Here is a 55,854-nt window from a genome sequence, read left to right on the forward strand (position 1 = left end):
CCGAAGATCGACTGGATTTCCTTCCGAGCTTCGTCAGTGTGGCCAACTTCTTCATGAGGCCACCAAGTCCACGGCACTAGCCCCTCGACCTCTGAGAGGTAGCGAATGACGCTTGGTTGCGCCGTCCCATCCTTACCGAAGTAGATGCGGCCGTTTTCCCTTAATTTCTCGAATTCAGATTCAACAGTAGACCAGCAGCGTCCTTCCGGTGGAGTGTGAGTTCGTCCATCAGGTCCTTTGATCTCATACATCTGATTGGGTCGAAATCCTTGTGCAGTCATTGGGATACCACGCCAACGGCCCTTCGGATCATCGTTAGGGTTCCGATAAATTTTGGCTTGATCTTGTGTGAGCGGAATTCTGCCTCTCGCTTCTTTGAATTTTTCTGGATTGATTGCGAATACAAGCAAGTATTCGTGCGCATCTCCGATCGCTTCACGGTTCTCACGCGAATAGCGCTTCTGCCAGATGCAGGTCGCAACGTGACCATCGTGGCCAAACACCCGATCCATCAACATCCCGAGCCGGAACAACTCATTGTCGTCGATGCTGACGAAGATCACGCCATCGTCGGCCAGCAGGTCCTTCGCCAGCTGCAGGCGGCGGTACATGAACTCCAGCCACAGCGAATGGCGGAAGCGGTGGGTCTTGTCGACGAAGCGGTCGTTGTAGACGAAATCGCGGTTGCCGGTGTTATACGGCGGATCGATGTAGATGCAGCGGATGGCGCCCTTGTGGCTGGCGCGCAGCGCACGCAGTGCATCGAAGTTGTCGCCCTCGATGATCAAGTTGTCCCACGGCGCAGCGCCGTGACTCAACTCCGCATCCAGCTCCAGCGCCACATAATCATTGTTGACGGCAGCATCTGCATCGATCTCGTCGCGCTCCCACACCAGCCCCAGCTGGCGCTCGGCATCGCGGCGCTTGAGCAGCCGGATCAGGGCATCGCGGTCGAGGTCGTCGTACTTGTGTGTCATTGCTGTCCGTTTCCCGTTCCGTCGATGGCCTGATATGCCTGCTCGGGATCGTTTGGCACCTCGGGACGGGTCATGGTGATCCGCCCAGCCCGCATGAGTGGGCGCAGGTAGTTCTGGCGGACGTATTCGGCATTTCGTCCCATCAGCAGTGCCAATTCGTCGGCGCTCCATGCGCGCAAGCCGCACAGGTCGACCACCAGGCCGGAGACCGCTTCGGGCACGTTGCGCTTGCCCAGCCCGCCCACTTGCGCCGCGAGGGCACCGGGCAGTTCGTCCAGCAGTCGTGCCCGCGCATCCACCGTTTCCTCGGGGTGTTGGACGGCAGGGTTGCTAGACAAGGCGGGCAGGTTACTAGATACGTCGCCTGGGTTACTGGATAAGCCCTTGGGCTTGGCAGACAAGGCCTCTCGTTCAGCCGTGCCCTCGCCGAGCAGAGCATCCGTCGGGCGGTACCAGGTGGCCGATCCCCGCCCCTGCTGCTCGAACAGCCCGGCATCGCGCAGCCTGCGCAGGGCGGCGCTGGCCGCGAGTGTATCCACCTTGTTCAGGTCGCGATAGGTGGCGTTGTCCATGGCGCCAGCTTCCCGGGCCACCACCAGCGCCCGGGCCTCGGCATCATTCAGGTGCAGGTCGCGGAACCGGGCCAGCCAGCGCAGGTCGTCCTCACCGAGGAAGTGGTGGAAGAAGAAGCGGGCCACGAACTGGTCCCGCCCCCGGTCGGACTCGAACAGCGGTGGGGTCAGGCCGGCTTCGGCGGCCTTGTCCCGCATCACACGGATTCCACTGCCCTTGGTTTCCGCGAACCGGGTTTCATGAAGCACGGCGGCAATCTTGGGGTTGCGCGGCGCGGAGCCGGGTTCGCCCAGGTGCTCCGGCGATTTCAGCGAAAAACCCGGGTTGCGGATTTCCAGGCGGTTGGCATAGCGGATGATCTGGATCGGGGCATGGTTGCGGTAGTTGCGGTGCATCACCGCGTTGACCAGGGCTTCGCGGATCACGACCTGTGGGATCAATGGCCGGTCCTGTCGTTGTAGTTCCCCTTCCTGCAGGCCGAAGGCCTTGGGCAGATCGTCGAGGACGGCGGCCTGGGCGCGGCGGACGAGCCGGAACAGCGGGTCACGCATTTCGAGTGTGTCGAAGCGTCGCTCGGGATCGGGCACCCAATCCCGGCCGGGAACGCGGATGTAATCGACGCGTGTCATCGGGAAGCAACGCCTCAGCGCTGTTGACTTGCCAAACAGGAGCAGGCCGGCCACCGTTGATTGCCACTCGCCTTGCGGATCGCGGCGCGTACAACCCAAGGCCTGCAACAGGTCTTCATCGCTCCAGCGCAACGCTTCGGCATCCGGGTAGGTTTCGGCGAGGGCGGCGCGGTACTCGGCGATGGCGTCCGGTGAGAAGTCGTCCATGGCGGCATCCGGCACGAGCCCTGCATCGAAGCTCTCGACCTGTCTGCCTTGATACAGGAGTAGAAGGTCATCTTCGGTGCAGCGCTGGTCGGTGCTTCCGATGCGGCGGAATGCGCCGCGCGGCAAGCCTTGCGCTTTGAAATAAATTGGCTTGTCCTGTGCTGCGGCTTCCGGCACGGACACCACGATGACCGTCTTGCCATCCAGCTGTTCGGTTGCAATCTGGATACGAACGGGCTGGTTGAACGTGGTGGCGCATTGACTGGCCAAGTCCGCACTGATCTTGTCGGGCTGGTCCAGGCCCTCGACTTCGTAGCTTGGGAACAGCGCGAGTTCTTCGCGGATGACACCAAGCAGGATCCACCCACCATCCAATCCGGGTTCGTTGGCAAGGGCGCAAATCGTCTCCAGCAACGATTTGCCGACTTCATCGGAACGCTTGGCTTCAATGCGCTCATGCTCATCGAGCAAATTCAGGCTCTGCAGCAGTTCATGCGCGCTCGTCATGACCGACTGCCTGAGTGGGAAGCCGTGTTGAAGGCCATGTCCGCAGCATAAGACGGCAGGCGATGATCGCCGTTGGACAGAAGCTGTAGATAGGCCGTGTGCAGGAACAGCTTTTCTTTACCCATGCGCTGTTCCTGCAGCACGCCGATGGACACGAGGTCGCGCAGGTAGCGCGCTGCAGTCTCGCGCTTGGCGATGTCGGCATCCACCACGTTCTGAATACGGCAGTAGGGCTGGTTGAACAGTACATCAACCAGTTCGCGGCTGTAGATCTTGGGTCGCTGCGTGCGGATCCAGTCGCATGCCTGTTCGTACAATCCGCGAATGGCGTCGATCTTGGCAGTGGTCCAGCGCGCGGTGTCGGCCACGGCATCCAGCATGTAGGCTACCCATTCGGTCCAAGCTCCATCCCGAGTCACGCCCAGTAGAAGCCGGTAATAATCGGCCTTGCGCTCGATGATGTAACGCGACAAGTACAGGACCGGTTGATCCAGCAGGTCCTGCTCGATCAGCATCAGCAGGTTCAACACACGGCCGGTACGACCATTGCCATCGGTGAACGGATGGATGGCTTCGAACTGATAGTGCGCCACGGCCATGCGGATCAGCGGATCGATGTCGCGTTGCTCATGGATGTAGCGTTCCCAGTTGGCCAGTTTTTCGCGCAGCAGCGACTCGCCCACCGGCGGGGTGTAGATCACTTCCTGCATCTGCTGGTTGGCCAGTGCCGTGCCCGGCACCTTGCGCACCTGCATCTGCACGCCCTTGATGCGGGTACAGACGACCTCCGCTGTCGTGGTGGACAACGGCCGCTCCATCAGCGACTGAAAGCCTTCATACAGGGCACTGCGGTAACGCAGCGCCTCCTTGGTTGCGAGGTCGGCTCCATCGATATGTTCCGCATAGCGGAACAGCTCATCCGTGGTGGTAACGATGTTTTCGATCTCGGAGCTGGCCTGCGCTTCGAGAATCGGGATGGTGTTGATCAATACCGCCGGATTGGGCAAATGCCCCGTTGCCTGTCGCAAGCCCGCTAGCGCTTTGTGAGCGGCGATGCAGGCTTTCAACAGATCGCGCGTCTCCAGATCGACGGGAGGAGGTAGTGGCGGCAGATCGTTATAGGGAAATCGGGGATCCATGTCGCCGCTTCATGTCGATGGCGTCGGCATGATGAATCATTCATGTCGAAAAATAAATAATTTTTCGACATGAGCTTCCGCTCAGCCTCTTGCGGCGGCGCTTCCACACCAATGAATCCATCCCGAAGTGCCGCCTGCGAAAAGCAGGTCGAGCGTTACCACACCACTTCGGCCATCGTGCAGTTCAGGCCCGAGCCGATGCCGAGCAGGGCGATGCGGTCGCCCTTCTTCAGCTTGCCCAGTTCCTTCAGCTTGCTCAGCACGATCGGCACGCTGGCCGGGCCGATGTTGCCGTGTTCGTTGAAGATGGTGGTGACCTTCTGCGGGTCGATGCCGAAGGCCTTGATGAAGGCCTGGGTGTGCGGGCGGCTGACCTGGTGGATGACGAACTGATCCAGTTCGTCGACCGCCCAGCCTAGGGCGACCTTGGCCGCCACGAAGGTCTTGCTGGCCAGCTTCATGCCCTCGATCAGCAACATGCGGGTGTCGGTGACCATGCGGTCCAGGTTGCCGCGGCACAGGTTGTTCCACTCGGTCGCCGAGCGGGTCACCCCGCCCTTGTAGCGCGGGGCGTCGGGCACCAGTTCGCTGCGGGCCAGGACCATGGCGACCGAGCCGCAGCCCAAGGTCAGGGCGGCCAGTTCGTTGCGGAAGTCCTCTTCGGTCACGCCCGGCGCGTTCAGGCGCTCGATGGTCTTCTCGTACACCAGGTTGGCGGTTTCGCCGTCCACGACCAGGGCGTAGTCGATCTCGCTGCGCTCGATCATCCGCGCGGCGATGTCCATGCCGTTGATGAAGGCCAGGCAGGCGTTGGCGACGTCGAAGGTCATGCACTGGTCGCCCACGCCAAGGTTGCCGCAGACGATGCTGGCGGTGGACGGCTCGAGGAAGTCGCGGCTGACCGAGGTGTTGACCAGCAGGCCGACCTTGTCGGCGGCGATGCCGGCGTCGTCCAGCGCCTTGCGCGCGGCCATGGTGGCGGCGTCGGAGGCCTGCACGTCGGCGTCCCACAGGCGGCGGGCATGCACGCCGGCGATGTCGTTCAGCACGTCGGTCTTGATGCCCAACCGGTCCATCGTGGGCTTGAGACGGACATTGATCTCGTCCGAGGTCAGGGTATGCGGCGCATCGACATGCGCCAGTCCCGCGATGGAAACGTTCTCGAAAAGCATCGGTGTTCGCCCATGGGATCAGGCCGAAGGGCCGACAAGAGTACCGGCTTCAGGCCCCGCCCGCATCATTTTTCACATTTGCGGGCCACCAGAGCCCCGCAGGCCGGGGCTCAGCGGCTGCCGCAGCGCCAGGCGGCAAAGCGCTGCGTGCCGTCGGCCGGGTCGGACAGCGGCTGGATGGTATCGGCCTGGATCCCCGGAGCCTCGTTGCGGGCCAGGGTCTCCAGCTCGTCCAGCACCTTCAGGTCGTTGCGCTCGTAGAAGGCCACCTTGTCCTTGACCGAGACCTCGATCTCGCCCTGCTTCTGGCAGCCAGCCGGGGCCGCGCCGGCGGCGATCACCTTGATCGCCTTGGCCTCCGGGGCCAGGTGGACCCAGGTGCAGGCGGACAACAACACAGGCAGGGTCAGCAGCAGGCAGGTCTTGCGCATGGGAGTCCTCGATCGGGTGGCGGGGGTTTCCGGCTGGTGCAACGGCCGGAAACGCGATGCCCGCCATTGTGGCGGGCATCGGCTGAGCGGTACAGCAACGGCCGGCCTTACTTGCCGGCCACCGGATTGCCGTCGGCGTCCAGAACCTGCACCTGGCCCAGGTTCAGGGCGCGGATCGGGGCCTCGGTCTGCTTCAGGTCGCCGACCACCACCCAGGTCAGCGCCTGCGGGTCGAGGATCTTCGCCGCCGCCGCGACCTGGTCGACGCTCATCGCCTCGACTTCGGCCTTGCGCTTGAACACGTAATCGTCCGGACGGTCGTAGCGGACGATGCCGCCGATGGTGCCCATCACCGACCACATGGTCTCGTAGGCACCCGGCAGGCTCAGGGTCTGGATTGCCTTGATCCGCGCCACTTCCTCCTCGGTCGGCGGCACCTTGCCGCTGACGTAGTCGGAAATCTCACGCTGCATCTCCTGCACCGCCTCGCCGGTCTTGTCGATCTGCACCGGCGCCGCCGCTGTCCACAGACGCTGGCCCAGCGCACCATCGGCGGAGCTGCGCGCACCATAGGACCAGTGCTTGTCCTCGCGCAGGTTCATGTTCAGGCGCGCGGTGAAGTCGCCGCCCAGCACGCCGTTGGCGATCTCGAACTCGGTCGCCCGCGGATCCTTGGTCGAGGGCACCAGTTCGGTGGCGAACAGGTTGGCCTGCACCGCGCCGGGCTGGTCGATCAGGAACACCCGCGGCTGCGCCGGACGTGCCACCGCGGCCACTACCGGCGCGGCCGGCGCCGCACCCTCGCCCTTCCAGTCGCCGAAGTGCTTGTTCAGCAGCGGCACGATTTCCTTCAGCGTGGTGTCGCCGACCACGATCACGGTCGCGCCTTCCGGCCGCAGCCAGTTGCGCTGGTAGGCCAGCAGGTCGTCGCGGCTCAGCGCCGCGATCGAGGCCTCGGTACCGCTGCCGGTGGCCGGTGCGGAGTAGGCGTGGCCCTTGCCGTACAGCAGCGCGGGCAGCACCCGGTAGGCAATGCCCTGCGGCTGCGCCTTCTCCTGATGGATGCCGGCAATCCAGCTGGCGCGAATGCGCTCGATCTCGGCCGGATCGAAGTTCGGCCGCCGCAGCATGTCGGCAAACAGGCCCAGCGAATCGTCCAGGTTCTCCTTCAACGCCGACAGGAAGGCGTTGCTGCCGTCCAGCGCGGCACCGGCACCCAGCCGCGCGCCCAGCGCGTCGGCCTTGTCGGCGAAGGCCAGCGAACCGACACCGGCCGCGCCTTCGTCCAGCAGGCCGGTGGCGAAGCTGGCGACGCCGGGCATGGCGGCCGGATCGCTGCTGTAGCCGCCCTTGAACTCGTAGCTCAGCTGCACCACCGGGATGTCGTGGCGCTCGGCCAGGATCAGCTGGCTGCCGTTCTTCAGCGTCGCCCGCTGCATCGTCGGGAATTTCAGCTCGGGGAACGAGGTGGTCTTCGGCACGCCCTGGCTGCGGTCCACCTGGGTGGGCAGGGTGGTGTACTTCGGGTCCGGCGCCGGCAGCTCGAACGGCGCCGGGCTCACCGCCGGCGCTTCGGCCAGCGGGGTGCGCTCGCCCGGCTCGACGACCAGGGTATGGCTGCCGGTGCCCAGCCACTTGGCGCCGACCGCCTGCAACTCGCCGCCGCTGACCGTCGTCAGCGTCGCCAGCGACTTGCGGAAACAACCGGGGTCGTTTTCGTAGATGGTGCATTCGGCCAGCGCATCGGCCTTGCCGCCGAAGCCGCCGATCCGTTCGACGCCGCGGATGAAGCCGCCGCGAATGGCGACCTTGGCCCGCGCCAGCTCGTCGGCGCTGGGACCATCCTTCAGCAGCCGGTCCAGCTCCTGCTGGATCGCCGTTTCCACCGTGGCCGGATCGACGCCCTGCTTGACCGTGGCGATGATGCCGAAGTTGGAGCCCAGCTGCGACGGACCGACATAGGTGCCGATGTTGTCGACCAGCTTGTCCTGGTGCAGCAGGCGCGTATCCAGCCGCGAGGACTTGCCGCCGCCCAGCACGTAGCTGAGCACCTGCAACTGGTCGATGTCGGTGGTGCCGGTCTCGGCCACGTTCCAGAAGCGGTAGATGCGAGTCTGCGGGACCTTGTCCTGCATCACTTCGCGGGTGTCGGCCGGGCGCTGGGCCACATCCACCTTCGGCTGGGCCAGGCTCGGGCCGGCCGGGATGTCGCCGAAGTACCTGGCGACCTTTTCCTTGGCCGTGGCCAGGTCGATGTCGCCGGCCAGCACCAGCACCGCGTTGTTGGGGCCGTACCAGGCCCGGAACCACTGCTTGACGTCTTCCAGCGAGGCGGCGTTGAGGTCGTTCATCGAGCCGATGGTGCTGTGGTGGTACGGATGCCCTTCCGGATACAGCGCCTGGCCCAACTTCTCCCAGACCTGGCCGTAAGGCTGGTTCTCGCCCTGGCGCTTCTCGTTCTGCACCACGCCGCGCTGCTCGTCCAGGGTCTTCTGGTCGATCGCGCCAAGCAGGTGGCCCATGCGGTCGGATTCCATCCACAGCGCCATGTCCAGCGCGGTGGTCGGGACGTTCTCGAAGTAGTTGGTGCGGTCCGAGTTGGTGGTGCCGTTCTGGCCGGTGGCGCCGACCGCCTTGAACGGGGTGAAGAATTCGCCGGGGGCGTTCTCCGAACCGTTGAACATCAGGTGTTCGAACAGGTGGGCGAAGCCGCTGCGGCCGGCCGGTTCGTCCTTGCTGCCGACGTGGTACCAGATGTTGACCGCCACGATCGGCGCCTTGCGGTCGGTATGCACCACCACGCGCAGGCCGTTGGGCAGGGTGAACTGCTCGTAGGCGATGTCCACCACCGGAGCGGGCGAGTGCTTGGCCGGCGCCTGCAGCGGCAGGCCGGACAGGCCGACGGCCGAGGCGGCAAGGGCGATCGCCAGCAGGCGCGGGCGCAGTGTGTGGACCGACATGGTCACTCCTTGTGATTTATGTAGTGGACGGCCAGGGCGGCCGGATGCGGAAACACCCAAGCCTAACCGCTGCGGTCAGGGCAGGCACCGTCCACAGGTCATGGCCCTGTCTTGCCGTGCCGATGGTCACGGCAACCCTCTGCGGCCGTCCTGCATCCCATGAAATGGATGTCTTCTGCAACCGGTATTGAACCGGATGGGCGCGAGCCGGGGATCGGACCGGACAGCCAAACGGACAGCGGACATCCCGCTAATTAATTCATGAAAATCAAATAGATATGGTTGGCACAGCTTGTGCTTTGGATTAGGGCAAGACCAACCACTCGCCGCAAACCTGACTGAAAGCTGAATCAAAATGACCGGAACAGAAGTTTTGCTTGCTACAGCCGATTAGGTGTACTACCTTACTACCACACCACTGATCAATGACACCAACGAGGCACCCATGAACGCCAAGACCCTGCTCCCGCTGACCGCCGCCGCCATCTTCGCCGCCTGCACCGGTTCGATGCTGCTGTCCGCCCACACCGCCAAGCCTGCCCAGGAACTGGCCATCGTCGACCTGCCGACCGTGACCGTTCGCCCGGCCGCCGAAGACCTGGCCTACTACCAAGCCAACAAGATCGTCGACCTGGCCGCCGTCACCGTGCGCCCCGCTGCCGAAGACCTGGCCTACTACCACGCCAACCAGGTCGTCGAACTGGCCGCTGTCAGCGTCCGCCCTGCCGCTGAAGACCTGGCCTACTACGTCGCCAGCCAGAGCGAGCGTGTCATCGACCTGCCGGCCGTGGTCGTGCACGCCACCCGCGAAGCTGCCAGCTCGGTCGCCATCGGCGCCATCGCCCTGCCGCAGACGCTGTCGATCCGCTGAGCGGGAACCCCGGTTCCCGCCCACCGCGGACGCTTCACTTACACTCGGCGCGATGCGCGCCAGCCCCGACATCGACGTAGTGCTGTACCAGCCGGAAATTCCCCCGAACACCGGCAACGTGATCCGACTTTGCGCCAACACCGGCGCGCGGCTGCACCTGATCGAACCGCTGGGCTTCGCCCTGGACGATCGCCAGCTCAAGCGCGCCGGACTGGACTACCACGAATACGCACGCATGCAGGTACACCCGACATTGCAGGACGCCCTGGCCGCGATCGCGCCGAAGCGTCTGTTCGCCCTCAGCACCCGCGGCCGGCAGCGACACGACGCGCCCCGCTATGCGCCGGGCGACGCCTTCCTGTTCGGCCCGGAGACCCGCGGCCTGCCGCAGGAGGTGCTGGAGCAAGTGCCGCCGCCACAGCGCCTGCGCCTGCCGATGCGGCCGGACAGCCGCAGCCTCAATCTGTCCAACAGCGTCGCCGTGGTCGTGTACGAAGCCTGGCGGCAGATGGATTTCGCCGGCGGCAACTGAACCGGCGCGGAAAAGTTCCCGTTACCGCGGCTGAATTCAGTATCGGCTCAGCGCCAGGTTCAGGGGCGATTTCCGCCGCGAGCGAATAATCGATTGCACCGTCGCCGGCACCGCAATCGCGTGCAAGGCGGCGGACAAAACCAAAAACGAGATCGAATCCCCATGAAAAATTCCCTGTTTGCACTGCCCCTGCTGCTTGCCGCTCCGTTCGCCGCCTCGGCCGCCGATGGCGTCAGCTACAACTATCTGGAAGGCGGCTACACCGCCGCCAACCTCGACAACTCGCCCGACACCGACGGCTGGGCAGTGAAGGGTTCGGCGGCCATCGCCCCCAACTTCCACCTGTTCGGCAGCTACGACAGCCAGGAAGTCGACAACATCAACTTCGACATCGACCACCTGGTGCTGGGCGTGGGCTACAACCACACGCTGACGTCGCAGGTCGACCTGCTCAGCCGGGTCGCCTACGAGCGCTACCAAACCGACCCGCAGGACTTCAACGGCTACAGCGCCGAAGTCGGCGTGCGCGCCGCGCTGACCCGCAACCTGGAAGGCTATGCGCTGGCCGGCTGGGAAGACGGCAGCGATTACGACGGCGATTTCTACGGCCGCCTCGGCGCGCAGGTGAAGTTCAGCCCGAACTGGGGCCTCAGCGGCGACGTCAAGTTCGCCGACAACGATACCCAGTGGTTCATCGGCCCGCGCTTCACCTGGTAAAGCGCGTCGTTCCCCGGCGGCGCGACCTCTCTCCCGCGTCGCCACCCAAGCCCGGCAGCCGACACCCTGCCGGGCTTTTCTTTGCCCGCGCTCGGGCCAGCGCAGCGAACAGCGGCTACTTGAACAGCGTCTGCGGGTATTCGGGTTTCTGTTCGCGTGCCAGCAACTGCTGCAGGCCGTCCACCGGCGTCAGTTCGCCGCACAGCACTGCGCGCACCGCGCTGGAAATGGGCAGTTCGATCCCACAACGGTCGGCCAGCCGCATCACCTCGTTGGCAGTCTGCACCGACTCGACCACCTGGCCGATTTCGCGCACGGCCGCGTCGATCGCCTGGCCGCGGCCCAGCGCCAGGCCCAGGCGGCGGTTGCGCGACAGGTCGCCGGTGCAGGTCAGCACCAGGTCGCCCAGCCCGGCCAGGCCCATCAGCGTTTCCGGACGGGCACCGAGCGCGGCGGCCAGCCGCAGCATTTCGTTCAGGCCGCGGGTGATCAGGCCGGCGCGCGCGTTCAGGCCCAGCTGCATGCCGTCGGCCACGCCGGTGGCCACCGCCAGCACATTCTTCATCGCCCCGCCGAGTTCGGCACCGACCATGTCGTCACCGGTGTAGGCGCGGAAGGCCGCGCCATGCAGAACCTCGGCCATGCGCTGGGTGAACGCCGGATCGGCGCCGTGCACGGTGACGGCGGTCGGCAGGTTCTGCGCGACCTCCTTGGCAAACGACGGCCCGGTGACCACCGCCAGCGGCACCTCCGTGCCGAGCAGGCTTTCGGCGACCTCGTGCAGGAACCGGCCCGAACCGGGCTCGAAACCCTTGGTCGCCCAGGCCACGCCGGCCGCGGCCGGGCGCAGCGGCGCCAGCGCACGCAGGGTTTCGGGGAAGGCATGCGAAGGCACCACCACCAGCACCAGGTCGGCCGTGGTCATCGCTGCGGCCAGATCCGTGGTCGCGCGCAGCGTGTCCGGCAGCGGAATACCGGGCAGGTAGCGCGGATTCTCGTGGCGGCGGTCGATCGCCTCCACGACCGCCGCATCGCGACCCCACAGGGTCACGGCATGGCCGTTACGGGCCATCAGCGACGCCAGCGCCGTGCCCCAGGAGCCGGCGCCGAGCACGGCGATGTTCAGCGCTTGCATCATCGGAACGGAGGGCCGCCGCGTCCCGGTCCGTGGCGACGGACCGGGGAAAACCGCATCAGGCGTTGCCGGCCGCTTCGGTGTCGGCCGCCAGCTGCTGGCCGTCGCCGGCCTGGGCCTGGGCGGCGCGCTGGCGCAGGGTTTCGGCGTACAGGGCGTCGAAATTGATCGGCTGCAGGTAGAACGGCGGGAAACCGCCGGCCTGGATCAGGTCGCTCATCAGCTGGCGCACGTACGGGAACAGGATGTTCGGACACTGGGTGCCGAGCAGGCCGTCGATGGTCTGCGGCTCCATCCCGGTCAGGCCGAAGATGCCAGCCTGCTTGACCTCGGCCACGTAGGCGGTCTTGTCGCCGGCCTTGCAGGTCAGGGTCACGCCCAACACCACTTCGAAGGCGTTATCGCCGATGCGCTGGACCTGCTGGTTCAGGTTCAGGTTCAACTCCGGTTGCACGTTCTCGGTGAAGATGCCCGGCGCGCCCGGCACTTCGAAGGACAGGTCCTTGACGTAGATCTTCTCGACGCTGAAGGCCGGGCCGTTGTTCTGGGGGGCCGGCGCCGCTGCGCCGTTGCTGGTTTCGTCGGACATTGCCGTGGCTCCGTGAATCTGGTGAGTGTGAAAAAAGAGGTCGATTATCGCATGCGGGCGCCAACGGCGCCCGGTGGCCGGCTCAGCGGCCCTTGACCAGCGGCAGGTCGGCCTGCTGCCAGGCAACGATGCCGCCGTCCAGCCAATGGACCTTTTCGAAACCCGCCTTCTTCAGCCGCTTGGCCGCCGCGGCCGAGGCCTGACCGTTGCGGCAGACCAGCACCACCGGCAGCGAACGCGCCTGGGCCAGGGTCTTGTTTTCCGGGTCGAAGCTGCTCGGCATCACGTTGCGGCTGCCGGCGATGTGGCCCTTTTCGAAGTCGTTGCTGGCCGACAGGTCGACCACCAGGGCGCTTTCCTGATTGATCAGCTGGGTCAGCCCGGCCGGGCGCAGCGTCTTGTAGCCGCGGAACAGCTGGGCAAATTCATTGGCGACGATGGCCACGGTCAGCACGACCAGGGCCAGCGACAGGATGGGGCTGCTGGCGGCGAACGCCTTGAGGGTTTCCAAATCCACGATCCGCGATGGGGGTAGTTGCCGGGAAGGGGCGCGATTGTCGCACAGCGGGCCGTCCGCCGCCGCGCAATGGCTATTGCCCGTCCCACAGGTCGGGCAGGCCGACCGTCAGCCACCAGCGCTCGGCTTCGTCATCCCATTGCCAGCGCTCGCGATAGCGTTCCACCCGCTCGGCCATGGTGTGGCGGTTGACCACCCGCAGCTCGATGTTGCGCACAATGCCGCCATCGGGCTCGACCGCGCTGCTGACATCGCGATAACCGGAAATCTCGACCTGGCGGAAGCGCTCCAGGTCCAGATCGGTCAGCGGGCGTTCGGCGCGCGTCTCGGGTTCGACGAACTCCCAGGCCGATTCGAATTCGCCCCAGCGCACGGCCGTGGCATAGGCGATCTGGGTCTGTTCCAGCAGCCGCGCCTTCTTGCGCTTGCCCACCGCCTCGGCCTGTCCGGCCACTGCAAGCAGGACCAGGCCCAGCAGCGCCCAGCGCCAGAATCCGCGCGGATGTGCCGTGGACACGGCTCGGTTGCTCGTCATCATGCCCGCATCCTAACCCTTGGCGATCGCCACGAAGCGCCCGCCCAGTTCGGCAGCCATCCCGCCTTCAGCCAGCGGCACGCCTGCTTCGATCCGCACCCGCGCGCGCCCGCGCTGGCGCAGCGTGGCCAGGAAATCCTCCCAGGACTGGCCGTCGGCCAGCCAGGCCTCGGCGCGCAGGTCGTCGTACACGGGGGCCCGATAGCGGATATCACTGTCGGCCACGTACACCTCGGCCTCCAGCCCGGACAGCTGCAGCTGCAGGTTGACCAGGCCCCAGCCGGCCAGTGTCATCAGCGAGGTCAGGCTGCCGCCGAAGGCGTTGCCCTTGTCGTTGACGTTCAGCGCCAGCGGCGCGCGCACCCCGAAGCGGCCATCGGCATAGCCGTCCACCGCGACCCCCAGCGCCGCCAGCGGCGGCATGGCGGCACAGGTGTCACGCAGTGTCTGCAAGGCGGCTTCAAGCGGCATCGAACATAATCCCGGTCATGGCTCCGATCAGCCCGCCCGGATGGTACGTCATCTCGCTGCGCCCGCAGGGCGGCCACGCCGGCTTGCGCGCGGCGGCGGCGCGACGCGGCGGCGGCCTGCTGGCGTTGTCGCCGTGGCGCTTGCAGGGTCGCGACGACCGTGACACTCGCCACGCCTTGCGCAACGCGCTGGCGGCCGATCGCGTGCTGTTCACCAGCCCGGCCGCGGTCCGCCACGCTGCCGCGCTGGCGACGCTCAAGCCGCGTCGCGGCCAGGTGTGGATCGCGGTCGGCAGCGGCACCGCCACCGCCTTGCGCCGGTTCGGCATCGATGACGTGATCGCACCGGCACGAATGGATAGCGAAGGCCTGCTGGACCTGCCGCAGCTACGCGGCCTGCGCGGCCACAGCGTCGGCCTGGTCACCGCGCCGCAAGGCCGCGAGGCGCTGGCGCCGGCGTTGCGCCGCCGTGGCGCACGGGTGCTGCGCGCCGATGTCTACGAACGCATCGCCATCGTCCCGGCCGCGCGCGCGCGACAGCGCCTGCGCGAACTGGATCGTCCCGCCTGCGTGGCGTTGAGCAGTGGCGGCGCGCTGCAGGCATTGCTGGCCGTGCTGGTGCCGCCCGAACGCGCGGCCTTGTTGCGGATTCCCGCGATTGTCGCCAGCGAACGGCTGGCGGCGCAGGCGCGCGCGGCCGGTTTCCGCCGTGTGCGGCTGGCCACCGGCCCGCGTCCGGCGCAACTGGCTTCCGCGGCGGCGGAAGCCATCGGCGTGCGCTTCCACTAACATGATCGACGGAATCCCTGCGGCCACGGACCGCAGGTCGGCGACTCGATCAAGGATGCCCGCGTGAACGAAGAAGACACCACTGTCCGCACCCGCTTGCCCTGGCGCTGGATCCTCGCGCTGGTGGTGCTGGCGCTGATCGGCTTGGCGGTCTGGCGCGGCTGGGCATGGTGGCAAGCGCGCAACGCCGGCGAGCAGGTGCGGCTGGACGCGGCCGAACAGCGGATCGAGGCGCTGGAAGCCCGGGTCGAGTCGCTCAATCGCGAATCACGCGCACAGGCGCAGCGGCTGCAAAGCGCCAGCGCCAGCCAGCAGGTGCTGCGCGACGAGGTGCTCGGCCTCGGCCAGCGCAACGACCTGCTGCAGGAAAGCATCGACACCCTGGTCCGGCAGGATCGCGAAGGCCCGCAAGCCGCTTTGCGTCTGGACGAAGCGGAACTGCTGCTGTCGCTGGCCGGCGAACGTCTGACCCTGGCCGACGACCCGGCCGCCGCGCGACGCGCCTATGCGCTGGCCGCCGGCATCCTCGACAGTCTGGACAATCCGCGGCTGCTGAACCTGAAACAGGCGCTGGCACAGGAACGTGCCGCCGCCGAGGCGCTCGGCGACGGGCCGCAGGCCGCGCTGGGCGCGCGCCTGGATGCGCTGGAAAGCCGCCTGGACGCGATACCGCACGCACAGGCAGCCACCGACGCTGCCGCGCGCCCGGCCTGGCAGCGCGCGCTGGCGCCGCTGGTCGATATCCGCCCCAGCCAAGACAACCCGGCACTGTCGCCGAACGACCGTAGCGCCGGCGTCGCGGCACTGAAAATCGAACTGGCGCTGGCGCGGGCCGCGCTGGAACGCGGCGACGATGCCGCCTTCGACCGTGCGCTTGAGCGCGTGCAGACCTGGCTGCCGCGATTGTGGCCCGAATCGGCCGCGCTGCAGCACGAGCGCACGGAACTGGCCGCGCTGCGCGCCGCGCCCTTGCGTCCGGCCGATCCGGTGCTTGGCAGCAGCCTGCAGCAATTGCGCGCGTTGCGCGAAAGCACGATGCGCGATCCTGCCCCGACCACGCCGGCAGCGAAGGAGGCCACGCCATGAAAGCCCTGCGACTGATCCTGGTCCTGTTGCTGCTGGTATTGGCCGGCGTGCTCGGCGCGCAATGGCTGGGCCACCCTTCGGCGCACGATTACGGCGAAGTCTTCGTCCGCGTGGCCGGCCACGACGCTCAGGCTTCATTGCCGGCGGCGCTGCTGGCGCTGGCGCTGCTGTTCCTGCTGCTGTGGCTGGCGTGGAAGATCGTCAGCCTGCCGTTCCGCGCCTGGGGCCGCTACCGGCGCAAGCAGGCGCGGGCGCGCCTGATCGACGGCTTCGAGGCCCTGCATGGCGGGCAGTGGGCGAAAGCCGAGAAGCTGCTGGTGCAGGCCGCCGGCGACCGCGAAGTCGGCGTGATCGCGCGCGTAGCCGCCCTGCGCGCCTCCAGCGCGCGTGGCGACGATGCGGCCTCGCGCCAGCATCTGGACGCGCTGGCACAGGACCATCCGCGCGCGCATGCGCTGGCCGCGGCCGATCGCGCGCTGGCCCTGCAGCGCCCGGCCGAGGCGCTGGCCGCGCTGGATGCCGCCGTAGTGCAACCGTTACCGCCGCGTGGACTGGCGCTGCGGATCGAAGCGCTGCTGCAATCCCATCGCGCCGGCGAAGCCTGGGGCATGCTCGGCGCGTTGCGCCAGCAGCAGGCCATGCCCGACGCGGAACTGGCCGCGCTGGAGTCGCGGCTGGCGGTGCAGTCCATCGCCGAAGCGACCGACGCCAACGTGCTGGCCGAACGCTGGGAAAGCCTGCCCAAGCCGTCGCGCAACCAGGCCGACGTGGTCGCCGCCTATGCCGGTCGCGCCGCCGCGCTGCGCTGGGACGATGCCGCCGTGCGCAGCATCGAACACGCGCTGGACGCACGCTGGGACGAATCGCTGGTGGCGCTGTACGGCACGCTGCCAGTCGGCAAGCTGGACTCGCGCCGCGCCAGCGCGCAACGCTGGCTGCAGGCACACCCCGACAGCCCGGCGCTACTGGTCGCGCTGGGTCGGCTGGCCCGCCGGCAGGGGCAATGGCCGCAGGCGGAGGATTTCCTGCATCGCGCACTGGCCCAGGGCGCCGGCCCCGAAGCATGGGAGGAACTCGGGCACGGCTACACCGCCGCCGGCAACGAGTCGCTGGCCCGCCGCAGCTACGCCAACGCCATCCATGCCCGCGAAGGCGAAGCCACCCAGGCCCTGCCGGGCCGCGACCTGAAGAAGCAGATCCAGGACGAAGCGGTGGTGGAAGCGCGCAACGAGCACGGCCTGCCGCAACTGCGCGGTTGAGCCCATCCACACGAGTTCCATGCGCCCCGCCCGCGCCCGCATCGACCTCCAGGCCCTTCGCCACAACTACCGGCTGGCACGCCGGCTGGGCGGCGATCGCGCGCTCGCCGTGGTCAAGGCCGACGCCTACGGCCACGGCGCGGTCGCCTGCGCACAGGCTTTGGCCGCCGATGTGGACGGCTTCGGCGTGGCCTGCATCGAGGAAGCGCTGCAACTGCGCGAGGCCGGCATCGCGCAGCCGATCGTGCTGCTGGAAGGCTGTTTCGACGCCGACGAGCTGACGCTGGTCGACCGCCACGGGCTGTGGCCGGTGGTCGCCACCGAAGCGCAATTGCAGGCGCTGGAACGGCACCCGCCGACGCGGCCGCTGCGGGTCTGGCTGAAACTGGACTCGGGCATGCACCGGCTCGGCTTCGATGCCGCCGGCTTCGCCGAGGCATGGCGCCGGCTGCATGCACTACCCGGCGTCGCCGGCGTGGTGGCGATGACCCATCTGGCGCGCGCCGACGAACTGGCCTGCGCGCACACCGCCGAGCAGATCGATGCCTTCGACCGGGTGTGCTCGCCGTTACCGGTGTCCGAAACCAGCATCGGCAACTCGGCCGGGCTGCTGGCGTGGCCGCGGGCGCGCCGCGAATGGGTGCGGCCGGGATTGATGCTGTATGGCGCCAGCCGCTTCGATGGCCCCTGCGCCGAAGCCGAGGAATTGCATCCGGTGCTGACGCTGGAGTCGCGCATCATCGCCGTGCGCGAACTCGGACCCGGCGAGCCGGTCGGCTATGGCGGCACCTATGTCACCGACGCGCCGACGCGGATCGGCGTGGTTGCCTTGGGCTACGCCGACGGCTATCCGCAATTCGCGCCGACCGGCACCCCGGTATCCATCGATGGCCGTCCCGGCCGTCTGGTCGGACGGGTGTCGATGGACATGCTGACGGTCGACCTGAGCGATCACCCGCAAGCCGGGCCCGGCAGCCAGGTACAGCTGTGGGGCGACCGGGTCCGGGTCGCCGAGGTCGCCGCCCGCTGCGGCGGCAGCGCCTACCAGCTGATGACCGGACTGAAGCGGGTCGCGCGCGAGTACCGCGACTGAATTCCGCGGCGGACCTGCGTCAGCGGATCACCAGCACCGGCACCTGGCTGCGCATCAGCACTTCATTGGCCTGGCTGCCCAGCAGCAGCCGGTTCAGGCCGCGACGACCGTGCGAGGCCATCACCACCAGGTCGCAGCCTTCGGCCTGCGCGGTTTCGATGATCGCCTCGGCCGCGTAGCGGTCGGGCAGGTAGCGGGGGCGGAGAGCAACGCCGGCGGCCTGTGCCTGCGCCTGGACCCGCTGCAGGACGGCGGCGCCTTCCTGCTCGCGGGCAGCCTGGAAGTCCGAAGCGGTCGCGCCGGCGGTGGCCCAGCCCATGGCGTCGTCGAAGCCGGTGACGATCGGTTCGCTGACCGTCAGCGCCAGCACCTCGGCCCCCAGCGTGGCCGCCAGCGCCAGACCCGCATCGACGCCCTTCTGCGCCAGTTCGGAACCATCGGTCGCGATCAGGATGTGCTTGTACATGGGGCGCCTCGTGGCTGTGGGTTGTATCAATTACACACCCATCGGCCACGACATGCACTGATCGCGATCAAGTTCCGCCAGTTCCATGCGGGTTTCACGCCGGTTGCAGGTTGGCGTAGGCCAGCACGAGCCATTTCGAGCCCTCGCCGTCGAAGTTCACCTGCACGCGCGCATGCGCGCCGTTGCCCTCGTAGTCGGTGACCACGCCGGCGCCGAACTTGGGATGGGTCACCATCGCTCCCAGCCTGATTGCCGGCGTCTCGATCGGCGCATGCCCGACCGCCGGCCGCGTCGCCGCCGGCGACCACTGCCGCGATACCTGCACCTTGGGCCGCACTTCATGGATCAGCTCCGCCGGAATCTCGCGCAGAAAGCGCGAGGGGATGCCGTACAGGTCCTGACCATGCAGGCGGCGGCTCTCGGCATAGCTGAGCAGCAGCTTCTGCCGCGCGCGAGTGATGCCGACGTAAGCCAGCCGGCGCTCTTCTTCCAGCCGTCCGCTTTCCTCCAGCGAACGGTGGCTGGGAAACAATCCGTCCTCCAGCCCGACCAGGAACACCAGCGGGAACTCCAGGCCCTTGGCCGAGTGCAGCGTCATCAACTGCACGCCGTCCTCGCCGGCCTGGGCCTGGCCTTCGCCGGCTTCCAGCGCGGCATAGGCGAGGAAGGCGACCAGTTCGCTCAGCCGCGCGGCCTCTTCGTCGTCCTCGTCGCGCTGGAAACGCGAAGCCACCGAGACCAGTTCGTCCAGGTTGTCGACCCGCGAGTCGATCGAGCCTTTCGATTCGCGCGCGTAATGCTCGCGCAGACCCGAGCGCATCAGCACATGGTCGATCTTGTCCTTCAGCTCCAGCTCGGCGACCTCGCCCGACAGCGCATCGATCAGGACCAGGAACGCGCCAAGCGCATTGCGCGCGCGCGCGGCCAGCCCGCCGTCCTCGGTCGCCAGGCTGCGCGCGGCACTCCACAGCGACCACGACTGCGCACGTGCGCGCTTGCGCACTTCGTCCAGCGTGCGCTCGCCGATCCCGCGTGCGGGGGTGTTGACCGCGCGCTCGAACGCCGCGTCGTCGGCGCGGTTGGCCACCAGTCGCAGGTAGGCCAGGGTGTCCTTGATTTCGGCGCGCTCGAAGAAGCGCATCCCACCGTACACCCGGTACGGCACCTGTTCGGCCAGCAGGGTTTCCTCCAGCACCCGCGATTGCGCGTTGCTGCGGTAGAGCACCGCCGCCTCGCCGTAGCTGCCGCCGTCGCGCACCCATTGGCGGATGCGTTCGACCACGTAGCGCGCTTCGTCGATCTCGTTGTAGGCCGCGTACAGGTCGATCGGCTCGCCATCGCCGGTGTCGGTCCACAGCTGCTTGCCGATGCGGTCGGGGTTGTGGGCGATCACCGCGTTGGCGGCGTTGAGGATGTTGGCGCTGGAGCGGTAGTTCTGCTCCAGGCGGATGGTCTGCGCGCCGGGGAAGTCGCGCAGGAAGTGCTGCACGTTCTCGACCTTGGCCCCGCGCCAGCCATAGATGGCCTGGTCGTCGTCGCCGACCACGAACACGTGACCCGAGTCACCGGCGAGCACCCGCACGAAGGCGTACTGGATGGCATTGGTGTCCTGGAACTCGTCGACCAGGATTTCGCGGAAGCGGGCGCGATAGTGCGCCAGCAGCGCGGGATTGTCGCGCAGCAGCTCGTGCGCGCGCAGCAGCAGTTCGGCGAAATCGACCAGACCGGCGCGGTCGCAACGCTCCTGGTACAGCGCGTAACAGCGCTGCATCACGCTGCCCCATTCGTCGCGCGGATCGGCCTGCAGGTGCTGCGGGCGCCGGCCCTCGTCCTTCTGCGCATTGATCCACCAGGCGATCTGCCGCGGCGGGAAGCGGCCCTCGTCCAGCTCCAGCTGCTGCACCACGCGCTTGACCAGCCGCAGCTGGTCGTCGCTGTCGAGCACCTGGAAGCTTTCCGGCAGCTTCGCCTCCTGCCAGTGCAGCCGCAGCAGGCGATGGGCCAGGCCGTGGAAGGTGCCGATCCACATGCCGCGACCGCCATTTCGGAGCATGGCGTCGGCGCGGTGGCGCATCTCGGCCGCCGCCTTGTTGGTGAAGGTGACCGCGAAGATCCCGTGCACCGGCACCCCGTGCACTTCGTTGAGCCAGGCAATGCGATGGGTCAGCACGCGGGTCTTGCCGGAACCGGCGCCGGCCAGCACCAGCAGGTGCCCCGGCGGCGCCGACACCGCTTCGCGCTGGGCCGGGTTCAGGCCGTCGAGCAGGTGGGAAACATCCATCGCGGCATTTTACGCCGTGCGGTCGCGTCGCCTGCGACCGTACGGGCAGCAACGGCGACCGGTCAGTGCGAGGCGTGTTCGCGTCTGGCGCTGCTGCCTGTCATCACCTTGTCTGTATAGGCGATGCCGATCGCCGACAGGATGAAGGCACCATGGATGATCGTCTGCCACATCACCCCGGCCACGGTGGTCTTGGTGCAGCCCGGCGCGGAAATTCCAGTCATCCCGGATTCGACCGCGGCATCGAACATTTCCCGGGCGTTGATGAACTCGGACGATCCGCACAACGGCATGCCCAGATCGCCGGCGGCGATAAAGGTCTTCAGCAGGTGGATCGAGGAAATGCCGATGATCGCCATCGCCAGCTTGACCTTCAGCACGCTGGCATTGACATGGCTCAGCCACTCGGGCTGGTCCGGATGCCCTTGCAGGTTCAGCCGCGACACGAAGGTCTCGTAGCCGCCGACGATCACCATCACCAGCAGGTTGGAGATCATCACCACGTCGATCAGGCCCAGCACCAGCAACATGATCCCCTGCTCGGTCAGCTCGTTGGCGCCATGGATCAGGTGCCACAGTTCCTTGCCGAACAGGAACACGTACACGCCCTGGGCCACGATCAGGCCCAGGTACAGCGGCAGCTGCAGCCAGCGCGAGGCGAAGATCAGGGCGGGCAGGAAACCGAGGCGGGGCGGGGATGACTGCGACATGGAGAACACTGCGTTTCGGGAGTGCCGGCAGATTACCGGCCCGATGTTGCCCTGCCAAGCGCGGGCCGGGACTAGACTGCCACGCAACCGCCGCCGCGAAGGAAATGACGATGATCGACCTGCATTACTGGCCCACGCCGAACGGCCACAAGGTCACCCTGTTCCTGGAGGAAGCGGGCCTGGACTACGCAATCAAGCCGGTCAACATCGGCAAAGGCGAACAGTTCGACCCGGCCTTCCTCGCCATTTCGCCGAACAACAAGATGCCGGCGATCGTCGACCACGCGCCGGCCGATGGCGGCGCGCCGCTGACGGTATTCGAATCCGGCGCGATCCTGCTGTACCTGGCCGAGAAGACCGGGCGCTTCCTTCCCGCCGACCTGCGCGGACGCACCACCGTGCTGGAATGGCTGTTCTGGCAGATGGCCGGGCTGGGGCCGATGACCGGGCAATACGGCCACTTCCACGTCTATGCGCCGGAAGCGATCGACTATGCCCGGCAGCGCTACGCGCGCGAGGTGCAACGCCTGCTCGGCGTGCTGGATGCGCGGCTGGCCGGACGCGCGTTCATCGCCGGCGACGACTACGGCATCGCCGACATGGCCTGTTATCCGTGGATCGACGTCTACGACAAGGCGCCGGTGGACCTGCAGCCGTTCGCCGAAGTGCGGCGCTGGCGGGCGACGATCGCCGCACGACCGGCCACGCAGCGCGCCTACGCGCTGGCGTCGCAGGTCAATCCCGACGCCGGCAAGCCCATGAGCGACGAAGAAAGAAAGCTGCTGTTCGGCATCGATGCGAAACGAAACTGATCCCGCCACCGCCACATTGCCCGATCAGGGCTTCGGCAGCGGCATCTCGAATTCGTCAGGCGGCTCAGCACCCATCAGATTGCGCACAAAGTAATCCCAGCGCCGCCGCATCACGTAGGCGCCGGTGGCGCCGGTCCCGTAGCCGTGACGGGCGTTGGGAATCATCAGCAGATCGAAGTCCTTGTTGGCCTTGATCAGCGCATCGGCCACCAGCAGGGTCATGTACGGCGGCACGTTGTCGTCCAGCGTGCCATGGATCAGCAGCAGCTTGCCCTGCAGGTTGTGGGCGAACGAGGCGTTGTCCTGCCCGCTGTAATTGCTGCCGCCGTCCTCGCGCGCTTCCCGCAGGCCGTGGTAGCGCTCGGCCCAGTCGTCTTCGTAGGACAGGTTGTCGTGGTTGCCGGATTCGGCGATACCCACCTTGAACACCTCCGGATAACGGAACATCGCCGTCGCCGTCGCATTGCCGCCGCCGCTGTGGCCCCAGATGCCGACCCGTTCGGGATCGATCCACGGATGCCGCGCCGCCAATTGCTTCACCGCCGCCACCTGATCCGGCAAGGTGTTGTCGATCATGTTGCCGTAGTAGGCATCCTGGAAGGATTTGCTGCGCAGCGGCGTGCCCATGCCGTCCAGCGCGATCACCACGAAGCCGAGTTCGGCCAGCGCCTGGTGATCGAGGTGCGCGGCCATGAAGTTGCGTGAGCGCACCGAACCCACCTGCGGGCCCGGATAGATGTAGACGATCAGCGGGTAGCGATTGCCGGGATCGAAGTGGCCGGGCTTGAACATCTGCCCGTACAGGCCGGTCTTGCCGTCGCGCGCCTTGACCGTGAACGACTCCGGCGCCACCCAGCCGGCGGCCTGCAGTCGGGTCAGGTCGGCTTGGGCGATCTGCCGCACCACCCTGCCCTCGGCATCGCGCAGCACGCTGACCGGCGCGCTGGCGATAGTCGAATAGGTATCGACGAAATGCCCGCCGTCCGGACTGGCGACGATGGCGTGGTTGGCGTCTTCCGGGGTCAGCAGCCGGACCTCGCCGTCGTCGATTCCGACCTGATACAGGTGCACGAAATACGGATCGCGGCCGACCTCGCGGCCGACACCGGTAACCCACAGGCGACGGCCGGCCGGGTCCATGCGCACGATCTCGGTGACATTCCATGCGCCGTGAGTGATCTGGCGCTTCTCCTTGCCGCTGGCCAGGTCATGCAGGTACAGATGACCCCAGTCGGATTTCTGGCTGAACCACAGGAATTCGCCGCTTTCCGGCAGATAGCGCCAGTTGATCGGGCCCAGGGTCGGCGCGCTCTGGTACTGCGTGGCCACGGTTTCGGTGTAGACATCGCGCACCGCGCCGCTGGCGGCATCGGCTACCCGCAAGGTCGCGGACTTGTGGCCGCGGTCGGTGCTGACGAAGGCCAGGGTGTTGCCGTCGGCCGCCCACTGCACGTCGGCCCAGCCGTCGTCGCAGACGATGTCGTCGCTGCAGGTGGAGCGGTGCGGGTCCGGCGGCATCTGCAGGCGCACCAGCCGCTTCGGCGCCACCTCGATGATGACGCGCTCGATCAGGATCACGTGTTCGTCGCCGGCCAGCGGATACTTCCACTGCTGCACCTTCGGCTCACCGACGTTGGTCTCCACCAGGGTCATCGTGCTGGTCTGGCGCTGGTCCTGGCGGAAGGTGGCGATCATCGACGAATCCGGCGACCACACCAGGATGGCCTTGTCGCTGTGCTTCCAGCCGGCATTGTCGGTGGCGTAACCGTAGTCGGGTTCGCCATCGGTGGTCAGTTGCGTTTCCGCGCCGCTGTCCAGGTCGCGCAGCCACAGGTTCCAGTCGCGGACGAAGGCTTCGCGACGGCCATCGGGCGAACGCACGCCCGGCTCCCGGCCCCAGGGCTGGCCATCGGCGGTCTTGCGCGACGACTTGCCGATGCAGCCCCGGTCGCCGTCCAGATCGCACAGGTAGTCCTTGCCGCCGGCGGTGATGTCGTAGCGGCCGTCGTCGCGTCGGGTAAACGCGGTCACCGGCAGCTTCCCGGCACGGACCGGCTTGTCGCCGGCATCGCTCAGCGCCTTGGCGAGCTGCGTCTGATCGAAGGCCGGGACGGTTTCCCCACTGGCCACGTCGTGGATCAGGAAGCGGTCGCCGTCGGCATCGTGGTCGATGTACCAGAAGCGCCCCGCATCCAGCCAGGTGATCCGGGTCGCCGCGTGGTCGAGCAGCGGGTTGGCATTCTGCGGGATCAGTTTCGCCGCACGGGCGTAGTCGTCGGCGGTGATCTTCATCGTGTCCTGTGCGGAAGCCTCCAGGGCTAGCAGGCACGCCAGCGCGGCGGCCCATGCGTGGAATCGCGTCATCGGGAAGCATCGATCTGCGTGGGAAACCCTTTCATACTACCCGCTGCCGCCGCACGCGCGGATGCCCACGCCGTCCATTCGCAAGGAGCCCCGCATGTCCACGCCCCCGCCGCTCGCCCCGCAGCATCCGAGCTGGTGGCGGCGCCACTGGAAATGGCTGGTGCCGCTGCTGGCGGCGCTGCTGCTGAGCCTGTTCGCCGCCTTCGTGTTCGGCATCATCAGTCTGGTATTCGGCGCATTGCGCTCGTCCGAGCCCTACCGCCACGCGCTGCAGCGCGCGCAGGCCGATCCTGCGGTGATCGCCGCGCTGGGCGAGCCGATCCGGGCCGGCTGGTTCGTGCAGGGCAGCATGTCCAGCACCGGCGGCGGCGGAAGCGCCGATCTGGCGATCCCGCTGGACGGCAGCAAGGCCGACGCCACCCTGTACGTGACGGCGAAGAAGTCGGCCGGGCGGTGGCGCTACGAGGTGGTGGCGGTCAACGTCGAGGACGGGCCGCGCTTGCTGCTGGAAGGCGGCGAGGCGAAGGACGCCAACACCTGGTGACGGCTCAGGGCTGCGTCGGCTGCGCGCCCGGCGGCACGTAGATGGCCACGCCTGCGGCCTTCTTCTGCGTGGTCGGGATGCCGATGCTGCCGCCGAGCCCGGTATGGCCGCTGTAGTGGCCGCCACCGACCGACAGCCCGACCGGCGATCCGCTGCTGCCGACACCGATCAGCACCACGCCGTTGGCGCCCAGCGCCGCCGCTTCGTTCTTCAGCCGCGCCACTGCGGCGTCGGTCTGGCCCTGGGTACCGAAACCGACCGCACTGGAGGATTCGAGCTGGGCGATTTCCACCGCCCCCGGCGGCACCGCCGTGTACACCTGAACCAGCGCCGGGTCGATCGGCGGCCGGGCCTGGCCCAGCATGACCTTGGAGGTGCCGGCGCAGGCGGTCAGCAACAGCAGCGCGAGCAGCGGCAGGAAATGGCGTGGCTTCATCATGATGTTCCCCCGATCCTTGACCCGTTGGTCCATCTTGCCATGATCCCCCGTCCCGGCTGAATCGCGCCGAACCTGTCCCCGCCCGCTTCCGGGCCCGGGCCCGGAAGCGGCCGCGTTATCATGCGCCACCAAGCAACACGCCCGATGCCTGCATGAGTTTCCCGCCTGACCGCCTGACCGCCGCGCCGCGGCTGGCGGTCGACCACGTCCCCGCCCGCGACCCCGCCGACTGGCTGGCCCGGCCCGACACGCTGGCGGTGTTCGGCTTCGGCGGCGATGCCCCGGCCACGGAGACGCTCGCCGATCCGCGTTACCTGCGCCTGCCGCTGCAGCCGCTCGGTGCGACGGCGCTGGAGGTCTGGCGCGGCAGCGCTGCGGTCGGACACGGCAGCGACGACGGCATCGCCTGGGCCAGCGACGGCGAGTTGCTGTTCGGCCGCCTGCAACTGGCCGAAGCCGGCGACGGCATCCTCGCCGCGGCCGAGCGCGCCTATGCGCGGCTGGCCGGCTTCTGGCGCGCCAGCGCATTCCCGCACGTGCTGCGGATCTGGAACTACTTCGACGCCATCACCGACGGCGAAGGCGACGACGAGCGTTACCGCCAGTTCTGCATCGGTCGCGTGCGCGGGCTGGGCGAAATCGATCCCGGCAGCCTGCCCGCGGCCACCGCCATCGGCTATCGCGACGGCAGCCGCGTGCTGCACGTGTACTGGCTGGCCGCGCGCCGGCCGGGCCAGCCGCTGGAAAACCCGCGTCAGGTCAGCGCCTGGCGCTACCCGCGCCAGTACGGCCCGCAATCGCCCAGCTTCGCCCGCGCGATGCTGCCGCCGGCCGGCACCGACTGGCCGCTGTTCCTGTCCGGCACCGCCAGCATCGTCGGCCACGCCTCGCACCACGCCGGCTCGCTGGCCGCGCAACTGGACGAAACCCTGGCCAACCTCGGCAGCCTGGTCGACGCCGCCCGCGTTGCGCGTCCGGCACTGCCGCCGCAACTGGACGCCTCGTCGCGACTGAAGATCTACCTGCGCGATGCGGCCGACGCCGACGCCCTGCAGGCGCTGCTGGCCAAACGCCTGCCCGCCGACCTGCCGCGCCTGATCCTGCAGGCCGACGTCTGCCGCCGCGAACTGCAGGTGGAAATCGAAGGCATGCATGGGGTTATAGTGGCGCCCTGAATCACATTCGCGGGGAACCGGGCAATGGGGCTTGTCAGTCTGATCTGGGGCGTGGTGGCCATCGTGCTGATGGTGCTGGCGCTGATTCCGCTGCTGGGCTGGGCCAACTGGCTGGTGATCCCGTTCGCCGCCATCGGCGCGATCATCGCCGCGATCGGCATCATGCTTTCCGAAGCCGGCAAGAACGGCCGCGCCAAGACCGGCCTGCTGCTCAACGGCATCGTCATCGTGGTCGGCATCGTCCGCCTGAGCATCGGCGGCGGCATCATCTGAACCTGCGGCCGCGATGGCGGCCAGCGTATCATTGCTCCGTCATCTGGAGCACTGCATGAGTTATCCCTACACCCGGATGCGGCGCATGCGCCGCGACGAATTTTCCCGCCGGCTGATGCGCGAGCACGTGCTGACGGCGAACGACCTGATCTACCCGGTGTTCGTGCACGAGCTGGACGGCTGCGCACCGGTGCCGTCGATGCCGGGCGTCGAGCGACTGTCGATCGACGGCCTGCTGCGCGTCGGCGAACGTGCGCTGGAACTGGGCGTGCCGGTGCTGGACCTGTTCGGCGTGCCCGATCCCGCGGCCAAGACCGCCGACGGCGCCGCGGCCTGGGACGAGAACGGCATCATCCAGCGTGCGATCCGCGCGCTGAAGTCGCGCTTCCCGGAACTGGGGGTGATGACCGACCAGGCGCTCGACCCCTACACCACCCACGGCCAGGACGGGCTGATCGACGCCGACGGCTACATTCTCAACGATGAGACCATCGAGGCGCTGGTGAAGCAGTCGCTGTCGCACGCCGAGGCCGGCGCCGACATCCTTTCGCCCAGCGACATGATGGACGGCCGCATCGGTGCGATCCGCGAGGCACTGGAAGCCGCCGGCCACGTCAACACCCGGATCATGGCCTATTCGGCCAAGTACGCCTCGGCCTTCTACGGCCCGTTCCGCAGCGCGGTCGGCAGCGCCGGCAACCTCGGCAAAGGCAACAAGTTCACCTACCAGATGGACCCGGCCAACAGCGACGAGGCGCTGCGCGAAATCGCGCTGGACCTGGAGGAAGGCGCCGACATGGTGATGGTCAAGCCGGGGATGCCGTACCTGGACGTGATCCGGCGGGTCAAGGACGAGTTCCGGGTGCCGACCTACGCCTACCAGGTCAGCGGCGAGTACGCGATGCTGAAGGCCGCGGCCGCCAACGGCTGGCTGGACGAGCAGGCCTGCGCGCTGGAAGCGCTGACCGCCTTCAAGCGCGCCGGCGCCGACGGCGTGCTGACCTATTTCGCGCTGGATGCGGCGCGCTGGCTGAAGGACGCCTAGTCCACCGCCCCCGGATTTTTTCGAACACAGGAGTTCCCATGAGCCGCTACGCCGTCTTCGGCCACCCGATCGCCCACTCGCTGTCGCCGCGCATCCATGCCGCCTTCGGCGAGCAGACCGGCATCGAATTGAGTTACACCGCCATCGATGCCGACGTGGCCGGCCTGGGTGCAGCGCTGCAGCGGTTCGTCGCCGACGGCGGTGTCGGCGCCAACCTCACCCTGCCGTTGAAGCAGGCCGCGCTGGCGCTGTGCGCGCAGCTCGGCGAGCGGGCGCAGCGCGCCGGTTCGGTCAACACGCTGAGCCTGCGCGACGGCCAGTGGCACGGCGACAACACCGACGGCACTGGCCTGGTGCGCGACCTGACCGGACGCCACGGCCTGGACCTGCGCGGACGCCGCACCCTGCTGCTGGGCGCCGGCGGCGTCGGTCGCGGGGTGGCGCCGGCGCTGCTGGACGCCGGTATCGCCGAGCTGATCGTGGTCAACCGGACCCCCGAACGCGCCGACGCTCTGGTCGATGCGCTGGGCGAGCCCGGTCGCGCGCATTCGCGCTACTGGGCCGACCTGGACCAGCAGGGCGACTTCGACCTGGTGATCAACGCGACCTCGGCCGCGCGCGGCGGCGACGTGCTGGATTTCAAACTGCCGACCCTGCTGACCACCGCGCGCACGGCCGCGGTCGACCTGAATTACGGCGAGGCGGCGATCCCGTTCCTGGCCTGGGCGCGCGCATCCGGCTGCCGCGCCGCCATCGACGGCCTGGGCATGCTGGTGGAGCAGGCGGCGGGCAGTTTCGAGCTGTGGCACGGCCTGCGCCCGGATACCGACCCGGTGTACGCGATGCTGCGCCAACACGACGCGTCCCTGCACAGTGCGGACTGAATGATGGACATGTCCTTCGTCACCCAGATGCTGAGCATACTGCTGTTTCGGCTACCCGAATTGCTGGTCTGCGCCGGCGGCCTGGTTCTGTTGTGGATGTCGCCGAGGACTGCCGCGGGGCGGTCGTCGGCGATGACCGGCCTGTGGCTTCTGCTGGGTGCCGATCTGGCAGGCATGACGCTGACGACTGTGCAGACCTGGTTCGTTTACGCCCACTCCGACGACATGAATGTCTCCCGGTGGTTCACGGCTGTTTCGGCGGGACACATGTTGCTGACGCTGGTTTCCGCCGCCGGACTGGCCCTGCTGGCCTGGGGCGCGGCCAAGGCGATGCGGCGGACGCATTCCGCTCCCGCTTCCGCTACGTGAAGCGCTACAGCAGCCCGTCACGCTTGACCGCCAGATAGCGTTCCACCAGCGCCGCCGGCAATTCCTCGCAGGTCACGTCCAGCACCATCACCCGATGGCTGCGCAGCGCTTCGTGCGCGGCCTTGCGCTGTTCCAGGTAGCGCGCCACCGCGCCGGCGCGGATCGCGCCGGACAGGTCGTGCACGTCTTCGTCCAGCGCCTCGTCCAGCGCGCGTTCGCGCAGGCTGGCCACGCACACCAGGTGCCGGCGTTGCAGCAGGCGCACCGCCGCCAGCAGGTCCTCGATGTCCTCGTCGCGCACGTTGGTCGCCAGCATCACCAGCGCGCGCCGGCGCTGGCGCAGCGACAGTTCCGAGGCTGCGGCCAGATAGTCGGTGGCCACCGCCTGCGGTTGCAGGTCGTAGCTGGCCCGCAGCAGGGTGTCGATCGCGCCCATGCCGCGTTGCGGCGCGACCCAGCGGCTGTCGCCGCCGCTGGCCATCAGCCCGGCGGCGTCGCCCTGGCGCAGCGCCAGGTAGGACACCACCAGCGAGGCGTTGAGCACGTGGTCGAAGTGGGCCAGTTCGCCTTCGCGGGCCAGCATCCGCCGGCCTGTGTCGATCAGCATCACCAGTTGCTGGTTCTTCTCGTCCTGGTATTCGCGCGAGATCAGCTTGCGCGCGCGCGCGGTGGCTTTCCAGTCGATCTGGCGCAGGCTGTCGCCGACCCGGTATTCGCGCATCTGGTGGAAGTCGGTGCCTTCGCCGCGCCGCCGCTTCAGGTGCGCACCGACCAGCCGCGAGGCCTGTTCCGCGCTGAACAGCGCGAAGCGCGTCAGCGGCGCGAAATCGGGATACACGCGCACCGTCTGCGGCGCCCCGGCCAGCCGCGTCTGCCGCCACAGCCGCCACGGCGAATGCAGGCGCAGCTGCACGCCGTCGAAGCTCGCATCGCCGCGCATGTTCGGGCGCAGGCGATAGCTGAATTCGCTGGCGGTGGCCGGCAGCAGCGACAGCGTGCGCGGCAGGCCCTGCGACGGCCAGCCGCCAGGATGCAGGTCGAACACGTCGACCCGTTGCCGCCGCAATGATGACTCGATCCGCAGGCCGACCTCGCGCTCGACGCCCAGCGGCAGTGCATCGGGCAGCTGCCGGCTCGCCTGCGGGGTTTCCCGCGCGCGCAGGCGCAGGGCATCGATAGTCAGCAGCGCGAGCAGCGCGGCGCCGGCCAGCCACCATGCCGACGCCGGCACGCCGAGCGGCAGCAGCGCGGTCAGGCCGGACAGGCCCCACAACGCCAGCAACACGATCAGCGCAGGCGCGGGCCTCATTTACGCGGCGCTTCCACCTTGGCCAGTAGCGCGCGCAGCGCATCGTCCGGGCTCTGTCCTTCGATCTGCAACTCCGGCGACAACATGATGCGATGGCGCAGCGCCGGGGTGGCGATGTCGTGGACGTCGTCGGGGGTAACGAAGTCGCGCCCCTGCAGCACCGCCTGCGCACGCGCCGCGCGCGCCAGCGCGATGCTGCCGCGCGGACCGGCGCCGAGCGAGATCCCCGGCCATTTGCGGGTAGCCGCGACAATCCGCACCGCGTAGTCCAGCACCTGCGCATCCACCGTTACCGCCGCGGTGCCGCGCTGCAGGGCGAGGATGCCGTCGGCGTCCATTACCCGCCGCACTGCGGACAGGTCGAAATCGCTGGCGCTGCGCCCGGTGGTCACCGCTTCGACCATCTGCTTCTCCTCGTCCAGGCTCGGATAGTCGATCAGCACCTTCAGCAGGAAGCGGTCCAGTTGCGCCTCGGGCAATGGGTACGTGCCTTCCTGCTCGACCGGGTTCTGGGTGGCCAGGGTCATGAACGGCTGCGCCAGCTCGAACGCCTTGCCTTCGATCGTCACCTGCCCTTCCTGCATCACCTCCAGCAATGCCGACTGGGTCTTGGCCGGGGCGCGGTTGATCTCGTCGGCCAGCAGCAGGTGGGTGAACACCGGGCCGCGGCGGATCTTGAAGCTTTCGGTCTTGGGGTCGTACACCGCATGGCCGCTGACATCGCTGGGCATCAGGTCGGGGGTGAACTGCACGCGCGCGTAGTTCAGCTCAAGCGCCTGCGCCAGCGCGCGCACCAGCAGGGTCTTGCCGAGGCCGGGCACGCCTTCGATCAGCACGTGGCCGGCACACAGCAGGGCGATCAGCACCTGGTCCAGCACCTCGGGCTGGCCGATGAAGGCGTGGGAAACTTCGTCGCGGATCTGCGCCACGCGTTCGGCCAGCGCTTCACCGGCCAGCACCGGCGTCGGGGTGGAATCGTTCGGGCTCATAGCTGTCTTCTCAGTCGGATCAAGGTGGAAATGCGGTCGCGGAACGCGCCGGTATCGTGCGAAGCCGGCGCCTGCAGGGCATCGCGCAACGAGGCCGCCGGCACCTGCAGGCGCGCGGCGATCGCTTCGGCCTGGGCGTCGCCGTCCAGCGCGGCGGCGAGCGGGTCGCGGCGGCGCAGCCTGGACAGGAAGGCCTGGCGCACGGCGGCGTACAGCAGCGCGCGCTTGTTGTAGCGGAACAGGTGCTCGCCGCTGGCGCGCACGTGCTCCAGCAGCGAACGGCGTTCGCCGGGCGGCGGCGGCAGGGCGGGGCCGAATCGCTGCGAACGCATCCACAGCCAGGCCAGCAGCGCCAGCGCCAACGGCAGCCAGATCCGCCAGCCGCGCTCGAACAGGCTGCGGAACAGCGACGGCATCTGCGCGGCATAGACCAGGTGCATGGTGCCCTTGCCGTAGTTCGGTGCCAGCACCTGCCGGGTCAGCGCGCGATGCGGACCATCGTGCAGGCCGCCATCGACACCGGTGCCGCCGAACAGGCCTCCACCGGCGCGGCGGTTGGACAGGAAATCGAAACCGGACAGCACGTCGACACGGCCATCGCCGTGCGCCAGCCGAGCGTACACGTAGCCGTCGCCGAGATTGCCCCACGACAGCTCCGGCACCACGTCGTCGAAGCTGAAGCGTGCCTTGCCGCAGAACTCGATGTGGTGGTCCTCGCCCTCGACCTGGAACGACATGCAGTCGGTGCTGCCGCCGGCGTCGTGACCCTTCACGAACAAGCCCAGCGTTTCGAACAGCGCCGGGGTCAGGCTGTCCTGCCAGCCTTTCAGGTCGGGCGTGCGCACGATCAGGTGACCGCCGCCGGCCACCCAGTCCAGCAGCCGTTGCGCATCCGGCGGCGACAGGCTGCGCGGGTCGTTGAGCAGCAGCACGGTGTCGCCCGGCTGCAGCGGATGCGCGGCCAGGTTCAGGCGTTGGCGCGAATCGACCCTGACCCCGTCGGCCTGCAGCGCCAGCTTCAGCGCATACAGCGGGTTGTACGCCGCTTCGCCGCGCGGCGGCAGATCCAGCTCGTGCTCGACCCGGTGGAAGTTGTGCAGGAACCAGGCTGCGGCCACCGTGACCACCAGCAGGGCCACGAACAGGATCAGGCCGCCGCGCGCACCTTTGATCGATGCACCCTTGACCGACGCGCTCACGCCGCCCACCCGTAACGCTGCTGCAACTGGCCGAGCAACGCTTCGAATTCGGCCTCGTCCGGCAGCCGGCGGGCGTAGGCGGCGTATTGCCACACCCGCACCATCCGCGCGAACAGGCTGCGATCCTCGCCGTCGGGCATCCGCCGCGACGCGCGCAGGCATTCGGATTCGGTCGCGCCCGGCGGCAGGCTGACCCCGGCGCGGGCGACCATGGCATCGACGCTGGCGCGATACAACAGGGCCAGCGCGTGCCGCGGCTTGCCCTCGGCCCACAGCCGGCGCGCGGCGGCGGCGACGTTTTCCGGCAATGCATCCGGCAGCGGCAGGGTTTCCACCGTCGCCGGCGCTTCGACCGCCTTGCCGCGCTTGAAGGTGCCACGCATCCACGGCAGCCAGTGCCGCGCGGTCACCACCAGCACGACGACTGCGATCGCCAGCAGGATCCACAGCCCCCATTCGCCAATGAAGGCGAACAGCTTGCCCATCCATTCCAGCCACGGCGGCAGCGGCATCTGCTTCGGCGCCTCGGCTTCGGTGCCGTCGGGCTTGCGTTCCCAGCGCGTCAGCTTGCGTTTGCCGTTGAGCAGCGGATCGGCATAGGCCTGTTCGACCGCCTTGCGGAAGGCCGTGTCGTCGACCCGTTGCTCGCCAAACACCTCCGGCAAGATCGGCGCCTGCGGGGCGTCTTCGTCTTCGCCGTCATCCGCGTCGACAACCTCGACTGCGGCCTGCGCGGCCGGCGGCGGGGTGTCGCGCTCCTGCGCCTGCGCGGCCGGAACGGCCAGCCCCGCGCCGACGGCCAGCGACAGCAGCAGCACGATCGGCGCGGCGGCCGTACGCAATCGCTGGCGCAGGCGACGGAAGGCGATTTCCACGTCCCAGGCCTCGATCTGGGTGCGCCGGTTGAGGTACAGGCCGAAGCCGGCGCCGACGTAGTACGGCTCGACCAGGGTCATCCCCAGCCAGCACAGCGCGTTCCAGCCGATCTTCGCCCACCACGGTGTCTGCTCGTTGATCAGCGCCCAGCCGGCGCGCACCGTCTCCGGCAGGTATTCCACCGGCACGAACATGAAGATGGTGGCGACGCCGCCCAGCACCAGCATCGCCTCGAACGCGGCGCAGATCATCGTCAGCAGTACCGCATTGCCGTAGACCGCGCCGCCCAGCACCCGGCGGCGATCGCGCAGACGCGCGCCGTCAACGCCTTCCAGCAGATCGATCGGCAGGTACAGCGAACGCGCCGGACCCAGCCGGCGCCAGGTCAGGAAGCCGAGCATCCGCTTCCAGCCCCAGCCACGCTGCGCGGCCAGGGTTTCGCGCACCGACGGCACCGCGCCGAAGGTCGCGCGCGAAATCACGTACAGCGGGATGCGGTCGAACACCGGCTTCAGCCACCACATCAGCAGGCCGGCCAGGCCGAGCAGGTCCAGCGCCCAGCCGGCGGCGTTCAGCAGCACGAACACCGGCAGCGTCAGCCACAGCCACGGCTTCCACACCGCGCCGGCATGGCGACGGACCAGGGCGGTGCCCAGTTCGACCGCCTCCCACGGCGATCGCGCGCGCAGGCGCACGGTCAGCTGGTCCAGCCGCATCAGCCGGCCGCCTCCGCCAGCGCCTGGGCCTGGCGACCGCCGCGCCACAGCCACGCCAGCACCAAGCTCCACAGCACCGCCGACACCCCGTACTTGACCGGCGCCGGGATCGAGCCGATCGACGACCAGAATGCTTCGATGAAGGCGGCGACCAGCAGCATCGCCACCACCCCCAGGCACAGTCGGGCGCCCTTGATGCCGCCTTCGACCAGCGCATCGATGCGCCGGCGCCGCCCCGGCGCCAGCAGCTTCAGTCCCAATTGCAGGCCGGCGCCGCCGGCGATCACGATCGCGGTCAGCTCGAACGGCGCATGCCCGCAGACGAAGCGCCACAACGGATCGCCGTAACCGATCTGCTGCAGGTGGCCGAACACCGCGCCGATGGTGACGCCGTTGTAGAACAGCACCAGCACCGTGCCGATTCCGGCCAGCAGGCCGCTGGCGAAAGTGCGCAGGCCGATGCTGATGTTGTTCATGATGTACACGCCGAACATGGTCCAGTCGCTGCCGCTTTCGCGGCCCAGCTTGTGCATCTCGTTGGCCGGGTCGTACATCTGCTCCATGGTCGCGACCTGCATCGGGTCCATCACCCCGTAGATCAGCTCGGGACGCCATTGCAACAGCACGAACATCGCCAGCAGCGGCACCGCAAACAGCGCGGTCGCCGCCCACATGCAGCCGGCTTCGCTGCGTACCAGCCGCGGGAAGTCGGCCAGCAGGAATTCGGCGGCGCGGCGCCAGCGCGGCGGCGGCGTGCGGTACAGCAGGTTGTGGCCGCGCTGCATCAGCGCCTGCAGTCGCGCGGTCACCACCGGGCTGTAGCCACGGCGGCGAGCCAGCGCCAGTTGCTGGCACAGGCGGCGGTAGCGTTGCGGCACCTGATCGTCGCCCAGCAACGCATGGCTGCGCTCCTCGCGGGCACGGCGGGCGTCACCGCGGGTTTCCAGCCAATGCTCGAAGGCCTGCCATTCGGCCTGGTAGCGGGCGACGAACTGTTCCTGTCTCATCGCCGCCCCAGCAGCCAGTTGGCCATGCCGTACAGGCGCAGCACGCCGGCCTGACCGCGCGCGGCGGTCAGCGGCTCGACGATGTCGGCCAGCTCGGCCTGGCGTTCGCGGGTCAGCAGCGGTGCGCGCTCGCCGAAGGCGACGATGGCCGCCTGTTCCTCCGGCTGCAGTCCGGTCGGCGGCGCCAGCACCGCATTGGCCGGCGCGGCAGCGTGTTCGCGCTCGCGTTCGTTGTGCACGACCAGGGTGCCGGCGACCATGTCGCCGAGCCGGCGCCCGTAAGGGTCGAACAAGCAGGCCAGCAGGCCCAGCGCGTAGCCGAACGGCAGCATATCGACCGTGCGCAGCAGGTTGCGGGTGATCGCCGGCAGCCAGCCGACCGGCGCGCCGTCCTTGCCGACCACCCGCAGTGACATCGCCTTCTTGCCGACGGTCTGCCCGTCCCAGACCGCTTCCAGCACGATCGGATAGGCCCAGTACACCAGGAACAACACGATCAGGTTCAGCCCCTTGCCCATGCCGCCGAGCATGCCCAGCACCATGCCGGTCGCCATCAGGATGCCGAGGCGGATGGCGAAATCGATGCTCCACGCCAGCGCGCGCGGCACCGGGCCGGCCGCCGGCAGGTGCAGGGCGACGCCTTCGGGGGTGACGACTTCGCGATAGGTGTCCAGCATCAGGCGAAGGTTCCGTGACCGGGCCAGATGCGGGCCAACCGTGGATGCGCATGCCTTCCCTGCGCGCGCGAACTGCGCTGTTGCAACGACCTGCACTCCCGTGTGCGTCCCCAGCCACGACTTTACCCCGCCGCTGTTCTGCTCGCTACACTTCGCGGCCATGTCGTCCGATGTTTTTCCCTGCCGCAGCGGCTGCGGCGCCTGTTGCATCGCGCCGTCGATCGCCTCGCCGATTCCCGGCATGCCGAACGGCAAACCGGCCGGCGTGCGCTGCGTGCAACTGGACGATGCGATGCGATGCCGGTTGTTCGGTCGGCCGGAACGCCCGGCCTTCTGCATCCGCCTGCGCCCCGGCCCCGACATGTGCGGCCGCGACCGCGACGAAGCGATGTCCCTGCTGTCAGCGCTGGAAACGGCGACGCAGCCGTAGCCCGACCCGATCAGCCGCCGTAGCGGCCGATGTCCAGCCCCTCGCCGTCGATCGCCGGCGTACGCCCGCCGACCAGGTCGGCCAGATAACTGCCCGAGCCGCAGGCCATGGTCCAGCCCAGGGTGCCGTGGCCGGTGTTGGTGTACAGGTTGCGGTAGCGGGTCGCGCCGATCACCGGCGTGCCGTCCGGGGTGGCCGGTCGCAACCCGGTCCAGAACTCGGCTTGCGACAGCTCGCCGCCACGCGGGTACAGCTGGTTCACCACCTGTTCCAGGGTCTGCCTTCGGCGCGGCGACAGCGACAGGTCGAAACCGGATACCTCGGCCATGCCGCCGACGCGGATGCGTCGGTCGAAACGGGTGATGGCGACCTTGTAGCTCTCGTCCAGCACCGTCGATACCGGGGCCATGGTTTCGTCGGTGACCGGGATCGTCAGCGAATAGCCCTTCAGCGGATACACCGGCAGGCGCAGTCCCAGCGGCGCGAGCATCTGCGGCGAATGGCTGCCCAACGCCAGCACGTAGCGGTCGGCGCTTTCGCGCTTGCCGTCGATGCGCACGCCGACGACGCGCTGGCCGTCATGCTCCAGCGCCTCGATGGTCCGGCCGTGGCGAAATTCGACGCCGGCCGCTTCGGCCAGTGCGGCCAGCCGCTGGGTGAACAGGTGGCAGTCGCCGGTCTGGTCGTTGGGCGTGCGCAAGGCGCCGGCGAAGCGGGTCGGCGCGGCGGCCAGCGCCGGCTCGTGGCGGGCGATGCCGGCCGCGTCCAGCAGTTCGTGCGGCACGCCCATCCGTTCCAGCACGGCGACATCGGCGGCGGCGGCGTCCAGCTGCGCCTGGGTACGGAACAGTTGCAGGGTGCCGAGCTGGCGGCCTTCGTAGTCGATCCCGGTCTCGGCGCGCAATGCGTCCAGGCACTGCCGGCTGTATTCGCACACGCGCACCATCCGCGCCTTGTTGACCGCATAGCGGCCGGCGGTGCAGTTGCGCAGCATCTGCAGCATCCAGCGGTACTGCAGCGGATCGGCGGTCGGCCAGATCGCAAGCGGCGCGTGGCGCTGGAACAGCCACTTCAGCGCCTTCAGCGGGATGCCCGGTGCCGCCCACGGGGCAACGTAGCCGAACGACAGTTGGCCGGCATTGCCGTAACTGGTTTCCAGCGCGGCCGTCGGCTGGCGATCGACCACGACCACGTCGAATCCGGCGCGGGCCAGATACCAGGCACTGGTCGTGCCGATCACGCCGCCACCAAGAACCATCACCCGCATCGCGCACCCCACAGGACATTTCCCTGCCAAGGGAAAGAATCCCCGCCCTGCAGGCAAGTATATGGACGAAAGCTCAGGAACATTCGCCAATATGCAACCAGTTTCCAGTGATAATTCCCGCCGTGACCCACGAATACAGGAATCGCCTATGCGCCCGCGCGCCTTGGACAAGATCGACCGCAGGATCCTGCGCATCCTGCAGCAGGAAGGACGCATCTCGTTCACCGAACTGGGCGAGCGGGTCGGGCTGTCCACCACCCCCTGCACCGAGCGCGTGCGCTGGCTGGAACGCGAGGGCGTGATCACCGGCTACCACGCGCGACTGGACCCGCAGCGGTTGCAGGCCGGCCTGCTGGTGTTCGTCGAAATCAGCCTGGCCTACAAGTCCGGCGACATCTTCGAGGAATTCCGCCGCGCCGCGATGAAGTTGCCCAACGTGCTGGAATGCCACCTGGTCAGCGGTGACTTCGACTACCTGATCAAGGCGCGGATCGACGAGATGGCCGCCTACCGCACGCTGCTGGGCAGCTCGCTGCTGACCATGCCGCACGTGCGCGAGTCAAAAAGCTACATCGTGATGGAAGAGGTCAAGGAAACCCTGAGCCTGCCGGTGGCGGACTGAACGCCTGAATCAAGCCGATCCTCGAAGCTGGTTCGGGTTGAATGAATGTTAGGTACCGTTGTCGGCAACCTCAACCACTTCTTGTACAAATCGCTTTGTGTTCTCCTGCCAATCGCGAACCTGATTTACCGAAATGCTTTGAACACGAGCATTGCCGGTGCCTACCGCGTGATTACGGTCCATTTGGTGCACGATTTGGTGACGACGAGCCATGCACTTGGCTAGCTTTGGATAGAAATGATCAAATTGCGCGCTTTCGATTCCGACCATTCTCAGGTTGCTACAGACATCTTGGATACCATTTAGGTTCATCTGGTCGACGTAGGCGTCAATCGAATCGCGGATGATGTTGTGGACAAACTGCCCCTCATAGGGGAGAAGGTCACCGAGTAAGAATGACTTGGCGCGCTGATTCGCAGGCATTCCGACTAGTGGCACTAAATTTAGCGATTCGCGACTGCCAGACGGAAGCTTCCAGAGAAATAGATTGCGAAACACCTCCTCTAGAGCACTGTGCAGAAAGACAACGGCAGCTCGTAGTGGGTCAGCAGATTTTGCATCCCGTCGCCCTTGCCGCCGAGTGCTTTGGGATGCCTCGTAGACTGCGACCAGATTACTTACTCGATTGTTGTTCTGGTGGAACTCAGAAAGTGTGTAATCTTTCATTATTCATCCCAGCGAAATTACAACCATGACACCTAACACATGAGTTAAGCCGGCCCGCTGAGCGGGCACGGATTGAATAAATTATTAGACGCGGCCCTCAAGGGACTCGAACTATTCGCATGATTTTCGCAGGTGACTCGGGCTGCCCTGCAGGTGGCTCTGTCTTTGAACCGTGAGGCGGGTTCAAGAAAAATTGTGCCCCACACTTGCCGCATGACGAAGGATTGTCACAACTAGATCCGACTCGACCACTCTGGTAAACGAACAATACAGGGTGGCCACACTCTGAGCAGTTCCATGCGACGTTATTTCCGTCGGCATGTACGGCGCCAGGCTCAAACTTTGAATTGCGGAATGTCCAGCCCATAAACTTAGCGCCTAACTAGCCTTAAACCGCATCCAAGTAACGATCCTTCAACCGCACATAATGCTGGGCTGAATACAGCAGACCCTCGATCTGCTCGGGCGTCAGCTTGCGCACGAAGCGTGCCGGGTTGCCCAGCCACAGTTCGCCTTCGCCGACCGTCTTGCCTGGACCGACCACTGCGCCGGCACCGACGAAGCCGTTCTTTTCCACCACCGCGCCGTCGAGCACGATCGCGCCCATACCGATCAGGCTGGCGTCGCCGATGGTGCAGGCGTGGATCAGCGCCTTATGGCCGATGGTGACGTCCTCGCCGATGAGGGTGGCGAAACCGCCCAGCCGCGAGTGCGGACCGTCGTGGCTGACGTGGATGACGGTGCCGTCCTGCACGTTGCTGCGCGCGCCGATGCGGATGTAGTTGACGTCGCCGCGCACCACGCAGGCCGGCCAGATCGACACGTCGTCGCCCAGCACCACGTCGCCGATCACGGTGGCCGCCGGGTCGACGTAGACGCGCTGGCCCAGGGTGGGAAGCCGGCCAAGATAGGGGCGCAGCGAGGTCAGGTCCGCATTCATGCCGCCATTGTAGTGCGCCGGCCCGCGCCGGCGCGTCTACACTCGCGGCATGAACACCGCTGCCACGACCGCCGCCAACGCCACGCTGACCGCGGCCAATGCCGCCTCGGGGCAAACACGGCCTGCGGCGGGTGGGCCCGCGCCGCAAGGCGAAACCGCCGTGCCCGAACTGCGGCCCACGCTCGAGCGCCTGCGCGCGGCCTGGCAGGCGCGCAAGCCCGACCTGCAACAGCGCCGCGACGACCTGCAGCGCCTGCGCGACGCGCTGAAGCGGCGCATGGACGAAATGGCGTCGGTGGTGGCCGCCGACTTCGGCCACCGCTCGCTGCACGAAACCCGCATCGCCGACGGCATGACCGTGCTGACCGAGATCGACCACCTGCGCAAGCACCTGCGCGGCTGGATGAGGCCACGTCGGGTCGGCGTCGGCTGGCGCTTCTGGCCGGCGCGCGCCGAAGTGCGACCCGAGCCGGTCGGCGTGGTCGGGGTGATCGCGCCGTGGAATTACCCGGTCAACCTGGCGCTGATTCCGCTCGCCACCGCCATCGCCGCCGGCAACCACGTCTACCTGAAGCCGTCCGAGCACACCCCGCGCACCACCGAGTTCCTGCGTGAGCTGCTGGCCGAAGTGTTCCCCGCCGACCGCGTCGCCGTGGCCAGCGGCGGCGCCGAGATCGGCTCGGCCTTCGCCGCACTGCCGTTCGACCATCTGGTCTTTACCGGCTCCACCGCGGTCGGTCGCAAGGTGATGGCCGCCGCCGCCGCCCACCTGACCCCGCTGACGCTGGAGCTGGGCGGCAAGTCGCCGGCCATCGTCTGCGACGACTATCCGCTGGAGCAGGCCACCGCGCGCCTGGCCACCGGCAAGTGGTTCAACTGCGGGCAGACCTGCATCGCCCCGGATTACGTGCTGATCAATCGATCACGCCGCGACGCCTTCGTCGAAGCCCTGCGCCAGCAGGCCCTCGCCCGCTACGGCGACCTGTCCGACCCGGCCGACTACACCCGCGTGGTCAACGATGGCCAGTACGCACGCCTGCAGGGTTACCTGGACGATGCGCAAGCGCGTGGCCTGAACGTGCTGACCCTGGCCGGCCGTGCCGATCCCGCGCAACGGCTGCTGCCGCCGACCGTGGTGCTGGACCCGGGCGACGATGCCCGCGTCATGCAGGAGGAGATCTTCGGCCCGATCCTGCCGGTGATCGGGGTGGACTCGCTGGACGCGGCAATCGACTACGTCAACGCCCACGACCGGCCGCTGGCGCTGTATCCCTTCAGCCACCGGCGCGAGCAGGTCGAACAGATCCTACAGCGCACCCTGGCCGGCGGCGTCACCGTCAACGACAGCCTGCTGCACTTCGGCATCAACGCGCTGCCGTTCGGCGGCATTGGCCCCAGCGGCATGGGTGCCTATCACGGCCGGATCGGCTTCGACTCGATGAGCAAGCTGCTGCCGATCCTGTGGCAACCGCGCCGCGCCGGCAGCGACATGCTCAAGCCGCCGTACACGAAAGTGGCCAGGTTCATCGATTTCCTGGTGCGCTGAACACGCAGCGGAACGTCCGCTTCCTCAGCGCAGGTCGCCGTGATCGTGATCGTGGCCATCCAGCGGCAGGTCCGGGTGCCACAGTTCATGGCTGTCCACGCGCACGCGCAAGCCGGCTTCCAGTGCGCCGATTCGCGCGGTCGCCTCATCCAGCGCTGCCTGGCGCTGGTTGCGCTGCGACAGCAGGTATTCGCCCAGATCGCTTTCGCCGAGTTCCCAGGCCCGGCGCGCGCGCGCGCTGGCCGCCTCCTGCGCCTGCAGCGCGCGCTGCTGCGCCTGCCATTGCGCCAGCGCCGCATCGGCCGCGCGGGTGGTCATCCACGCCTCCTGTTCGACCATCCGGCGCACGCCGTCGGCCTCGACCTCGGCTGCGGTGGCATTGGCCGCTTCGCCGTCGGCCACGGCGCTGCGGTAGCGGCTGCCGATCGGCACGCTGAGCACCAGGCCGATGCTGCGCTCCATGCCGCCGCGTTCGTCCATGACTCGCAAGCCCAGGCTGGGATCGGGACGGCGATCGGCGCGTGCGCGGTCGGCCTGCGCGCGCTGGCGCAGGGCGTCCTCGCGGGCGATGCCGATCTCGTGGCTGCGCTCGACGATCAGCTGCCGCCAGGCTTCACTGCCACCGGGCAGCGGCTGCGGCTCGGGCAGGGCCGGCAACCGCGCGGGCACCGGCAGTTGCGGGAATTCGCCGGCCAGCGCCTGTCGCGCCGCCGCCGCCGCCGCTTCGGCGACGATCGCCTGCGCCTGCAGCCGGGCCAGCTCGGCTTCGAACAGGTCCAGCTGGCGCTGTGCGACATCGCCCAGCGCCAGCCGCCGCGCCAATGCGTCGCGCTCGCGTTGCAACAACTGCTGCTGCCGATCGAGTTCAGCCCATGTCCGACCGGTCCGCAACCAGTCCATCCACAACACCAGCAGGCGTCGCGCGGCCTGGTGCTCGGCATCGTCCAGGCGCAGGTCGGCGCCGGTGGACAGGTGGCCGCCAATCTCGCGGTCCAGTCGCGCCTTGCCGGGCAGGCGGATGCGCCGGCTGAGCTGCGCCTCCCATTCGTTGAAATCGCCCTCGTGGTCGGTATTGCGCCGCTGCGGAATCAGCAATGCCTCGAACTCGTTGCTGCCCGCACCCAATGCCCGCGCGCCGGCGCCGGCGGCATCGACCCGGGCGGCGGCGGCGCGCACTTCCGGTCGCGCCAGCAGGGCCGGGCCGATCAGTTCGTCCGGCGGCAGGTAGTCCTGCGCCTGCAGCACCGGCGGCAACACGGCCAGCAGAGCCGCGGCGAAACGGCAGGCGCGCTTCATGCCAGCCTCCCGCCGTCCAGCACCGGCTCCACCCACCACTGCACCTCGGGCGCAGCGATCCGCGCGCGCAACGCCGACAGCACGTGCTCGAGCTGATCGTGCTCGATCACCACCCACAGCACGCGGCGCTCGACCCGGCCACGCACCTGTTCGCCGGCCGAGGCATGGGCGAAGTTGCTGCTGTGCCCTTCGGCATGCAGCAGGGTGAAGCCCGGCAGGGTCGGGTCGGCGATCATCGCCTCGGTCACGACGTCTTCAAGGCCGGGCGGGAAAACCAGGTTCAGGCGGACACGGGCGGTCATGCGTCGGCCCTCCGGACGGGGGCGGCCATCGGCGTCGGCGCCGGTTCATGTCCATAGCGCCGATACAGCACCGGCAGCAGCAGCAAGGTCAGCGCGGTGGACGAGACCAGCCCGCCGATCACCACGATCGCCAGCGGGCGCTGGATTTCCGAACCGGGACCGGAGGCCAGCAGCAGCGGCACCAGGCCGAAAGCGGCGATGGTGGCGGTCATCAGCACCGGGCGCAGTCGCCGCCAGGCGCCCTCGCGCACCACCCGCTCCATCGGCAGGCCCTGCGCATGCAACTGGTTGAAATGGGACACCAGCACCAGACCGTTGAGCACGGCGATACCGAGCAGGGCGATGAATCCCACCGAGGCCGGCACCGACAGGTACTGGCCGGACAGCCACAGGGCGAGAATGCCGCCGACCAGCGCGAACGGCACGTTGCCCAGGATCAGCAGCGCCTGTCGCACCGATCCGAAGGTCATGAACAGCACCACGAAGATCAGCCCCAGCGCCACCGGCACCACCAGACCCAGGCGGGCGGCGGCGCGCTGCTGGTTCTCGAACTGCCCGCCCCACGCCAGCCGATAACCCGGCGGCAACGGCACCTCGCGGGCCACCGCGGCGCGCGCCTCCTCGACGAAGCCGACCAGGTCGCGGCCGCGCACGTTGGACTGGATCAGGGCAAAGCGCGAGCCGTTCTCGCGATTGACCCGCACCGGGCCGGAAGTCGGGGCAATGCGCGCCAACGTGCTCAGCGGCACTTCGCCCTCGTCGCCGCGGGCAATGCGCAGGTCGGAGAAGCGTTCCACCGAACCGCGAACCTGCGCGTCGCCGCGGACCAGGATCGGAGTCCGCTTGTCCGGCTCGATCACCGTGCCGGCCGGGACCCCCTCCAGCTGCGCGCGCAGTTCGTCCTGCACATCGGTCACCGCCAGCCCGGCGCGGCCGGCCGCCTGCGCATCGACCTTGACCTGCAGGTACTGCACGCCATCGGTGGCCTGGGTCAGCACGTCCTGCGCACCGGGCGTGCGTTCGATCACCGCGGCGATGCGCTCGGCCAGGTCGCCCAGCACGTTCAGGTCCGGGCCGAAGATCTTGATCGCCACGTCGCCGCGGCTGCCGGTCAGCATTTCCGACACCCGCATCTCGATCGGCTGGGTGAAGCCGAACTCGACACCGGGGAAGTCGTCCATCACCTCGCGGATCCGGTCGGTCAGCCATTGCTTGTCGGACTTGCGCCACTCGTTGCGCGGCTTCAATTCCATGAACAGGTCGGTTTCGTTCAAGCCCATCGGATCCAGACCCAGCTCGTCGGAGCCGACCCGGCCGATGCTGTGGCGCACCTCCGGCACCTTTTCGGCAATCGCGCGCTCCACCGCCAGATCGATCTGCAACGATGGCTCCAGCGCGATCGACGCCGGCTTCTGCAACTGCAGCAGGATGTCGCCCTCGTCCATGGTCGGCATGAAGGTCTTGCCGGTACCCAGATAAGCCAGCACGCCCAGCAGCAGGGCCGCTCCGGCCAGCGACAACGCCGCGGCCGGCCGCGCCAGCGCCGTCTCCAGCAATGGCCGGTACAGGCGGTCGAGCTGACGCATCAGCCACGGTTCGCGGTGCGCGTGTTCCTTCAGCAGCAGCGACGCCAGCACCGGCACCATGGTCAGCGACAGCAGCAGCGACACGCCAAGGGCAAACACGATGGTCAGCGCCACCGGTGCGAACAGCTTGCCTTCCAGCCCCTGCAGGGTCAGTAGCGGCATGAAGGTCAGGCAGATGATCAGGATGCCGGCAGCGACCGGGGTGGCGACTTCGCGCGCGGCGGCATAGACCCGGTGCACGCGCGGCAGCTGCGCGCTGCCGGCATCCGGATCGAGCCGGCTGACCGCATTCTCGACCACCACCACCGCCGCATCGACCAGCATGCCGATGGCGATGGCCAGCCCGCCCAGGCTCATCAGGTTGGCGCTCATTCCGGTCAGCCGCATCAGCAGGAAGGTGCCCAGCGCGGCCAGCGGCAGCATCAACGCCACCACCAGCGCGGCACGGAATTCACCTAGGAACAACAGCAGCAGGATCACCACCAGCACGGTGGCCTCGAGCAGCGCGTGCTCGACCGTGCTGACCGCACGGCCGATCAGCACGCTGCGGTCGTAGAACGGCACCACCTTCACCCCCGGCGGCAGGCTGGGCGCCAGTTCGTCCAGGCGCGCGCGGATGGACTTGACCAGGGTCGAGGCATCGGCGCCGCGCAGGGCGACGACGATGCCTTCCACCGCCTCGCCGCGGCCGTCGCGGCTGACCGCGCCATAGCGGGTCAGCGCCTCGGTGCGTACCTGTGCCACGTCGCCAAGCCGTACCGGTGCCGCGCCATTGCCGCCGCTGCGGATCACCACCGCGGCCAGGTCCTCGGGGACGCGGATGGCGCCTTCGGTACGCACGATCAGGGCTTCCTCGCCGGCATCGAGGCGGCCGGCGCCATCGTTGCGATTATTGCGCTCGACGGCATCGACCACATCGCGAAAATGCAGGCCCAGCGTCGCCAGGCGCGCGCGGTCGGGAATCACCACGAAGCTGCGCGCCTGCCCACCCAGCACGTTGACGTCGGCCACTCCCGGCAGGGTGCGCAGGGCCGGGCGCAGGGTCCAGTCGAGCAGGGTCCGGCGTTCGGCCAGGCTCAGGTCGCCGCCTTCGATGGTGAACATGAACACGTCCGACAGCGGCGTGGAAATCGGCGCCAGCCCGCCCCCGACATCGCCCGGCAGGCTGCCGGCGACGTTGGCGTAGCGCTCGGCCACCTGCTGGCGCGCCCAGTAGATGTCGGTGCCCTCGGCAAAGTCGAGGGTCATGTCGGCGATGGCGTACTTGGCGGTGGATCGCAGCATGGTGCCTTGCGGCACGCCCAGCAGTTCCATCTCCAGCGGCGCGATCACCCGCGATTCGACTTCCTCCGGCGTCATCCCCGGCGCCTTCAGGATCAGCTTGACCTGGGCCGGGGAGATGTTCGGATAGGCATCGATGGGCAAGCGCAGGAAGGCGACCACGCCGGCACCGGCCAGGGCGGCGGCGGCCAGCAACACCAACACGCGCTGGCGCAACGAGAATTCGATCAGGCGCGAAAGCATCGGCGGCTCACTCCATCGCTGCCGCGGGCACCAGCGACTTCAGCAGCACGGTGCCACGGGTGACCACGCGGGCCTCGGCATCCAGTCCCGTCGCCTGGACCACGCTCACGCTGTCGTCGCCGCCAAGCAGGGCCTGCACCGGCACCGCCCTCACCCGCCGGCCATCGATGCGATACAGCACGTGTCCGTCACCGGCCGGCAGCAGGGCAGCGGTCGGTACCGTCCAGGCCGCCTCGGGGGCCGGCAACCACAGGCTGGCGCTGAACTGCTGTCCCGGCAGGTAGCGGGCAGCATCGCCGTCCACGCGCGCCCGCAAGCGCAGGCTCTGGCTGGCGACATCGGTATCGGCACCGACCGCGACCACTGCGGCGTGGCTGCCATCGGGCAGATCCACCCTCAATCCCGGCGCCAGCAGGGCACGAACCCGCACCGGCACCGCCAGTTCGATATCCAGCGGACCGGGCTCGGCGACGACGAAGGCCGGCTGCAGCGCCTCCACCGCCTGCCCCGGACCGATTTTCCGTCGCAGCACCCGGCCGTCCATCGGCGCCAGCAGCGCGTATTCGCCCGCCTGTCCACCGGCCACCGGCCGCACCTGCGCCAATGCGCCTTCGGCTTGCCGGCGCGCCGCTTCCGCGGCGGCGGCGCGGGCCCGGCTCTGTTCGTTGCGCGAAGCAGAAATGATGCCCTCGGCCAGCAACGCGGCGTCGCGGCGCGCCTGGCGCACGGCCGCATCGGCTTCGCCGCGCGCGCGCGCGGCATCGGCCTGCGCCATCAGCAGTTCGCGGCTCTGGATGCGCGCCAGCGGCTCGCCACGATGCACCGTTGCGCCTTCGTCCACCAGGATCCGGGTCACCACGCCGGCATAGGGCACCACTGCCTGCGCACTGGCATCCAGCGGCGCATTGGCCTGCGCCGACAAACCCGGCAGCGGAATGCTTTCGGCCGCCGTTACCGGCGCGCTTTCGATGCCCTGGTTGCGAAGCTGGGTATCGCTCAGTTCAAAGCTGCCGTCATCGGCAAGCGAAGACCGGGTCTCCGTCTGCGATGGGGCCTCGCCACCCGGCCACAACCACCAGGCCAGCAGCACGAGGGTCGCCAGCGCGATGACCAGGCCGACCGTGCGCTTGCGCAACAAGGGAAGGATGCTCATCGCCGCATCCGCGTGGAAAGACGACAGGCACGAAAGACGGGCGGGAACATCGGGGATTCCTGCGATCCGGGGGAAGTGACCGCAGGATGCCAAGCCAAGCTTTGGCCAAGCTTTGGCGGCTCAGGCGACGACGCGCCCCCGCCTGTGCGACATCACAGCGCCGGCCACGGCCCCAACCGTACCGACAGCCGCCCTGCATGCAGGGCGAAACGCACCGGCAGGGCCAGCGCCTCGGCCAGGCCCAGCGAAAGCGCCAGCCCCAGCCCGGTGTGCTGCGCGGTGCCGCCTTCCGGATGCTTGCGCCAGAAGCGTTCGCCGAAGCGGTCGATGTCGGCGGCGGTCAGTTCCGGGGCGGCGTTCTCCAGCCTCAGTCGCCAGCCGTCTTCGCCGCCCTCAAGGCAACAGTCGATCGTGCCGCCGGCCGGGGCGTATTCGATCGCGTTGCGCAACAGGTTGGAAACGATCCGTTCGACGATGCCGATATCGCTGCGCACCCAGGCCGCATCCGGCAATTCCGCATGCAGGACCAGGCCACGCATCGCTGCCGCGGGTTGCAGGGCCGACAGCAGGCGCGACAGCAACGGGACCAGGTCCAGCGGATCCAGCGCCGGCTGCTCCTGGCCCGACTCCAGCCGCGCCAGCGACAGCAGCGTATCGACGCTGCGCTGCATGCGCCCGGTCGATTCGATCGAGGCCTGCAGGCTGTCGCGCATCTGCGATGGATCGTTGCTGGCCAGCGACGATTCGGCCTGCGCGCGGATCTCCGCCAACGGCGTTCGCAATTCGTGCGCCACGTCGCTGGCGAAGCGTCGCTCGCGGGAAATGGCCGCATACAGGCGACGGATCCCCAGGTTGAAGGCATCGGCGAACGGCACCAGTTCGACCGGGAAATCGGCGCCGATCGGCTGCAATGGCGTGTCCGCATCCAGCCGCGCGACCTGACCGGCGGTACGGTCCAGGGTGCCGAACAGGTGCTGCAGGATCAGCAGCACCAGACCGACTACGAGCAGCATCGCCAGCGCCACCATGCCCATCAGCAGGAAATGCACGCGGCGTTCGGTCCGGTCCCAGCTCTCGCGTTCGGTGGCAACCACCAGCAGGCGCGAGGCTTCGCCGCCACCTGGCAGGCGCGTGGCCAGCGCACGGCCTGCGTGTCCGTCCGGCAGGCGGGTGTCGTAGAAACGCGGCGTTCCCCGACCCGTCGGTCCCGGGTCCAGCGCCACCCCGCCACTGCTGGAAGAATGCAGCAGCACATGCCCGTCGGCCGCGTATACGGTAAAGAATTCTGTATGCCCCTGCGGCTCGTATTCGGGCATCAGCTGTTCCAGCACCGGGAGATCGCGGGCCTGCAGAACGCCGCCGACGGCGCGCGCGCGCTCCAGCAGGACGTTGTCCAGCCGGCGATAGATTTCCGCATCCACCCAATAGTCCAGCGCCACGAACATACCGCCCAGCACGCTGCCGACGACCAGCACCAGGCCGATCGTCAATCGTCGGCGCAACGACCAGCGACGCGGCGCGGTGAAGTCCGGCTCCGCACTCATGGCAGCACGTAGCCGAAACCGCGCCGGGTCTGGATCAGCTCGTCGCCACCGAAGCGGGACAGCTTGGTGCGCAAGGTGCTGACGATCACCTCCACCACCTTGTCCGAGGCGTCGCTGCTGCTGTCGTACAGGTGCTCGAAAATCCGGGCCCGCGACAGTACCCGCCCACGCTGGCGCAACAAGTATTCCAGCAGGCCGTATTCCTTCGGCGTCAGCCCCAGGTCCTGCCCGCCCCAACGCGCGCTGCGCGAACGCGCATCCACCTCCAGCGCACCGCAGCGCAGGACCGGGGCCAGCGGCTGCGCCGGCCGCCGCATCAGCGCCCGCACCCGCGCCAGCAGTTCCTCCAGCGAAAACGGCTTGACCAGGTAGTCGTCGGCGCCGGCGTCCAGCGCCTGCACCCGGTCCTGCACCTGGTCGCGCGCCGACAGCACCAGCACCGGTGCGGCACCCTGCCGCTGGCGGTATTCGCCCAAGACCTCGAATCCGTCGCGACGCGGCAGCATCAGGTCCAGGATCACCGCGTCGTAATCGTACGTATTCAGGAAATCGTTCGCCGCCACGCCGTCGGCCGCCACGTCGCAGACATAGCCGGCCTGCTGCAGGTAGCGCTGCAGCGCCTGCACCAGCGGTTCGGAATCCTCGACCAGCAGCAACCTCACGTGCGCGCTCCGTTGGCCCGGCAATGCCGGCGCCTGCATTCTTTCATTCTGGAAGAATGCAGCACGCCCGCGCAACGTGACCTGTCGGGGCATGCACTCGCGGCGCGGCGGGCTAGAATCGGCGCATGAAGATCGCCAGCTGGAATGTGCACTGGCAAACCATGCGATTTCAGAATGTCTCATATGGGTACTTTAAACGCCTATTTTTAAGCATCTTCCTGAAACTCGTGATGCCATGAGCATCCAGGCGACTTCACACCATCCAATTCGATTGGGGGTATCACTGGGGGTATTCTAGAGGCCCCAATGCTGGCTTCTCCCATGCTGACCGCAGTCAAGATCAATGCAGCAAAGCCTGCCGAGAAGGCGTACAAGCTAGCGGACAGTGGTGGACTGTTCCTGCTCGTACAGCCATCGGGGGCAAAGCTGTGGCGCTACAAATTCCGCCTCGGCGGCGTCGAAGGGCTTGATGCGCTGGGTAGCTATCCCGAGGTCACACTTGCCCAAGCCCGCCAAGCCCACGGTGAATCCAGGCGCCTGGTGTCGCAGGGCATCAACCCAGTGGCAGATCGGAAGCAGCGCAAACAGGCGCTCTTCCAGGCCAACCTCGCTCGCGACAAAGGCAGCTTCGCGGCCATCGCAGCAGAGTGGTCGGCCGCAACCGAGAAAGGCTTGCGTCCAGCAACGCTCAAGCAGCGTGAACGGGAGTTACGGAACGACCTGCTTCCCAAGTTCAAAACACGCCAGATCAGCGACATCAGCCGGGTCGAGATCACGAAATTACTCAAGGTCGTGGAAGATCGTGCCCCAGAAGTTGCGCGCAACCTGCGCAACTATCTCTGGAGCATTTTCGAGTACGCGATCGACAGCGGCCTCATCACCGCCAACCCCGTGCCGACGGTCCGGGTGCTGAAGAAGCGAGACCAGACCAAACATCCGGCCCTATCCCCTGATCAGATCGGTGAGTTCCTGAGGAAGCTCGATGACCGCACCCTGATGAACGAGCAGACCCGCATCGCCATGCTGCTGGTGATGCTGACCACTTGCCGAAAGGCAGAGATCATCGGCGGCAGGTGGGAAGAAATTGATCTTGATGCAGGCGTTTGGGAGATCCCTGACGGACGCATGAAGAACAAACTTCCGCATTGGGTTCCGTTGTCCCGACAAGCCACCAGCCTGCTGCGCGAACTGCGCAAGCTAACCCCCGCAAACCAGGCGCTGCTGTTTCCGAATCGCCGCGACCCGAGGCGCTCGATGGCCAACCGCAGTCTCAATGCCGTCATGGAGCGGCTTGGCTACAGTGGCGAAGGCACGCCGCACGGCATGCGTGCCGCTTTCAGCACCCACTTCAACGAGGAATTTGCAGGCGGGGAGGAGAAGGCCAAAGCAGGCAAGGAAGCCGTCGAATACTGCCTCTCACATATGCCGATGGGCATGACCCGCGCTGCCTACAACCGCTACGCATACAAGAAGGAGCGCCGAACGATCATGCAGGAGTGGGCAGACACGCTGGATATGCTTCGCAAGCAGGAATAGCGCTCAGAACCGGGCACACTTGGGGTCGGCAGCAGTCATGCCGGTGCGGGCAGAATCCGCGCTCCATCGCTGCCGCGATAACGCCGGCGCAACAGCTCGACTGCTTCTCGAAGCGCCTCATATTGTTCGCGGCGCACCCGCCCCTTCGTGGCAAGCCTATGCGAGCCAACGCCCGCCACCAGCCCGATCCACCAGGTCTGAGTCACGACCATCGCCACCTTTGCAGCCGCCCCTGCGGCACCAGCTCGGGCGCCTCTGGAACCAAACTGAGTTGCGCGTTCCGTCCAGCTCATGCTCTTGTCCAGCATCAAAGACAGACTGATCACGGCAAGGCCCAGCGCAGAAGGCATCAGATCGCTGGCACTGAAGTGGGCTCCTACACCCTGGGTGGCGTGATCCACGGCAGCCTGGAGCGAGGCTTCGGTGATGCCGCTATTCGTCACATGTTCTGCCATGCCCAAGGCCAGCAGTTGCGCGTGCACTTCGCTGGTAGAAACGATGTCGATACCAGGGTAGCGATGGAGCGCATCGATGACGTACTGGGCCGATTCGGTCGCCTTGGCCTGCAACACATCCACAACCTGGCCGTGGTCATCAAGGATTCGGATGTCCCAGCCCGGCTGGTTCGCGGCTCCGGCCAGGTCTGCGTGCAAGCCGTCCGGCAGGCCGCCGTGATTGAAGTGGTCGACCAGTTCGATCTCGAAGAGTTTGCCCTTAACTCCTGAAACAAACCCCGGGAGCGCATCGGTGGGCAGACGTTCCACTACGCCAGCGAAACTCTCTTGCGCGGCAAGATCCGGATAGGCCAGGTCGAATGCCTCCAGCACCTCAGGCGGCACATCCTCGGGATGGTCAAGGACATACGCCAACGACACGCCACCAACCACCAACAGGTCGAGCATTTCAGCTCGTCGCCGACCCTTCTGGGCAGAGTCGATGCGCTGTTCGAGCCGTTCGGATTCCGCGCGGACCCGCTCGCCATAACGACCTATTTCGTTTCGGAGTTCATCGATGTCTTGCTGGTCCAGTGCCACGCTGTCCAGCACTTCAGACGCGATTGATGCGCCGCCAAGTACAAAGCCCCCGGTCGCCGCACCCACCGCCGTCCCAGCTCTTGCCGTCAGGTCACCCGTCGCACGAACGCCGGCGCCGGTCAGTTCCACCCCTTTCCCAAGCAAGGCAACTGCCTGTGCGGCGGTCTTGACCAAGGTGTCGTCGGATTTGGCGGCTTGGGCCTTCATCCCCTTTGCAGCAGCGCGACCCGCCTTGGCCGTCACCGTTCCGGCAGCAGCCACCGTGGCCCCAGTCACTTCAACCGCAGTTCGCGTTGCGACTGAAATCTTGTCCTGATGCTTGCCGACAAACTTCGCAACGCTAAACGTGACATCAGCCGCCCCCTTGAAGACAGCCTTGCCGGCCTTGATCCACCCCATAACAGCACTCCCCCTTGCCCCTACCGCCAACGATACCGCGAGTTACCACCCCTCGCCTCCCAAGCGCTCAGGACCACTCATCACTTCCGAAGGAGCCATGGGAGCCTGAAGCGCTATCGAAGCCAAACCCCAGACTGTCGTGATGATCAGACAGATCATCGTTGCTGAACCCATAGGGGTTGCCACCGACGTCGAACCCAGCTTCGTAGTCCGAGACCATCGGCAGGCCAGTCGCCGGATTGATGCAAATGCGATGAACAAGAAAGTCGTCAGCCATGTCCATTCCAACGGCACGATTCGGCTCGTCGAGGGCTATCGAATCACCTGGCCAACCAGTAGCACGAACGCCAACAGCAAGAACGTCGAACGGACCGCTCTGCTCGTACTGGCGATCGATAGGCCACAAGTCGTCATTCAATCCGAATGCACCACCGACCACGTCGAATCGTCCCAAGCCAACTGGAAATATGTCGACCGAATCGGTCAGGTATCCATCATCGGCGGCATCGCCAATTGAGCCGCCCTGATGACGCAACTTGCCCACGATCAGGCAGACGACTCCCATGACGAGTCCCGCGAGCAGTAGAAAGCCCTCCATGGCCATGCTTCTCCTGATGCAATCGGCCAGACCTTACTCGGGCTGAATCTCAGAAACTAAGACTTGGGGTGACGGCCCGTGATTGCACTCTGCAGCAGCTGCATCAGGCGCGACATGTATCCGCGGGCCTTGCCGTTCCGGATCTTGCCCGCCTCGAAATCGGTAAGCCGATGCTCTTCGATCACATTCATGTAATAGAGCCCCCTGACCAATGCAAACCAGCGAAGCCGGAGGTATGCGGCCTCGGCTTCCAGGCGCCGAATCAGCAGTTCCTCGGCGAGGTGCACATTGGTGATCAGCAGATCCAGATGGTCTTTGCAATTCCAGGTGCTGGCCCGAATCCTTGTCCATCGCCCCCGTTGCTTCACAACGCCGCGCCAGTAGAGGCAAAGGTAGCCATTCGTCATGTCGAGACGCATGCAGAGTCTTACCCTATGGGGACGGATCGGCAGACCGCCATCCTCGTCACGGATGCTCCGTGAAAGATCAAGCCTGTCTCTCCGCGCCTTGTCGACAAGTGCGACAGCCCATGCCGCGTAGTCGTTGGCCGCACGCCGGATCTCGTCGCGAGCACCGATGAAGGACGGCACAGCGCATTTCCCCAACAACTGAGGGTCAACACTCGACGCCAACGGAATAGTGAGGTATGGCCCATTGCCGGACCTGGGCATCCAGTGTTTGGTATCGGTGATCCTGTGTTGCCCATCGGCGTTTGCCGCCTGGATCCCGACGTAGCGGTCTTGAGTGCTCTGTGCGCTTTGCATGATGCTTCCTTGGCTATCATGCCATGAGTAGCACCGACATCCAGCAGCAACAACTGGACACCGCAAAGGCGCCGCAGCTCGATGAAACCAAGAGCATCCAGGACGTCCAACACGGACTCAAAGGCCGATTACGGTCATGTATCCGACTGCATCCAACGCACTCACGAATCGCTGCTTTTGCGCAGAACCAGGGGCTCAGGCCTCGAACTGATCACCTAAAGCCGCGACAGCAATCCCTCCACCGACCGCTCAACGATGTACTCCGCCGGCGATTCGCCAACGGCTAGCGATTTGAAATGCGCCTTGCCGCACTTGATCTTGCCTTCCTCGATTGGGCGCAAGGCATCGTTGAACAGCCCGCCCTTGGTTTCGACTACGAAATACAACCGCTCCCGCCTGTCTTCGCCGACCACCAGCACGGCCCAGTCCGGGTTGTAGCTACCCAGTGGAGTCGGCACCTTGAACCAGCCCGGAAGCTTGGCGTAGACCTTGATCGCTTCGTTCCGCTCCAGTTCGCTGGCGAAGTCGCGCTCCACATCCGAGTCGTAGACAACGTGCTCGTACACCGCTTTCTCGGTGTTCATCAGCATGTTGCCGATGTAGCCACGCAGTTCGTTCTCCTGGAACAGTTCCTGCGCGTAGTACTGTCCGTCACCGATACGGTGGTATTTGATGCCATCCACCAGCGCGAGCCGCTTGCAGCGGTTGATGGCCTCTGAGGTCTGCTCGATGAACTGCTGTGGGTTTCGCTTGAAGTCCTCCAAGCGCCGGCTTTCGACTAGGATGCGTTGGATGGAACGCCTCGTGAGTTGGGTGCGGTCCTGCAGATCGGTCAGGATGTCTGGCAGTTCGATGTCGGTTTCGTCCAGTGACACGACAGACGATCCCTTATGCTCGGTGGCCCGCACACCGGCCTGACCGATCGCCAACCCGGCCTTGCGCCATTGCAGGCGTGCTTTGGCGATCCGCGGTGATTCCTTGACGGCTTCGATGCAATCTTCGATCAGCTTGTCGTTGTCGAACTGCACGCGGTAGGTGGTGCGATGCTTGATACGGTCCCACAGGGCCTTGAACTCCAGGCTATCTAGCACAGCACGGCGCACGGGAATCGCGTCTCGGCGTTTGTCTGCATCCTTGATTTCCAGACGTCCGGCGAGCTTGCGCAGGATCGCCACCACCGCATCCCGATGCGGCTCGAAGGCCACTGGGAGCTGCACCGCACCCTCCTTGATCGCCGTACGCAAGGTATCTTCCACCTTGCCGGTCGAAGTGAGGTAGCCCTGTTCCTGCAAAGCGGCACGCAATACCTTGGATTGCTCGACGCCCAATGGTGCCACGCTGCCATCCTCAGCCGTCACCGCAATCGCCGCGAACTGGTCCGGAGCCACCACACCGAAGCGGATGCCGATACCCGTCGTGGGATCCTCCAGCTCTTTCTGCAGCCCGTCCGCAAACACTTCGTAGCTTTCGTTGGCGATCACGGTCAGGGTGTTGGTGTCGAACCCCTGGACACGCTCGCCATTCTTGTCCACGCACAGGCGCAAGCCGCGGCCGATCGACTGCCGGCGCTCGCGTTCGGTGCGGATGTCGCGCAAGGTGCAGATCTGGAAGACGTTGGGGTTATCCCAACCTTCGCGCAGCGCGGAGTGGGAAAAGATGAAC

53 protein-coding genes (2 of these 53 cut by a window edge) are annotated in these 55,854 nt (G+C 67.2%); 18 read left to right on the plus strand and 35 right to left on the minus strand.

The window, feature by feature from the left end; all coding sequences use genetic code 11:
- The 6 genes from CSC70_RS01265 to CSC70_RS01290 all read right to left on the minus strand — a co-directional run.
- A protein-coding gene (locus tag CSC70_RS01265; RefSeq protein WP_162454820.1) for a site-specific DNA-methyltransferase crosses the window boundary here: on the minus strand, positions 1 to 977 show its 5' portion. It extends 646 nt beyond the left edge of the window; only the first 977 of its 1,623 coding nucleotides appear in the window; its start codon is at positions 975 to 977; the stop codon falls past the left edge of the window.
- Positions 974 to 2,893, minus strand: a complete 1,920-nt coding sequence (locus CSC70_RS01270) for an ATP-binding protein (protein WP_162454821.1) — start codon at positions 2,891 to 2,893, stop codon at positions 974 to 976. Before CSC70_RS01270 ends, CSC70_RS01265 begins: the two co-directional genes overlap by 4 nt.
- A complete protein-coding gene (gene fic / locus CSC70_RS01275) occupies positions 2,890 to 4,032 on the minus strand; it encodes a protein adenylyltransferase Fic (RefSeq protein ID WP_162454822.1) in 1,143 nt (380 codons plus the stop codon). The genes CSC70_RS01270 and fic overlap by 4 nt, the downstream gene beginning before the upstream one ends.
- 155 nt (positions 4,033 to 4,187) lie before the next feature.
- Complete coding sequence (locus CSC70_RS01280) at positions 4,188 to 5,204, minus strand: 3-oxoacyl-ACP synthase III (protein WP_162454823.1); 1,017 nt, start codon at positions 5,202 to 5,204, stop codon at positions 4,188 to 4,190.
- Between the two features lie 110 nt (positions 5,205 to 5,314).
- Positions 5,315 to 5,635 (minus strand): DUF4156 domain-containing protein, encoded by a 321-nt coding sequence (locus CSC70_RS01285; protein WP_162454824.1) that lies wholly within the window; start codon positions 5,633 to 5,635, stop codon positions 5,315 to 5,317.
- A gap of 107 nt (positions 5,636 to 5,742) precedes the next feature.
- On the minus strand, positions 5,743 to 8,595 hold the full coding sequence (locus CSC70_RS01290; RefSeq protein WP_162454825.1) for a M16 family metallopeptidase: 2,853 nt from the start codon (positions 8,593 to 8,595) through the stop codon (positions 5,743 to 5,745).
- A 445-nt stretch (positions 8,596 to 9,040) separates the two neighbouring features.
- Here CSC70_RS01290 and CSC70_RS01295 point away from each other — a divergent pair, with 445 nt between their 5' ends.
- The 3 genes from CSC70_RS01295 (at position 9,041) to CSC70_RS01305 (ending at position 10,715) form a co-directional block, all read left to right on the plus strand.
- Positions 9,041 to 9,466: a hypothetical protein gene (locus CSC70_RS01295; protein WP_162454826.1), complete on the plus strand. Its 426-nt coding sequence runs from the start codon at positions 9,041 to 9,043 to the stop codon at positions 9,464 to 9,466.
- 52 nt (positions 9,467 to 9,518) lie between these two features.
- Complete coding sequence (trmL, locus tag CSC70_RS01300) at positions 9,519 to 9,998, plus strand: tRNA (uridine(34)/cytosine(34)/5-carboxymethylaminomethyluridine(34)-2'-O)-methyltransferase TrmL (RefSeq protein WP_162454827.1); 480 nt, start codon at positions 9,519 to 9,521, stop codon at positions 9,996 to 9,998.
- Between the two features lie 162 nt (positions 9,999 to 10,160).
- On the plus strand, positions 10,161 to 10,715 hold the full coding sequence (locus CSC70_RS01305; protein WP_162454828.1) for an outer membrane beta-barrel protein: 555 nt from the start codon (positions 10,161 to 10,163) through the stop codon (positions 10,713 to 10,715).
- Between the two features lie 115 nt (positions 10,716 to 10,830).
- Here CSC70_RS01305 and CSC70_RS01310 read toward each other — a convergent pair whose 3' ends face one another.
- The 5 genes from CSC70_RS01310 to CSC70_RS01330 all read right to left on the minus strand — a co-directional run bounded on the left by CSC70_RS01310 (position 10,831) and on the right by CSC70_RS01330 (position 13,962).
- Complete coding sequence (locus tag CSC70_RS01310) at positions 10,831 to 11,853, minus strand: NAD(P)H-dependent glycerol-3-phosphate dehydrogenase (RefSeq protein ID WP_162454829.1); 1,023 nt, start codon at positions 11,851 to 11,853, stop codon at positions 10,831 to 10,833.
- A gap of 55 nt (positions 11,854 to 11,908) precedes the next feature.
- Complete coding sequence (secB, locus tag CSC70_RS01315) at positions 11,909 to 12,439, minus strand: protein-export chaperone SecB (RefSeq protein WP_162454830.1); 531 nt, start codon at positions 12,437 to 12,439, stop codon at positions 11,909 to 11,911.
- 82 nt (positions 12,440 to 12,521) lie between these two features.
- Positions 12,522 to 12,956 carry a rhodanese-like domain-containing protein gene (locus CSC70_RS01320; RefSeq protein WP_162454831.1) on the minus strand — a complete coding sequence of 145 codons (435 nt, stop codon included), beginning with the start codon at positions 12,954 to 12,956 and terminating at the stop codon, positions 12,522 to 12,524.
- Between the two features lie 73 nt (positions 12,957 to 13,029).
- On the minus strand, positions 13,030 to 13,491 hold the full coding sequence (locus tag CSC70_RS01325; protein ID WP_162454832.1) for a hypothetical protein: 462 nt from the start codon (positions 13,489 to 13,491) through the stop codon (positions 13,030 to 13,032).
- A gap of 12 nt (positions 13,492 to 13,503) precedes the next feature.
- Entirely contained in the window at positions 13,504 to 13,962 is a 459-nt protein-coding gene (locus CSC70_RS01330; RefSeq protein WP_162454833.1) for a YiiD C-terminal domain-containing protein, read from the minus strand.
- A gap of 17 nt (positions 13,963 to 13,979) precedes the next feature.
- On the opposite strand from CSC70_RS01330, the gene CSC70_RS01335 reads away from it, so the two are divergent.
- From CSC70_RS01335 to alr, 4 genes are all read left to right on the plus strand, one after another.
- Complete coding sequence (locus tag CSC70_RS01335) at positions 13,980 to 14,750, plus strand: uroporphyrinogen-III synthase (RefSeq protein ID WP_162454834.1); 771 nt, start codon at positions 13,980 to 13,982, stop codon at positions 14,748 to 14,750.
- A gap of 63 nt (positions 14,751 to 14,813) precedes the next feature.
- Entirely contained in the window at positions 14,814 to 15,836 is a 1,023-nt protein-coding gene (locus CSC70_RS01340) for a uroporphyrinogen-III C-methyltransferase (RefSeq protein ID WP_162454835.1), read from the plus strand.
- Positions 15,833 to 17,095: a heme biosynthesis protein HemY gene (locus CSC70_RS01345; protein WP_162454836.1), complete on the plus strand. Its 1,263-nt coding sequence runs from the start codon at positions 15,833 to 15,835 to the stop codon at positions 17,093 to 17,095. The genes CSC70_RS01340 and CSC70_RS01345 overlap by 4 nt, the downstream gene beginning before the upstream one ends.
- A gap of 19 nt (positions 17,096 to 17,114) precedes the next feature.
- The gene (gene alr / locus CSC70_RS01350; protein WP_162454837.1) at positions 17,115 to 18,188 is read left to right on the plus strand and encodes an alanine racemase; all 1,074 of its coding nucleotides are present in this window, start codon (positions 17,115 to 17,117) and stop codon (positions 18,186 to 18,188) included.
- A 19-nt stretch (positions 18,189 to 18,207) separates the two neighbouring features.
- On the opposite strand, the gene CSC70_RS01355 is transcribed toward alr, so the two are convergent.
- The 3 genes from CSC70_RS01355 to CSC70_RS01365 form a co-directional block, all read right to left on the minus strand.
- The gene (locus CSC70_RS01355; RefSeq protein ID WP_162454838.1) at positions 18,208 to 18,654 is read right to left on the minus strand and encodes a universal stress protein; all 447 of its coding nucleotides are present in this window, start codon (positions 18,652 to 18,654) and stop codon (positions 18,208 to 18,210) included.
- A 94-nt stretch (positions 18,655 to 18,748) separates the two neighbouring features.
- Positions 18,749 to 20,935 (minus strand): DNA helicase II, encoded by a 2,187-nt coding sequence (uvrD, locus tag CSC70_RS01360; RefSeq protein WP_162454839.1) that lies wholly within the window; start codon positions 20,933 to 20,935, stop codon positions 18,749 to 18,751.
- Positions 20,936 to 20,997: 62 nt separating this feature from the next.
- Positions 20,998 to 21,645, minus strand: a complete 648-nt coding sequence (locus CSC70_RS01365) for a TIGR00645 family protein (RefSeq protein ID WP_162454840.1) — start codon at positions 21,643 to 21,645, stop codon at positions 20,998 to 21,000.
- Between the two features lie 110 nt (positions 21,646 to 21,755).
- Here CSC70_RS01365 and CSC70_RS01370 point away from each other — a divergent pair, with 110 nt between their 5' ends.
- Entirely contained in the window at positions 21,756 to 22,457 is a 702-nt protein-coding gene (locus tag CSC70_RS01370) for a glutathione binding-like protein (RefSeq protein ID WP_162454841.1), read from the plus strand.
- Between the two features lie 24 nt (positions 22,458 to 22,481).
- Here CSC70_RS01370 and CSC70_RS01375 read toward each other — a convergent pair whose 3' ends face one another.
- A complete protein-coding gene (locus CSC70_RS01375) occupies positions 22,482 to 24,821 on the minus strand; it encodes a S9 family peptidase (protein ID WP_162454842.1) in 2,340 nt (779 codons plus the stop codon).
- Positions 24,822 to 24,915: 94 nt separating this feature from the next.
- Between CSC70_RS01375 and CSC70_RS01380 the strand changes: the two genes are divergently transcribed.
- Entirely contained in the window at positions 24,916 to 25,365 is a 450-nt protein-coding gene (locus CSC70_RS01380; RefSeq protein WP_162454843.1) for a cytochrome c oxidase assembly factor Coa1 family protein, read from the plus strand.
- A gap of 4 nt (positions 25,366 to 25,369) precedes the next feature.
- Here the strand turns inward: CSC70_RS01380 and CSC70_RS01385 are convergent, their stop codons facing one another.
- Positions 25,370 to 25,801 carry a DUF4156 domain-containing protein gene (locus CSC70_RS01385; RefSeq protein ID WP_162455313.1) on the minus strand — a complete coding sequence of 144 codons (432 nt, stop codon included), beginning with the start codon at positions 25,799 to 25,801 and terminating at the stop codon, positions 25,370 to 25,372.
- Between the two features lie 155 nt (positions 25,802 to 25,956).
- Between CSC70_RS01385 and CSC70_RS01390 the strand changes: the two genes are divergently transcribed.
- From CSC70_RS01390 to CSC70_RS01410, 5 genes are read left to right on the plus strand one after another with little or no spacing between them, the layout of a single operon-like run.
- Entirely contained in the window at positions 25,957 to 26,979 is a 1,023-nt protein-coding gene (locus CSC70_RS01390; RefSeq protein WP_162454844.1) for a chorismate transformation FkbO/Hyg5 family protein, read from the plus strand.
- 24 nt (positions 26,980 to 27,003) lie between these two features.
- Entirely contained in the window at positions 27,004 to 27,252 is a 249-nt protein-coding gene (locus CSC70_RS01395) for a hypothetical protein (protein WP_162454845.1), read from the plus strand.
- Positions 27,253 to 27,307: 55 nt separating this feature from the next.
- Entirely contained in the window at positions 27,308 to 28,297 is a 990-nt protein-coding gene (hemB, locus tag CSC70_RS01400; RefSeq protein ID WP_162454846.1) for a porphobilinogen synthase, read from the plus strand.
- A gap of 38 nt (positions 28,298 to 28,335) precedes the next feature.
- Positions 28,336 to 29,181, plus strand: coding sequence for a shikimate dehydrogenase (gene aroE / locus CSC70_RS01405; RefSeq protein ID WP_162454847.1), 846 nt, complete (start codon positions 28,336 to 28,338; stop codon positions 29,179 to 29,181).
- Positions 29,182 to 29,190: 9 nt separating this feature from the next.
- On the plus strand, positions 29,191 to 29,550 hold the full coding sequence (locus CSC70_RS01410) for a hypothetical protein (RefSeq protein ID WP_162454848.1): 360 nt from the start codon (positions 29,191 to 29,193) through the stop codon (positions 29,548 to 29,550).
- A 4-nt stretch (positions 29,551 to 29,554) separates the two neighbouring features.
- Here the strand turns inward: CSC70_RS01410 and CSC70_RS01415 are convergent, their stop codons facing one another.
- From CSC70_RS01415 to CSC70_RS01440, 6 genes are read right to left on the minus strand one after another with little or no spacing between them, the layout of a single operon-like run.
- On the minus strand, positions 29,555 to 30,859 hold the full coding sequence (locus CSC70_RS01415) for a DUF58 domain-containing protein (RefSeq protein WP_162454849.1): 1,305 nt from the start codon (positions 30,857 to 30,859) through the stop codon (positions 29,555 to 29,557).
- Positions 30,856 to 31,848 carry an AAA family ATPase gene (locus CSC70_RS01420; RefSeq protein WP_162454850.1) on the minus strand — a complete coding sequence of 331 codons (993 nt, stop codon included), beginning with the start codon at positions 31,846 to 31,848 and terminating at the stop codon, positions 30,856 to 30,858. The genes CSC70_RS01415 and CSC70_RS01420 overlap by 4 nt, the downstream gene beginning before the upstream one ends.
- A complete protein-coding gene (locus CSC70_RS01425; RefSeq protein ID WP_246189285.1) occupies positions 31,845 to 33,047 on the minus strand; it encodes a DUF4350 domain-containing protein in 1,203 nt (400 codons plus the stop codon). Before CSC70_RS01425 ends, CSC70_RS01420 begins: the two co-directional genes overlap by 4 nt.
- A complete protein-coding gene (locus tag CSC70_RS01430; protein ID WP_162454851.1) occupies positions 33,044 to 34,639 on the minus strand; it encodes a DUF4129 domain-containing protein in 1,596 nt (531 codons plus the stop codon). Before CSC70_RS01430 ends, CSC70_RS01425 begins: the two co-directional genes overlap by 4 nt.
- Positions 34,639 to 35,646: a stage II sporulation protein M gene (locus CSC70_RS01435; RefSeq protein WP_162454852.1), complete on the minus strand. Its 1,008-nt coding sequence runs from the start codon at positions 35,644 to 35,646 to the stop codon at positions 34,639 to 34,641. The genes CSC70_RS01430 and CSC70_RS01435 overlap by 1 nt, the downstream gene beginning before the upstream one ends.
- A complete protein-coding gene (locus CSC70_RS01440; protein ID WP_162454853.1) occupies positions 35,643 to 36,323 on the minus strand; it encodes an RDD family protein in 681 nt (226 codons plus the stop codon). The genes CSC70_RS01435 and CSC70_RS01440 overlap by 4 nt, the downstream gene beginning before the upstream one ends.
- A 160-nt stretch (positions 36,324 to 36,483) precedes the next feature.
- Between CSC70_RS01440 and CSC70_RS01445 the strand changes: the two genes are divergently transcribed.
- On the plus strand, positions 36,484 to 36,753 hold the full coding sequence (locus CSC70_RS01445; RefSeq protein WP_162455315.1) for a YkgJ family cysteine cluster protein: 270 nt from the start codon (positions 36,484 to 36,486) through the stop codon (positions 36,751 to 36,753).
- Between the two features lie 10 nt (positions 36,754 to 36,763).
- On the opposite strand, the gene CSC70_RS01450 is transcribed toward CSC70_RS01445, so the two are convergent.
- Positions 36,764 to 38,020: a D-amino acid dehydrogenase gene (locus tag CSC70_RS01450; RefSeq protein WP_246189286.1), complete on the minus strand. Its 1,257-nt coding sequence runs from the start codon at positions 38,018 to 38,020 to the stop codon at positions 36,764 to 36,766.
- Positions 38,021 to 38,168: 148 nt separating this feature from the next.
- Here CSC70_RS01450 and CSC70_RS01455 point away from each other — a divergent pair, with 148 nt between their 5' ends.
- Positions 38,169 to 38,642: a winged helix-turn-helix transcriptional regulator gene (locus CSC70_RS01455; protein ID WP_162454855.1), complete on the plus strand. Its 474-nt coding sequence runs from the start codon at positions 38,169 to 38,171 to the stop codon at positions 38,640 to 38,642.
- Between the two features lie 48 nt (positions 38,643 to 38,690).
- On the opposite strand, the gene CSC70_RS01460 is transcribed toward CSC70_RS01455, so the two are convergent.
- Both CSC70_RS01460 and CSC70_RS01465 read right to left on the minus strand, forming a co-directional pair.
- The gene (locus CSC70_RS01460) at positions 38,691 to 39,308 is read right to left on the minus strand and encodes a hypothetical protein (protein WP_162454856.1); all 618 of its coding nucleotides are present in this window, start codon (positions 39,306 to 39,308) and stop codon (positions 38,691 to 38,693) included.
- A 388-nt stretch (positions 39,309 to 39,696) separates the two neighbouring features.
- Positions 39,697 to 40,236 carry a gamma carbonic anhydrase family protein gene (locus tag CSC70_RS01465; protein ID WP_162455316.1) on the minus strand — a complete coding sequence of 180 codons (540 nt, stop codon included), beginning with the start codon at positions 40,234 to 40,236 and terminating at the stop codon, positions 39,697 to 39,699.
- 61 nt (positions 40,237 to 40,297) lie between these two features.
- Between CSC70_RS01465 and CSC70_RS01470 the strand changes: the two genes are divergently transcribed.
- Positions 40,298 to 41,794 (plus strand): coniferyl aldehyde dehydrogenase, encoded by a 1,497-nt coding sequence (locus CSC70_RS01470; protein WP_162454857.1) that lies wholly within the window; start codon positions 40,298 to 40,300, stop codon positions 41,792 to 41,794.
- Between the two features lie 24 nt (positions 41,795 to 41,818).
- On the opposite strand, the gene CSC70_RS01475 is transcribed toward CSC70_RS01470, so the two are convergent.
- From CSC70_RS01475 to CSC70_RS01500, 6 genes are all read right to left on the minus strand, one after another.
- Positions 41,819 to 43,090, minus strand: coding sequence for a TolC family protein (locus CSC70_RS01475; protein WP_162454858.1), 1,272 nt, complete (start codon positions 43,088 to 43,090; stop codon positions 41,819 to 41,821).
- The gene (locus CSC70_RS01480; protein ID WP_162454859.1) at positions 43,087 to 43,392 is read right to left on the minus strand and encodes a DUF3240 family protein; all 306 of its coding nucleotides are present in this window, start codon (positions 43,390 to 43,392) and stop codon (positions 43,087 to 43,089) included. The genes CSC70_RS01475 and CSC70_RS01480 overlap by 4 nt, the downstream gene beginning before the upstream one ends.
- Positions 43,389 to 46,502, minus strand: coding sequence for an efflux RND transporter permease subunit (locus CSC70_RS01485; RefSeq protein ID WP_162454860.1), 3,114 nt, complete (start codon positions 46,500 to 46,502; stop codon positions 43,389 to 43,391). Before CSC70_RS01485 ends, CSC70_RS01480 begins: the two co-directional genes overlap by 4 nt.
- 7 nt (positions 46,503 to 46,509) lie before the next feature.
- The gene (locus tag CSC70_RS01490) at positions 46,510 to 47,655 is read right to left on the minus strand and encodes an efflux RND transporter periplasmic adaptor subunit (RefSeq protein ID WP_162454861.1); all 1,146 of its coding nucleotides are present in this window, start codon (positions 47,653 to 47,655) and stop codon (positions 46,510 to 46,512) included.
- Between the two features lie 152 nt (positions 47,656 to 47,807).
- Positions 47,808 to 49,199 (minus strand): sensor histidine kinase, encoded by a 1,392-nt coding sequence (locus tag CSC70_RS01495; RefSeq protein ID WP_162454862.1) that lies wholly within the window; start codon positions 49,197 to 49,199, stop codon positions 47,808 to 47,810.
- Positions 49,196 to 49,861, minus strand: coding sequence for a response regulator transcription factor (locus CSC70_RS01500; protein ID WP_162454863.1), 666 nt, complete (start codon positions 49,859 to 49,861; stop codon positions 49,196 to 49,198). The genes CSC70_RS01495 and CSC70_RS01500 overlap by 4 nt, the downstream gene beginning before the upstream one ends.
- A gap of 321 nt (positions 49,862 to 50,182) precedes the next feature.
- Here CSC70_RS01500 and CSC70_RS01505 point away from each other — a divergent pair, with 321 nt between their 5' ends.
- On the plus strand, positions 50,183 to 51,397 hold the full coding sequence (locus CSC70_RS01505) for a tyrosine-type recombinase/integrase (protein WP_211369386.1): 1,215 nt from the start codon (positions 50,183 to 50,185) through the stop codon (positions 51,395 to 51,397).
- Positions 51,398 to 51,432: 35 nt separating this feature from the next.
- On the opposite strand, the gene CSC70_RS01510 is transcribed toward CSC70_RS01505, so the two are convergent.
- From CSC70_RS01510 to CSC70_RS01525, 4 genes are all read right to left on the minus strand, one after another.
- Positions 51,433 to 52,830: a hypothetical protein gene (locus CSC70_RS01510; protein ID WP_162454865.1), complete on the minus strand. Its 1,398-nt coding sequence runs from the start codon at positions 52,828 to 52,830 to the stop codon at positions 51,433 to 51,435.
- A gap of 67 nt (positions 52,831 to 52,897) precedes the next feature.
- A complete protein-coding gene (locus tag CSC70_RS01515; protein WP_162454598.1) occupies positions 52,898 to 53,434 on the minus strand; it encodes a hypothetical protein in 537 nt (178 codons plus the stop codon).
- Between the two features lie 50 nt (positions 53,435 to 53,484).
- Positions 53,485 to 54,192, minus strand: coding sequence for a hypothetical protein (locus CSC70_RS01520; RefSeq protein ID WP_162454866.1), 708 nt, complete (start codon positions 54,190 to 54,192; stop codon positions 53,485 to 53,487).
- 215 nt (positions 54,193 to 54,407) lie between these two features.
- Positions 54,408 to 55,854, minus strand: the end of a protein-coding gene (locus tag CSC70_RS01525; protein ID WP_246189287.1) for a type III restriction-modification system endonuclease. Its footprint extends 1,625 nt past the window's final position; the window shows 1,447 of its 3,072 coding nt (coding positions 1,626-3,072); its start codon lies off the right edge, out of view; the stop codon is at positions 54,408 to 54,410.

It is taken from the genome of Pseudoxanthomonas kalamensis DSM 18571, assembly GCF_010211745.1.
Taxonomy (GTDB): Bacteria; Pseudomonadota; Gammaproteobacteria; order Xanthomonadales; family Xanthomonadaceae; genus Pseudoxanthomonas_A; species Pseudoxanthomonas_A kalamensis.

Excerpts from the sequence above, each read along its gene's own strand:
- CSC70_RS01445 (WP_162455315.1), top strand. The coding sequence starts at position 36,484 with ATGTCGTCCGATGTTTTTCCCTGCCGCAGCGGCTGCGGCGCCTGTTGC.
- CSC70_RS01380 (WP_162454843.1), top strand. The coding sequence starts at position 24,916 with ATGTCCACGCCCCCGCCGCTCGCCCCGCAGCATCCGAGCTGGTGGCGG.
- alr (WP_162454837.1), top strand. The coding sequence starts at position 17,115 with ATGCGCCCCGCCCGCGCCCGCATCGACCTCCAGGCCCTTCGCCACAAC.
- CSC70_RS01305 (WP_162454828.1), top strand. The coding sequence starts at position 10,161 with ATGAAAAATTCCCTGTTTGCACTGCCCCTGCTGCTTGCCGCTCCGTTC.
- CSC70_RS01385 (WP_162455313.1), bottom strand. The coding sequence starts at position 25,801 with ATGAAGCCACGCCATTTCCTGCCGCTGCTCGCGCTGCTGTTGCTGACC.
- CSC70_RS01430 (WP_162454851.1), bottom strand. The coding sequence starts at position 34,639 with ATGCGGCTGGACCAGCTGACCGTGCGCCTGCGCGCGCGATCGCCGTGG.
- aroE (WP_162454847.1), top strand. The coding sequence starts at position 28,336 with ATGAGCCGCTACGCCGTCTTCGGCCACCCGATCGCCCACTCGCTGTCG.
- CSC70_RS01480 (WP_162454859.1), bottom strand. The coding sequence starts at position 43,392 with ATGACCGCCCGTGTCCGCCTGAACCTGGTTTTCCCGCCCGGCCTTGAA.
- CSC70_RS01270 (WP_162454821.1), bottom strand. The coding sequence starts at position 2,893 with ATGACGAGCGCGCATGAACTGCTGCAGAGCCTGAATTTGCTCGATGAG.
- CSC70_RS01390 (WP_162454844.1), top strand. The coding sequence starts at position 25,957 with ATGAGTTTCCCGCCTGACCGCCTGACCGCCGCGCCGCGGCTGGCGGTC.
- CSC70_RS01440 (WP_162454853.1), bottom strand. The coding sequence starts at position 36,323 with ATGCTGGACACCTATCGCGAAGTCGTCACCCCCGAAGGCGTCGCCCTG.
- CSC70_RS01470 (WP_162454857.1), top strand. The coding sequence starts at position 40,298 with ATGAACACCGCTGCCACGACCGCCGCCAACGCCACGCTGACCGCGGCC.
- CSC70_RS01520 (WP_162454866.1), bottom strand. The coding sequence starts at position 54,192 with ATGCAAAGCGCACAGAGCACTCAAGACCGCTACGTCGGGATCCAGGCG.
- CSC70_RS01490 (WP_162454861.1), bottom strand. The coding sequence starts at position 47,655 with ATGAGCATCCTTCCCTTGTTGCGCAAGCGCACGGTCGGCCTGGTCATC.
- CSC70_RS01365 (WP_162454840.1), bottom strand. The coding sequence starts at position 21,645 with ATGTCGCAGTCATCCCCGCCCCGCCTCGGTTTCCTGCCCGCCCTGATC.
- CSC70_RS01435 (WP_162454852.1), bottom strand. The coding sequence starts at position 35,646 with ATGAGACAGGAACAGTTCGTCGCCCGCTACCAGGCCGAATGGCAGGCC.
- CSC70_RS01475 (WP_162454858.1), bottom strand. The coding sequence starts at position 43,090 with ATGAAGCGCGCCTGCCGTTTCGCCGCGGCTCTGCTGGCCGTGTTGCCG.
- CSC70_RS01355 (WP_162454838.1), bottom strand. The coding sequence starts at position 18,654 with ATGTACAAGCACATCCTGATCGCGACCGATGGTTCCGAACTGGCGCAG.
- CSC70_RS01515 (WP_162454598.1), bottom strand. The coding sequence starts at position 53,434 with ATGGCCATGGAGGGCTTTCTACTGCTCGCGGGACTCGTCATGGGAGTC.
- CSC70_RS01505 (WP_211369386.1), top strand. The coding sequence starts at position 50,183 with ATGCTGACCGCAGTCAAGATCAATGCAGCAAAGCCTGCCGAGAAGGCG.
- CSC70_RS01415 (WP_162454849.1), bottom strand. The coding sequence starts at position 30,859 with ATGAGGCCCGCGCCTGCGCTGATCGTGTTGCTGGCGTTGTGGGGCCTG.
- CSC70_RS01495 (WP_162454862.1), bottom strand. The coding sequence starts at position 49,199 with ATGAGTGCGGAGCCGGACTTCACCGCGCCGCGTCGCTGGTCGTTGCGC.
- CSC70_RS01485 (WP_162454860.1), bottom strand. The coding sequence starts at position 46,502 with ATGCTTTCGCGCCTGATCGAATTCTCGTTGCGCCAGCGCGTGTTGGTG.
- CSC70_RS01330 (WP_162454833.1), bottom strand. The coding sequence starts at position 13,962 with ATGCCGCTTGAAGCCGCCTTGCAGACACTGCGTGACACCTGTGCCGCC.
- CSC70_RS01290 (WP_162454825.1), bottom strand. The coding sequence starts at position 8,595 with ATGTCGGTCCACACACTGCGCCCGCGCCTGCTGGCGATCGCCCTTGCC.
- secB (WP_162454830.1), bottom strand. The coding sequence starts at position 12,439 with ATGTCCGACGAAACCAGCAACGGCGCAGCGGCGCCGGCCCCCCAGAAC.
- CSC70_RS01325 (WP_162454832.1), bottom strand. The coding sequence starts at position 13,491 with ATGACGAGCAACCGAGCCGTGTCCACGGCACATCCGCGCGGATTCTGG.
- CSC70_RS01410 (WP_162454848.1), top strand. The coding sequence starts at position 29,191 with ATGTCCTTCGTCACCCAGATGCTGAGCATACTGCTGTTTCGGCTACCC.
- CSC70_RS01420 (WP_162454850.1), bottom strand. The coding sequence starts at position 31,848 with ATGAGCCCGAACGATTCCACCCCGACGCCGGTGCTGGCCGGTGAAGCG.
- CSC70_RS01310 (WP_162454829.1), bottom strand. The coding sequence starts at position 11,853 with ATGATGCAAGCGCTGAACATCGCCGTGCTCGGCGCCGGCTCCTGGGGC.
- CSC70_RS01455 (WP_162454855.1), top strand. The coding sequence starts at position 38,169 with ATGCGCCCGCGCGCCTTGGACAAGATCGACCGCAGGATCCTGCGCATC.
- CSC70_RS01370 (WP_162454841.1), top strand. The coding sequence starts at position 21,756 with ATGATCGACCTGCATTACTGGCCCACGCCGAACGGCCACAAGGTCACC.
- CSC70_RS01345 (WP_162454836.1), top strand. The coding sequence starts at position 15,833 with ATGAAAGCCCTGCGACTGATCCTGGTCCTGTTGCTGCTGGTATTGGCC.
- CSC70_RS01285 (WP_162454824.1), bottom strand. The coding sequence starts at position 5,635 with ATGCGCAAGACCTGCCTGCTGCTGACCCTGCCTGTGTTGTTGTCCGCC.
- CSC70_RS01280 (WP_162454823.1), bottom strand. The coding sequence starts at position 5,204 with ATGCTTTTCGAGAACGTTTCCATCGCGGGACTGGCGCATGTCGATGCG.
- CSC70_RS01295 (WP_162454826.1), top strand. The coding sequence starts at position 9,041 with ATGAACGCCAAGACCCTGCTCCCGCTGACCGCCGCCGCCATCTTCGCC.
- hemB (WP_162454846.1), top strand. The coding sequence starts at position 27,308 with ATGAGTTATCCCTACACCCGGATGCGGCGCATGCGCCGCGACGAATTT.
- CSC70_RS01335 (WP_162454834.1), top strand. The coding sequence starts at position 13,980 with ATGGCTCCGATCAGCCCGCCCGGATGGTACGTCATCTCGCTGCGCCCG.
- CSC70_RS01375 (WP_162454842.1), bottom strand. The coding sequence starts at position 24,821 with ATGACGCGATTCCACGCATGGGCCGCCGCGCTGGCGTGCCTGCTAGCC.
- CSC70_RS01450 (WP_246189286.1), bottom strand. The coding sequence starts at position 38,020 with ATGCGGGTGATGGTTCTTGGTGGCGGCGTGATCGGCACGACCAGTGCC.
- uvrD (WP_162454839.1), bottom strand. The coding sequence starts at position 20,935 with ATGGATGTTTCCCACCTGCTCGACGGCCTGAACCCGGCCCAGCGCGAA.
- trmL (WP_162454827.1), top strand. The coding sequence starts at position 9,519 with ATGCGCGCCAGCCCCGACATCGACGTAGTGCTGTACCAGCCGGAAATT.
- CSC70_RS01460 (WP_162454856.1), bottom strand. The coding sequence starts at position 39,308 with ATGAAAGATTACACACTTTCTGAGTTCCACCAGAACAACAATCGAGTA.
- fic (WP_162454822.1), bottom strand. The coding sequence starts at position 4,032 with ATGGATCCCCGATTTCCCTATAACGATCTGCCGCCACTACCTCCTCCC.
- CSC70_RS01510 (WP_162454865.1), bottom strand. The coding sequence starts at position 52,830 with ATGGGGTGGATCAAGGCCGGCAAGGCTGTCTTCAAGGGGGCGGCTGAT.
- CSC70_RS01395 (WP_162454845.1), top strand. The coding sequence starts at position 27,004 with ATGGGGCTTGTCAGTCTGATCTGGGGCGTGGTGGCCATCGTGCTGATG.